This window comes from Aeromonas sp. QDB63 (genome assembly GCF_027707425.1).
GTDB classification, from domain to species: Bacteria; Pseudomonadota; Gammaproteobacteria; order Enterobacterales; family Aeromonadaceae; genus Aeromonas; species Aeromonas caviae.
In genome coordinates this window covers 1-55,361 of sequence record NZ_JAPCIS010000006.1, presented here as the reverse complement: position 1 = coordinate 55,361, position 55,361 = coordinate 1, and the positions used below count along the sequence as shown (strand labels likewise).

Genomic DNA, 55,361 nt, shown 5'->3' with positions numbered 1-55,361 from the left:
TCAACGAGCCGATCCTGTTTGGTGCTCCCATCATCATGAACCCGGTCTTCTTCCTGCCCTTCATCCTGGTGCCGGTGATCAACGCCATCCTGGCCTGGTTCGCGGTGGATCTGGGTCTGGTTGAGAAGGTCGTGATGCTGACCGCATGGACCACGCCGGCCCCCATCGGCGCCTCCTGGGCGACCAACTGGGCCTTCAGTCCGGTCATCATGTGCTTCATCTGCATGGGGATCTCCGCCCTGATGTATTACCCCTTCGTGCGGGCTTACGAGCGCACCCTGCTCAAGCAGGAAGCCGAGACGGCTGAAGCGGAAGAAGCCGCCAGATCAGAAAAAGCAGACACAATCACACCGATTCAGAGTCAGGCGTAAGCGCCAGGCGTGCGGGCGCCACGCCGCCTGCACGCCGGTCATCAAGAGGAAACTGCAATGCAATATACATTCCCCGAAGGCTTCTGGTGGGGTAGCGCCTCGTCGGCCGCACAATCGGAAGGAGCTGCCAATGTGGGCGGCAAGGCACCGACCATCTGGGATCACTGGTTCGAGACGGAGCCACACCGTTTCCATGGTCAGGTTGGCCCGGCCAACACCTCCACCTTCTACGATCGTTATCGTGAAGACATCGCATTGATGGAACAGATTGGCCACAACAGCTTCCGCACATCCATCTCCTGGGCCCGGTTGCTGCCGGATGGCCACACCGTCAACCAGGAGGCCGTCGACTTCTACAACAAGGTTATCGATGAGCTACTGGCCAAGGGGATCAAACCCTTCATCGGCCTGTTCCACTTCGACATGCCGATGTACTGGCAGGAGCAGGGGGGCTGGGAGAGCCGCGAAACCGTGGCGGCTTATGCCGAGTACGCAGCGCTCTGCTTCAAACTGTTCGGTGATCGCGTCGCCTGCTGGATGACCTTCAATGAACCCGTTGTGGTAGTGGAAGGAGGGTATCTGTATGACTTCCATTACCCGAACCAGATGGACTTCAAACGGGCAGCCCAGGTGGCCTATCACATGATGCTGGCCCACAGTCTGGCGGTGAAGCGTTATCGCACACTCTCCCTGCCCGGCCAGATCGGCATCGTCCTGAACCTGACCCCCTCCTATCCGCGCTCTTCAAACCCGGCAGACTTGAAGGCCTCGTTCATTGCCGACCTGTTCTTCAACCGCGCCTTCCTCGATCCTGCGGTGAAGGGGGTTTATCCCCAGGAGCTGATCGATATCCTGCGCGAGCACGATCAGATGCCCGTGGTGCAAAGCGGCGACTGCGAACTGCTGGCCGCCGGCAAGATCGATCTGCTCGGCATCAACTACTACCAGCCGCGGCGAGTGAAGGCACGCATGACGGCCATCAACCCGGACTCCCCTTTCCTGCCTGACTGGTTCTTCGAGAATTACGAGATGCCAGGCCGCAAAATGAACCCTTATCGCGGCTGGGAAATATATGAGCGCGGTATTTATGACATATTGATCAACCTGCGCGACAACTATGGAAATATCCCAAGCTATATCTCCGAAAATGGTATGGGTATCGAAGGGGAACACAGATTTATTGGTGAAGATGGTCAGGTAAAAGACGATTATCGTATCGACTTCATTCGCGGCCACCTCCAATGGATTCATACCGCCATTGCCGAAGGAAGTAATTGCCGTGGTTATCACCTGTGGACCTTTATTGACAACTGGTCCTGGATGAATGCCTACAAGAACCGTTATGGATTCATCAGCCTTGATTTGGAAAGCCAGCAGCGCACCGTCAAGAAAAGTGGTGAATGGTTCGCCAACGTCTCTCGTAATAATGGATTTTAAGGAGTCATAAATGATGGATCTTGAAGAAGCAGTCATGGGCATCATCGTCAATGCCGGCCAATCTCGCAGTCTCTGTTTCGAAGCCCTGCGTCAGGCTCGTGCTGGCCAGTTCAGCGAAGCGGATGCCTTGCTGCTCCAGGCCACCGACGCGGGGAAGGCTGCCCATGCCGTACAAACCAAACTGATTGAAGCCGATGAGGGCGAAGGCAAGACCAAGATGACACTGGTCATGGTACATGCCCAGGATCACCTGATGACCTCCATTCTGTGCCGCGAACTGGCCACCGAACTGGTCGAGATCTATCGCCGCCAAGCCAGCTGATTTTAACTCATCGGATCGGGAGTCCGTGCTTTTGCCACCGTTATATACGGTGGCTTTTTTTATTCTGGTTATACCAGCCAGCCGTCATGTCTTTCATACCTTTTTCAGGCAATTTCAAAAATATGAAACTGTCATGACGCGATACCAGTATAAGTTTCAACATCTGTTTATGGCTATTCTGGTGCTGCTTGTAGTCATCAATAAAACACTCATTAATAAACACACAGGAATGTGGATAATATGCGTAAACTTGGACTGATGTCAGTATTGCTGATGGCGGGAGGATTATATTCCACTCAGGCATCGGCATGGTGGTGGAGCAATCAGGATTGGCAGGTCTCTGATGGTTGGCGCAATGGCGGGTCAGAATTCGACTGCACCTGGCGCGCCGCCAACGTCTGGATGGAGTCCGGCACGGCCATCCTCCATGCGAAATCCGACAAAGGAAACAAGAGCTGCGCTGAGCTGCGAACCTACAACTACACCCGCAAGGGTCGTTATGAGGTGCAGATGCAGGCAGGATCGGTGCCTGGCACCATCAGCTCCTTCTTTACCTATACCGGAGATGCAGGCACCAGCTCTCACTATGAAGTCGACATCGAGCTGATGGGAGGCACAAACCTGCTCCATACCAACGTCTGGATCCAGGGGCGTCAGTATCCTCAGGACATCGACCTGGGCAAGTACGGTATCTCCATCTGGAACATGGAGCGCTACGCCTTCAACATCGACGAGGCGGGAGTCACCTGGCAGGTCTTCAGCCGCACCCAGAACAAATGGGTGAGCGTGCGCCGCGAGAGCCGCCCCGTCACCAGCTGGATGCAGACGTTTGTGAATAACTGGATCAGCGCCAACCCGAGCTTCCCGCCCAGCTCCTACAACGGCCAGCCCGTCTACGCCAAATACAAGTACGCCAATGTGACGCCCTGGGAGTGATCGCGATGGTCAACTAAATCCGGGCACACGGCGGCATACCCAAAACCGAAGACACAAAAAAGCCCAACTGAATAAATCAGTTGGGCTATATGGATGGCGGAGGAGGTGGGATTTGAACCCACGGATGGTCGCCCATCGCCGGTTTTCAAGACCGGTGCATTCAGCCGCTCTGCCACCCCTCCGCAGCAGTGCGACGCATATTACCCATGCCCCCAGCCCTTGTAAATCCCCACTCCGTTTGTTTGCCCATTTATTGGGCTATCTGGCGCACAAAACCGGCAAAACCACTGCAAACCGTGCTTTTTCAAGCGGATGGCTTGACTTGAAAACAGACTCACCCACTATAGGGGCCACTACCACATCCCCAGCAAGATGGACTTATGAGAATCAAACATGCCCTGTTCGCCGCCCTGACCGGCGCGACCCTGCTTGCGGCGCCCGTGCAGGCGAGCGAGCTGACCAAGAGCGATGTCGAGCAGATCGTGCGCGACTATCTGGTCAAGAATCCGGAGATCCTGGTCGAGATGTCCAACGCCCTGCGTGCCAAGCAGGAGAGCCAGCAGGCCGAGAACGACAAGACGCTGATAGAAGCCCATGCCAAGCAGCTCTTCGCCAACCAGGATCCCGAGAGCGGCAATCCCAAGGGCAGCCTGACGGTGGTGGAGTTCTTCGACTACAACTGCGGCTACTGCAAGCGCGCTCATCCCCTCATTCAGCAACTGCTCTCTGAGGACAAGGAGATCCGCTACATCTACAAGCAGTTCCCCATCCTGAGCGAAACTTCCTACTACGCCGCCCGCGCGGCGCTGGCGGTGAAGCTCGGCCAGCCCGACAAATACCAGGCCTTCCACGACAAGCTGTACGCCCATCAGGGACCCCTCTCCGACGAAGCCCAGGTGAAAGACGTCGCCAGGGCCGCCGGCGTGGACTGGAGCAAGGTCGAGGCGAAGATCAAGGACGGCAGCATCGATCAGAATCTGGGTACCAACCGGGCGCTGGCCGAAGCCATGGCCATTTCCGGTACCCCGGCCTTTATCATCGGCGATCAGATCCTGCGCGGCGCACCGCGGGATCTGGCCAGCCTCAAGGCTATCATCAAGGATGTCCGCGCCGGCAAGAGCATTCAGTAACCCGCGCCTTGTTCATGAAAAAACGCCCCGGCATGCCGGGGCGTTTTGCTATTCAGGCTGCAAACCATCAGGCCTGATGGGCCGTCGCAAGAAGCTGTCAGCAAGGCGAAGAGCAGCGCTGGGACCCGAGTTGATATGAATAAATGAGGCTCCCGAGCAACGCATGACCCGTGATCACGGCTTCGCAGCAGGGCCATAACCGTTCGGATTCTGGCTTTGCCAGCGCCAGGTATCGATCATCATCTGCTCCAGACCCCGCTCAGCCTGCCAGCCCAGCTCGTCACGGGCCAGAGCCGGTTCAGCCCAGCACTCGGCAATATCGCCGGGGCGACGGGGCTTGATCTGGTAGGGAATGGCACGGCCACTGGCTGCCTCGAACGCCTTGACCATCTCCAGCACGGAATAGCCCTGACCGGTGCCAAGGTTATAGGTGAAGACGCCGGTATCACTCTTGATGCGGGCCAATGCTTTGAGGTGACCGATGGCGAGATCCACCACGTGGATATAGTCGCGCACCCCGGTGCCGTCCGGCGTCGGGTAGTCGTTGCCAAAGACCCCCAGCTCCTTGAGCTTGCCCACGCCGACCTGACTGATGTAAGGCAGCAGGTTGTTGGGGATGCCGTTGGGATCTTCACCGATGAGGCCGCTCTCGTGAGCCCCCACCGGGTTGAAGTAGCGCAGCAGCACGATGGCCCAGCGAGGATCGGATTTGGAGAGGTCACGCAGGATCTCTTCGACCATCAGCTTGGAGCGGCCATAGGGGTTGGTGGCGCTGGTGGGGAAATCTTCCCGCAGGGGTACCGAGGCCGGATCCCCATAGACGGTGGCCGAGGAGCTGAACACCAGCCGGAACACGCCGGCCCTGGCCATCTCTTCGCACAGCACCAGGGTGCCGGTCACGTTGTTCTGATAGTAGGTGAGCGGGATCTGGCCGGATTCCCCCACCGCCTTGAGGCCGGCGAAGTGGATCACGGATGCTATCTTGTGTTCGGCAAACAGCCGTTGCAGGCAGGCTCTGTCCAGAATGTCCCCTTCCACGAAGGTGACCGGCTTGCCGGTGATCCGCTCTACCCGCTTGAGAGACTCGGGGGAAGCGTTGGAGAGGTTGTCCAGTACTACGACCTGCTGCCCGACGTTCAAGAGTTCAACCAGGGTATGGGAGCCGATATAGCCGGCGCCCCCTGTGACCAGAATTGTCATTTTGTATCCCGTGTTCGACTGAAACTGGAGCTGAGTCTACCCGCCCGGCCCCGTTGCGAAAAGAGCGGGATGCTCATGGCCCCCTCAATAGTCGACGCTGACATCCCCGCTGGCGGTGCAGGAACAGGCCAGCGCCACCCCGTTCTCGAGATCTTGCGCGCTCAAGGTCATCACGCTCTGGCGCTCGATTTCGCCTTCCGTGGTGCAGCGACAGGCGCCGCACACCCCGGCGCGGCAAGCGGCCATCATGGTTTCCCCCGCCCCCTCCAGCGCCGCCAGCAGGGTCTGGCCAGGCAGTATCTTCACCTTCTTGCCGCTCTTTTTGAGGGTCAGCCAGAAGTGGTCGCTATCGGCCGCAACTGGCGCCGCACCCGATGTAACAGCAGGCAGGCCGAACGACTCCTGATGCAACTGCGCTGCCGGCAATCCCAGCTCCGCCAGCATGGTGCAGACTGCGGTCATGTAGGGGGCAGGCCCGCACAGATAGACATGGCGGCTCAAGAGATCCGGCGCCAATTCCTTGAGCATCCCCGGTGTGAGCCGGCCAACCCAGGGATGAGCCGTTGGCGCCTCTTCCCCTACTTTCTCCAGCACTAAAGCATGGCGCACACCGGCATGAGCCTCAGCCAGCGAAGCCAGTTCCCTTGCGAAGATCACATCCCCGGGGGTTCTGGCGCTGTGAATAAAGCGGATGTCTGCATCCGGCCGTTCGGCCAGCTCGTCCCGCAGCATGGCCCACATGGGGGTGATGCCGGAGCCGGCGCTGAGCAGCAGCGGCCGCTCGCAGGGGAGCGCGGTCAGGTGAAAATCGCCGAAGGGGCCGTCTACCCGGATCTCGTCCCCCACTTGCAGGCTCTGATGCAGATGGTGAGAGACCAGCCCCACATCCTTGATGGTGACCTGCCAGAAAGGATCCTGCGGGCTGGAGGAGAGGGTGTAGGCGCGGCAGTGGGGCTGGCCGTCAATCATCGTGTGCAGGGTGACGCACTGGCCAGCCAGCACGGAGGGCAGGTCGCCAGCCAGGGGTTCAAATTGCCAGCTCGCCACGTCGTGGGTCTCTGCCCGGCGGGCTATACAGCGCAGGCTCAAAGAGGTGGAGGTCATCGCAAGGCTCCTCTTGCTCGGAAATAGCGTTGAAAAAAGGCGAGCCATCAGGCTCGCCAAAGGCTTACAACATGCTGAGCGTGTAAGGCTGTATCTTTGCTCAGGCCGCCAGGATCTCGGCGAGATCCGCGTCTGCCGTGGTGGTTCCTTTCAGGCCGAACTGCTCCTCCAGCACCTTGAGCAGGGCCGGGGTGAGGAAGGCCGGGGCGGTCGGGCCGGTGCGGATGTCCTTCACACCGAGCGCCAGCAGGGTGAGCAAAATGACGATGGCTTTTTGCTCGAACCAGGAGAGCACCAGGGTCAGGGGCAGATCGTTGACGCCGCACTCGAACGCGTCGGCGAGCGCCAGCGCCAGCTGGATGGCGGAGTAGGCATCGTTGCACTGACCCACGTCCAGCAGACGGGGAATGCCGCCGATGTCGCCGAAGTCGAGCTTGTTGAACTTGTACTTGCCGCAGCCCAGGGTCAGCAGCAGGCTGTCCTGCGGGATCGCCTTGGCAAACTCGGTGTAGTAGGCGCGCTCGGCACGGTCACCGTCACATCCCCCCACCAGGAAGAAGTGGCTGATTTCGCCAGCCTTGACCTTGTCGATCACCGCAGGAGCGGCCTGCATCAGGGCGTTGCGGGCAAAACCGATGGTGATGAAGTGCTCGAGCTCAACGTGCTTGAAGCCTTCCAGCGCTTGCGCCTTGGCGATAACGGCGGAGAAATCTTCCCCTTCCAGGTGGGTCACACCGGGCCAGCCGACGATAGAGCGGGTGAAGATGCGATCCGAGTAGTTGCCCACGTTCGGGTCGATGATGCAGTTGGAGGTCATCACCACGGCGCCCGGGAAGTTGGCAAACTCCTTCTGCTGGTTCTGCCAGGCGGAGCCATAGTTACCCACCAGGTGCGGGTACTGCTTGAAGAAGGGGTAGGCCAGGGCCGGCAGCATCTCGCCGTGGGTGTAGACCTTGATGCCAGTGCCCCTGGTCTGCTCCAGGATGAGCTTGAGATCCACCATGTCGTGGCCGGAGACCAGGATGCACTTGCCCGGTACCGGAGTGACGCGTACCTGGGTCGGCTCGGGGTGGCCGAAGGCGGTGGTTTCACCGAGATCCAGCATCTCCATGATCTTGAAGTTCAGCAGGCCAATATCCATGGCGCACTTGAACAGGAGATCCAGATCGCAGGGATCCGTGCCGAGCCAGCTCATGATGCGATGGAATTCGGCGGCGACCCCGGCATCCTGCTGATCCAGCACCCGGGCGTGTTCCATGTAGGCGGCGGCGCCCTTGAGGCCGTAGAGGCAGAGCAGGCGCAGCCCCATGATGTCTTCGTTGACCTCGTTCTTGCCCCGGTTGACCGCGGTCTGCGGCGCCTGGGCAAGCTGGGCCAGCAGATCGGCACCCGGTTCGAAGCTGGCCGCGGCGGGCAGCGTGTCGGCCTGCACCGCCAGCGGTGCCAGCTTGGCGGCCAGTTGCTGGCGATAGGCCAGCGCCTGGTTGACGTAGGCGACGATGCGAGCGGAGTCGAAGTTGACGTTGGTGAGGGTGGCAAAGAACGCCTTGGGCACGAAAGCGTCTATTTCGCTGTCGACGATGCCGTGCTCGCGGGCCGCCAGGGCCCAGGCGCTGAGCCCTTGCAGGGTATAGATCAGCACATCCTGCAGATCAGAAGTTTCAGCCGTCTTGCCGCACATGCCTTGTGCATAGGCGCAGCCGTTGCCTGCCGGGGTACGAATAGTCTGTTCACATTGCACACAAAACATCATGTCTCTCCTAATTGGACATTTCAGTTATCTGTTTTGTGGCGATTCTATTCCGCTCCTGGAAAACTTAATAGGCATTCAATTTACCAATTAACATTTCATTGATGCAGATCAAATAGAAAAAAGCCGCCCAAATCGGGCGGCAAGCGGGTGGGAAATCAAGGAGAGACAACTCGGGTTTGCAACAACAGGGGCAATGATACGGGCCGGGGCATGGGCAGCCGGCCCCAGGTTCATCAGGCCAGATAGGCGCGCAGCATCCAGACCAGTTTCTCCTGCTGCTGCACATAGTCGGAGAGGATGGACGCAGTCCCTTCATCACCGGCATCGGCGGCCTGACCCAGGATGCGGCGCTGGGCAACCAGCAGTTCGCGGAAGCTCGCCAGCAGGGATTCCACGCAGGCACGACCGTCATGCAACCCCTTCTGCTCGGGGATGGCGGACACCTGGATGTAGTCGCTGAAGCTGTGCAGGGGCACCCCATCCAGGGTCAGAATGCGTTCGGCCAGGGCATCGACTTTCAGCAGCAGGTCGTTGTAGATCTCTTCGAATTTCAGGTGCAGCTCGAAGAACTGGTTGCCGCGGATGTTCCAGTGGAAGCCACGGACGTTCATGTAGAGGATCTGGTAGCTGGCCAGCAGCTTGTTGAGCTCGGCGGCCAGGGCTTGTGATTGAACGGTATCAAGACCAATGGGGCTCTTCATGATTCACCTCCAGGTGGTAAGCATTATCGGGAACGGAGTCAGCTTATCCAGAAGCAGACTCAAAGGACAATCGTCCGTGCCTTGCCGATCCATAGCCAATGGCTATCGTCGGCAAAAAAATGCACCGGCTTTCATTGCTCAAGCCGTTCGATATAGAGGATCACCTCGCCGAGATGAATACCGAACTTGCTGATCTTCGCGCGGTTGATCAGGCGGTCGTCGTCCAGCAGATACATCCAGTCATCAAAGCTCACCCTCACCACGCTCTCATCCGGCAGAGCCAGATCGAGTTGATAACGCCAATTGAGGGCAAAGCCCGCTGTCTTGCCTACCGCCTCCCCCACCACGTCTGAAGCCGTGCCGCGCCAGTGGCCATCCGCCCCCTTGCTCAAGAACCAGGTGCGGGTCTGCCGACGGCCATCATCAAAGTAGAACTGCTCGAACAGCTCCCCCTTGCCCTCTCGCCAGTGCCCCTGCATCTCGACCCGAAAGCGACTGGTCACTTCGCCGCTGCGGTCCGTCACCAGGCCATGGGCCACCAGCTTGCCATTGAAGAAACGGGCGAGATCCCAACCCGGCCGGGAGCCGCGATAATCGTCAAGACCCGCGCCGCAACCAGAGAGCCACAGCAGGGGCAGCAACCAGGCAAGACGCCACCAAGAAGAGAACTTCATGGAATACTCCATCAGGATTGGCCGCGCAGGCGGCGGGTCAGAGCGGGATCCCGGCTGTCGTCAGTCAGCCAGATAGCAAGAAACGCGGGGGCGAAGGCGGGATCATCGAGAGAGCCAAGGAGGCGATCTCGCAACCAGAAGTGGCCCGTGCCTTGCTTGTCCACATAAAAAACCAGCTTGTCGCCGGGGGCGACATCCGGCCAGAGCGTGGCCAGTCGAGCCAGCCAGCGTTGGCGCTCACTCTCGCTGCCAAGGCCGAGCCGCTGCCACTCGGCGGCGGTCGCCTCCAGCAAATCCTGGCGCTCGATGGCCCTCGCGTAGGTAATGCTGAGGGCCTGCGGGTAGCGCCCCGGCTGATAGCGGCCGCTCTCGCTGTAGAGGGTGGCGTCATAGAGCTTGAACCAGAGCCAGCGCATCTCCCCCTGTCCCACGGTACGCAGCCCCTGCCAGGGGGCGGCAACGCTCTGGGCGGTCGCAAACAGTGGCAGGCTCAAGGCCGCCAGCAGCAGGCTAGTTCCACCCCATGTGCCAACGGGCGGGATCCTCCAGTTCATGCCAGTCCATCTCCTGTTCCTGCAGGGTGTTGATATCCTGCATCACCACGCTTGCCAGATGCCCCTGGGCATCGCGCTGGCAGGCCACCACCAGGTAGAAACGCTCGGCCAGCTCGCACTGGCCATCCCTGGTCCACTTGGAAAACAACAAGGTGTCGGTCGAAAAGGTGTTCATCTCGTCTCACCCTCCAGCTTGACCGTTACCCACAGGAGTACGGGTAACCACCACATCCAGATCACCGCCAGCAGCACTGTGCTTGTCCAGATGCCCCAGGGTAAGTTTACTGCCCCCATGGCGGCCCCCGCCATATAGGAGGAGGCGCCCCCCACCATGCCGAACAGCCCCTGTTGCCAGCGCGGCAAGGGGCGAAGCCAGGGAAGGCCGTGGGAGAGGGTCAGGGCGAAACCGCACCAGAGCAGCAACAGCCAGAGCGGAAAACCGGACGGAAAGTGAAACAGGCCGAGGCGCCAGAGCAGGATGTCGAGCAGGCAGCCTGCCAGGGCGACCGGGATGAGGCGCCAGTCCTGCCCGCGGCGGGGGGAGAAGATGAAATGGAGCAGCAGCATCCCGAGCAGCGGGCCCGGTTGCTGCCATGTCACCGCCAGCAACCAGTAGAGGTTGAATCCCAGCAGGTGGGCCCACTGCCACATGATCAGCGACCGCTTGCCGGCAAGTCCCCGGACCAGCCATGGGGCCCCGGCTTGGCGGCCTCCAGTTGTACCAGGCTGATGGCCCGCTCCCAGAATCCCCCTTCACAGTAGGCGAAGTAGAAGTGCCAGAGCCGGATGAAATCCTGGCTGTAACCGAGTTTGGGCAGCTCCGGGGCCAGCGTCAGGAAGCGTTCGCACCAGTGGGCCAGGGTACGGGCATAGTGGTGGCCGTGATCGTGCAGCCGTACCAGCTGCATGTCGGTCTCCCGCGCCAGCAGACCCGCCATCTGGGAGACGCAGGGCAGGCAGCCTCCCGGGAAGATGTAGCGCTGGATGAAGTCCACCCCGCGCAGATACTGGGCGTGGCGCTGATCGGCGATGGTGATGGCCTGGATCAGCAGGCGTCCGCCGGGCTTGAGCAGGCGCGACAACTGGCGGAAATAGTCGGGCAGGAAGGCGTGCCCCACCGCCTCGATCATCTCGATGGAGACCAGCTTGTCATAGCGTCCCTCCAGCTTGCGGTAATCCTCCAGCAGCAAGGTGATGCGATCCCCCAGCCCCTCCCGCTCGATCCACGCCTTGGCATAGTCGTGCTGGGCCCGGGAGATGGTAGTGGTGGTGACCCGGCAGCCGTAGTGACGGGCCGCATAGACGGCAAGACCGCCCCAGCCGGTGCCTATCTCCAGCAGATGGTCGTCCGGCCCAAGCTCAAGCCGCTCGCAGATGGTGCGCAGCTTGGCCTGCTGCCCCTCCTCCAGGGTGGCATCCGGGTGGGGATAGATGGCGCTCGAATACTGCATGTGGCTGTCGAGAAAGCCCTGATAGAGGGTGTTGCCAAGGTCATAGTGGGCGGCGATGTTGGCACGCGAACCGGTCAGGGTATTGCGATTGAACCAGTGGCGCACCTTGTTGAACGGGAAGCTGAGCCAGCCGAGGCGCCGTTCCAGGGCGTCGAGCAGCGGCAGATTGCGGGCCAGCAAGCGCACCAGTGCCACCGGCTCCGGGCTGGTCCAGAGACCCTCCACCCAGGTCTCTCCTGCGGCGATGCTCCCCCCCAGCAGCAGGCGGCGATAAAACGCCGGATCCTGCACCACCAGCTCGGCAGGCAGGTCGCTGCCCGCCTTGCCGAAACGGTGGCACTCGCTGCCGTCGTGGAGCACCAGCTGGCCCTGCTCAAGGCGCGCCAGCAATTTGAGCAGCAGTTGCTTGGCCCCCTTGTCGATGAAAGAGGCAGAGAGGGTTGATTGAGCAAGTTCCATTAGCGGCTCTCCGAATGGGTCAAGAGTGGGGTCGTTCGGTTGGGATGAACCCGCACCATGGGCTGCTGACAACACCTGGAAGCGGAATTAAACGGGTGTATCAGCGTCACGGGCGGCTCTCCGGATGGGTGAAGACGGGGGTGCGTTTGATAAAAAGGCGCAGGGCCTGCCAGTAGATCCCGAGCAGCACCTTCAGGGTCATCCAGGGCCAGCGAGCCAGCAGCGCCGCCAGCCCCTTGCGCGACAGCGGCGCGCGGCGCAGGGCCAGGGTGGCGTCAAACAGCTTGCTCTCACCGGATACGGGGTGGCTCTCGATATGGATCAGCGCCTCCTCTTTCGGCGCCCGGATGCGCCAGTGGTAGCGCATCCCCAGTCCCATGAAGGGGGAGACATGAAAATCCTTGTCATGGGGGGAGAGCGCCGCCAGATCCAGCAGGTAGTAGTGACGCTCGTTCCAGGGGGTATTGGAGACCTCAGCCAGCAGGTAGCGGGTCTCCCCCGCCCGATCGCAGAAGTAGAAATTGACCGGGCTGAAATAAAACCCGAGGCAGCGCACGTTGCCAAGGAGCAGCACCCGCCCGCCGGGCTCCGCATCCCCTCCAAGGGCCGCCACCTTGTCCCAGACCGCCTGCTTGAGGGGCCCTTCGCTGCCCCGCAGATAGTCCTCGCGGCGAAACGAGAGCAGTCCGGCCCGCTCCACGGCAAACCAGCGCCCCTGCTCAAGCCCGGGCAGTTCGTCCAGATCCAGCCCCAGCATGAAGAGGCTGTATGAAAAAGCGTGGGCCCTGGGGGCGAAGCGGCGGTGGCGCACCGAGCCTTGCCAGATGGCGCTGATCCCCTCCCCCATTCCCTCGTCCCCTTGCGTCAAGGCTGCGGCGCCGCTCATAGCTCGGCCCCGAAGCGTCTGGCCACGTCCAGGGCGCTGCGCACCCCGTCCTCGTGAAAACCGTTGTACCAGTAAGCCCCGCAGAAGTGGGTATGCTGATGGCCACAGATCTCGCCCCGTCGCTGCTGGGCGGCGATGGAGCCCTGATTGAATACCGGATGATGATAGACGAAACGGCGCAACACCTTGCTCTCGTCCACCCGTCCACGGGGATTGAGGCTGACGCAGAAGGGCGCGGGGGAGCTTACCCCCTGCAGGATGTTCATGTTGTAGCTCACCAGGGGGCGCGCCCCGTCATCCTCACCGAGCTGGTAGTTCCAGCTCGCCCACGCCTTGCGGCGCATCGGCAGGCAGGAGGCGTCGGTGTGCAGCCAGACGTCGTTGGCCTGATAGGGCATGTTCCCGAGGATGGCCCTCTCTCCCTCGCTCGCATCCGCCAGCAGGGCCAGGGCCTGATCGCTGTGACAGGCGAAGATCACCTCGTCAAAATGGGCCTCCTGCCCCTGGCTGGTGACCACGACGCCATCCGCCACCCGGCGCACCGCCTCCACCGGGGTAGCGAGGCGGATGCGCGACTGCCAGCCCGCCGTGAGCGGCCCTATGTACTCTCGCGAGCCACCCGGGATCACATACCACTGGGGCCGGTTCGCCACCTCCAGCAGCCCGTGGTTGGCGAAAAACCGCAGGAAGAAGCTCAAGGGGAAGGCACGCATGTCCGCCAGGGTGGAGGACCAGATGGCCGCTCCCATGGGCAGGATGTAGTGGCGGGCGAAATAGTCGCTGAATTTCCCCGCCTGCAGGAAGTCCCCCAGGGTCAGCTCGGGGGTCAGCTCCCGCTGGCGATGCGCGGCCAGCCAGGCCCGCGCCTCCCGGTTGAAGCGCAGTATCTCGGCGACGAAGCGATAGAAGCGCGGGCTCAGCAGATTGCGGCGCCGGGCGAACAGGGTATCGAGGTTGTGACCGTTGTACTCCATCCCCTCGGGACTCTTGACCGAGAAGCTCATCTCGGCGGGTTGGCGCCCCACCCCGATGCGCTCCAGCAATTTGAGGAAGTTGGGATAGGTGCGGTCATTGAAGACGATGAAGCCGGTGTCGATGGCATAGTGGCGCCCAGCCTGTTCCACCTCCACGGTGGCGGTGTGGCCTCCCAGGGTCGGCGCCGCCTCGAACAGGGTGATGTCATGCAGCTTGTGGAGCAGAAAACCGGCGGTGAGACCGGAGATACCGGAGCCGACGATGGCGATCTTTTTCTTCATGAAGGGCGTCCTTTCGAAACGAGTGTGCGGCCAAGGCGCAGCCAGAGCCCTGTCGGCAGGGCGCCGAGCAGGCGCAGCAGCCAGATGAAGCGACGGGGAAAGTGGATCTGGTGGCGACCGGCGGCAAGCCCCGTCATGATGGCGCGGGAAGCCTCTTCCACCGTCACCAGGCAGGGCATGGGAAAATCATTCTTGTCGGTGAGCGGCGTCTGCACGAAGCCCGGGCGGATCAGGGTCACCCCGATGCCCTTGCTGGCCAGATCCAGGCGCAACGTATCCGCCAGATAATCGAGGGCCGCCTTGGAGGCGCCATAGGCCTCCGCCCGTGGCAGGGGCAGCCAGCTCACCGAGGAGCTGACGATGGCAAGCCGTCCACCTGCCCCCAGCCGCGGCAGCAAGGCGGCCAGGGCGTTGCCGGTGGCGATGAGGTTGGTCTCGATGACCCGGGCAAACAGGGCGCCGTCAAAGCCTTCTGCCGGATCCATGTATTCACAGTTGCCCGCATTGAGGATGAGCAGGTCGAGGACGGGCAGGCTCGCGGCCACCCCGGCCATGGCGGCGCTGTCGCGCGCATCGAATCGCAAAGGGGTGATCCCCAGCTCGGCCAGTGCCTGCAAGCGCACCTCGTCACGGCCACAACCCCACACCTGCCAGCCGGCGCGCCGATAATCCAGCGCCAGCTGGCGGCCGATGCCCGAGGTGGCCCCGGTGATCAGCACCCGGCCGCTCATGTCCCCAGCCTCCCCTTGATGGCCCGTACCACGGGCCCCAGCAGCGGCAACTGCTCGTAGAGCATGGCCCCGAGATCGAAGTAGTCCCGGTGCAGGCACACCTTACCCCAGGAGTCGAACGTCAGCCGGGTGGCCCCCTCCACCCTGACGGCCTGGCCACCGGCAATCCTGGGGTGGGAAAAGGTCATGACCCAGGCGAGCCAGGCTTCGTTGCCCGACTGCTGCTGACTCGTTATCTCGAAACTGCACTGGGCAAGGCGCTCATAAAGGGAGGAAAAGTAGCGGGTGAGCGCGGCCAGCCCCTCTATCCGGTGCGCAGGATCGATGAAGAGCACCTCATCGGCATAGACCTCCGGCAAGCGGTGCAACTGATGCTTGTCCAGTTGCAGATAGAGGATGACAAAGCGGGCCAGCGCGTCATTCATGCTAGTTTTTCTCCAGTTCGCGGAACATCTCGATGGCCCTCACCCGTGCAACGGCATGATCCACCATGGGGGCCGGATAATCCTGCCGCCCCTTGAGCCGCAACCAGTCGTGGGGCTCGTGGAGATAGGCAGCAGGCACATCCGCCAGCTCAGTGACCCAGGTACGAATGAACTCCCCTTGTGGATCAAATCGTTGCCCCTGGGTGGTGGGGTTGAAGACCCGGAAATAGGGCGCCGCATCGGCCCCGGTCCCCGCCGCCCACTGCCAGCCACCATTGTTGGCCGCCAGATCCCCGTCGATGAGCCGACTCATGAAGTAGTCCTCCCCGAGCCGCCAGTGGATGTGGAGATCCTTGGTGAGGAAGCTCGCCACTATCATCCGCAGCCGGTTGTGCATCCAGCCCGTGGCGTTGAGGCAGCGCATGGCCGCATCCACCACGGGGTAACCGGTGCGCCCCTCGCACCAGGCGGCGAAGGCATCCGGATCCCAGCTCCACGGCAGGGCCGCCGTCTCCGGCTTGAAGGGGCGGTTCATGGAGAGGCTCGGGATCAGCACCAGCAAGTGGCGGTAGAACTCGCGCCAGATGAGCTCGTTGAGCCAGACAAAACCGGGTTGTGCCTTCGACTGGGGCCGGTAGCCGAGACGCTGCTGCAGCGCCCCCACGCACTGGCGGGCACTGATGATGCCCGCCGCCAGATAGGGGGAGAGCACGGAGGTGCCCGCCAGCGCCGGAAAGTCCCGGGTCTCGCCGTAATCGAGCACCGCCTGATCCAGAAAAGCGTGCAACCGGCGGCTCGCCTCGGCCTCCCCCACCGGCCAGCGGGTGTCCGGCGTCAGATCCCCCAGCCCGTCGTCCACCCACTCCCGCTCGGCCAGGGGCAGCCACGGCAACGGCTCGCTGCGCTGTGCGGGGGCACGGTGAATGACGAAGCCATCCTCCTCGAGAGCCTTGAGCCAGGCGCGGCTGAAGGGGGTGAAGACCTTGAACATCTCCCCCGACCCGGTCAGCACCCGACCGGGCGGCAGCACGCAGCAGCCGTTGAACCAGTGGCTGGTCAGGCCCTGCTCCCCCAGCGCGGCGCTGACGGCGTGGTCGCGGCGCAGCTCGTCAATCTCGATGGCCTGGTTGGCGTAGAGCTGGCTCACCCCGAGCTCCCGGCAGAGCGCCGTCAGCGCCGTCGGCACCTCGGCAAAGGTCTCGACCCGCAGCAGATGAAGCGGAATGCCGAGCGCCGCCAGCTCGCGGCCCATGGCATCCACCTGTGCCAGCATGAAGCGCTGGCGGACCGGGGCCAGCTTGTGCGTCTGCCACTGGGTCGGCGAGACGATGAAGAGTGCGGCGACCGGTTCATCTCCGGCGCAGGCGTGGCGCAGGGCCGGGTTGTCGGCCAGACGCAGATCGTTGCGAAACCAGACCAGCCTCATGACGGTGTTCTCCCGCCCTTGCCCTTCGCCTTGGCAGTGCGGGGCGTCGCACTGACCTCTGCCAGGGTGGCGTGCCAGTTGCGGGCACGCCGCCACGGCTCATCGTAGAGGCGTCCCAGCTCGCCAAAGAAGCGGGTGCCCTCAGGCCATTCGGCGGCCTGGTCCTGCTTGCCGAGCCCGGCCCCCAGCAGGATCAGCCAGGGGGGAGTGGCGCGCCCCTCCAGCAAGGTGGCATGGCGGGGCTCCACCGCCCCCAGCAGTTGCACCTCATATCCCTGACCGATGAGCTCATACGCAGCCCAGACCAGATCCAGCGGCCCCACCTGCCCCCAGCTTGCCAGGGTGACGGGGACGCCCTTCTCCTGCTCGATGAGGTGGCGGGCGAAGCGGGTATGCAGCCAGCCGAGCCACACCTGTTGCAGCAACTCGCCATCGGGGCGCTCGCGCCACAGCCCCAGCAGCCGCTCCACCAGGGGTTGCAGCACCCGGCTGCGCACCAGCTCGAAGGGGTAGCTCGCCAGCAGATCGCCAAGCTCGGCCTCCGCCTTGCGCTGGTTGAAAGCGAGCAGCGCCTGGCTGAACTGCTCCAGGGTCTGCTGCCAGTGATCGCTCACCGGCGCACTCTGGGGCTCGCTCAGCAGCCCCTTCACCTGACCTATGCTCACCCCCCGCTCCAGCCAGCTCAGGATCTCGCCTATCTGGCGGATATCCTGCTCGCTGTAGAGGCGATGGCCCTTCTCGGTTCGGGCCGGTTGCACCAGCCCGTAACGGCGCTGCCAGGCGCGCAGGGTGACGGCGTTGACACCGGTGAGGCGGGAGACCTCGCGAATGGGGTAGACGCCCTCGTCGGGGAGAGGCGCGGCTGCTTGTGATTCATCAGACATGAGAGAGTCCATCAGACGTTGGGAAGAGGCCCCGGTCATCCACCGGGGCCTGCACAGGGTGTTCAGAGCCCGTAGCGTAGCTTGAGCGTGTCGGGATGAAGGTCGAGGTAGGCCTGATCGGCCAAATCCAGCCACACCTTCACAGCCCGTAACGCAATTTCAGCGTGTCGGGATGAGGATTGAGGTACACCTGCTCGGCGAGATAGGGGTTGGGGTACTCGCGCAGGTAGTGGCGGATCAGGGTAAGGGGCACCAGCAACGGGAAGACCCCGGTGCGGTACTTGTCGATGGTGTCGCACAGCTCCTGCTTCTGGGCCGGGGTCAGCACCCGCTTGAAGTAGCCCTGCAGGTGCATCAGCACATTGGTGTGGCTGCGGCGGTTGGCGCGAAGAGTCAGCGCCGCCATCAACCCCTGGATGTAGCTGTCGGCCACCTCCTGCAAGTTGGCCTTGCCAAGGTTGGCGAGCAGGCGCCCCAGCGCCCGGTAGTGGGTGGTGGCGTGGGAGAGCACCAGGTACTTGTAGCGTGAATGGAAGCGGATCAGGGCTGAGGCGGTGATCCCCCGGGCGCAGAGCTGCTGCCAGTCGTGGTAGGCGAAGACCCGCAGCACGAAGTTCTCCCGCAGGATGGGGTCGCACAGGCGGCCATCTTCCTCCACCGGCAGCAGGGGGTTGGCCTCCATCAGCGCTTTGGCGAAAAGGCCGACACCCTCCTTGGCGCTCCCCTCGTTGTTGGCGCCATAGATGCGCACCCGCTCCATGCCGCAGCTGGGGGACTTGGCGCAGAGGATGTAGCCGGAGAGGAAGTCGAGCTGGCGTGCCTTCTGCTCGCTGAAGGCAATCAGCTTGTCGGTGACGTCGAAGCTGCCGTTGCTTGCCTCGGCCCGCACCTCGCCCTGGCGCTTCACCAGCCGGATGGCGGCGCGGGGTGCACCCAGGCCAATGGCCATCTCGGGGCAGACGGGGTGATAGTCGAAATGGGCGCCCAGATCCCGTTCGCAGAAACTGGATCGTTTGTGGCCCCCGTCGAAGCGCACTTCCTGGCCGAGCAGACAGGCACTGATACCGACCTTGATCTTGTACATGATGAAGCCCCTTGTATAAGCCTTGAGTAAGTTATAGCAGTTATACAAAAAATTGGAAGCTGTATAACTATTGCGAACTGATACGGCCAGGGGGCGGCGGGCGGATCAGCCCCCATAAAAAAAACCCATGACCGAAGTCATGGGTAAAGGTGAAGACCCTGCAGGAAGGATGATCAGAAGCTGTATTTCACACCCAGGCTGGAGATGGAGCCTTTTTGCAGATCCCAGTTGCGATAGGTGTAGTCGGCGGTGAGGGCCAGGTTCTGGGTCAGCTTGTACGCCGCCCCCGCCTTGAAGTCGTGCATGTCGTCGGTCATGTTGGCGTAGCGATAGCCGGTGGAGAGCTCGACGGCGCCGATGTCGTAGCGCAGACCCACTTCTCCATAGAGGCTGCCGCTCTTCTTGCGGGCCAGGGTATCCCAACCGGAGTGGTTCACGTCGGAAGCCAGCTCCCGTTCCAGGCTGTAGCCCATCAGGCCGGTTTCACCGTAGAGGTTCAGGCCGGTGCTGAGGGGGGTGTAGACACCCATCCCCAGGCTGGAGATGGCCATGCTGTCGTTGCCGCTGCTGCGGGAGGTGTATTCGCTGCCGATCCGGCCATAGACATTGCTGGTGAAGCTCTTGGAGAGATCCAGGCTCAGGCCGCCGAAGTCGCGGTTCTCCCCATCCTTGCCACCGATGTAGTCAGACTTGGTGTGGGCCAAGGTGGCAGAGCCCTTGGCATAGCTGAAGGCATCTTGCGCCAGGACGGAGGTGGAAGAGAGACCGGCCAGAACCAGAACAGACAGTGCGATCTTTTGCATTTTGTTGACTCCATGGGTTGAGTTAGGCGGACCTAACTGGAATGGAGCCATTGTGACGGGCAAAGGGGGCAACGCCGAGGAGCAAGCTGTTGCCAAACCATGTCAGATGTAAGCGGATATTGCTGGCGGTTACCGGTGCAACACTCTGCGGGGGAGCGAGGGCTCCCCCGCCGTCATCCTAGCGGAACTCCACCTCGTCGATCTGCACCCGCACCAGCGGCTTGCCGGTGAGGCCGGCGGGTCGTGCCAGCTCGATGGCCCGGGAGGCGCGTGCCTCCCCCTTGCGCAGGTAGGAGTCAGGCAGGCGGTTCTCCCCGACCCAGAAGCGCACGGGTTCGGTCGAGAGCTGCACCCCGTCGGCGCTGAACAGGGTCAGGCTGCCGTTGACGCGCACCACGTTGCGACTGCCGGTGTTGCTCACCACGAACTGCAGGCTGAGGGGATCGTCCCCCGCCACCTGGTCCAGCTTCACCGTGATGCCGTCCCGGGTCGCCTGGGAGAGCAAGTCGGGATGGGCCATGGCCTGCTCGGTCAGCACCGGGGCCGCGACACTCGCCGTCACTGCCTGACCGGCTACCGTGGCTGCCGGCTTGACCAGCAGGTATTCCCAGGTGAAATCGTCATTGAGTTGCACCTGGCGACCATCCGGCAAGGTGATCTGGTGCAGGGAAGCCGCCTCGGCCAGCAGAGGGCACAGACAGAGAGCGACCAGCAGTCGGGAGAGGGGTTTCATGGGCAGGCACTCGATAAAGGATGCGAAGGGGGCAGTATAAAGAGTCGTGCCCTCCTTGCCTATGACCCCCCTCACGTTACGCCCCGGATCAGATGACCAGGGGGTGGGGATCCTCCAGCGTGGCCAGATCCAGGGTCACCAGATCGAACTGGGCACTCCTGAGGGCCTTCTGGATGGTGGGCTGCATGTCGAACACCAGGGCCCGCAGCCGTTCGGGCACCCGGATCCTCGCAAGGGTGGTGACCCTGTCACCCAGGGTATGGAAGAAGACCTGGGCTCCCCCCAGCCCCATGTCCACCAGCATCTGCTCGGCCATGTCGACCATCCGCAGGTGCCGCCTGTCTAGGGAGGTCATATCGACAAAGCGCCGGCTCAGGCAGGCCTCCCCCACGTCTCCCCAGAGCGCCAGTTGCCGCTTGTGAAAGCCGTAGCGAAAATCCCGGTTGGTCATCCCCTGCTCGGCAAAGATCCAGAGGGTGTTGGCGGGCAGGCTGTGGAATCGGCGCAGGTACTCCCGCTTCTCCTCCACCGAGGCCGACATCAGCAGCGGCGGGCCCTCTTCATGTTCGAGCTGCTGGCAGAGGTAGCGCACCGGGTCGGTCACCTCGGCGAGGTGGCCCAGGTGCGCGCTGAAGATCATCTCGTCGGTCTTGAGCACCTGATGGGGGATGCCGTAGTGCCGGCAGTAGCGCTGTGCCCTGGCCACCGACTGGCGGCTGAGGGTGGGGTTGTCCAGGGTGATGGCGCGAAATCGCACCCCGCTGGCCCGGCACAGATCCATGCTGTAGCAGGATTCCAGTCGGCCGGAGAAGGAGACAAGCAGTTCGCTGTAACCGGCCAGGATGTTGATGAGCCTCTGTTCCCTGGCTTGAAAGGTCTGATCGTATCCCCGATGCAGCGCAACGACATTGGCATCCATAACAACAACTCCGGATGATGAACTGGATACCAGTTTGCCCGCACCAAGCTGAATATACACTTAAAGAGCATGGATAAAGCTGTACGTTATTTGCCCTCAATCAAGGTTTTGCACACTTTTTTCGCTGCGAAGCGAAACTGGCTCTCCTCAGGCAGGCAACAACCCCTGAGCGATCAGATACGCCCGGCACCGGGCCGGATCGGTGAAGATCAGCCCCCGCAGACCGAGCGCCTCGGCCGCCGCCACGTTGGCCGGGCTGTCGTCGATAAAGAGGCACTCCCCAGCCTTGAGGTCGAACGACACCAGCAGATAGCGGTAGATGTCGGGCTCGGGTTTGAGCATCCGCACCCGGGCCGACACCACCTTGCCGCTGAAGAAGCGCCAGAAGGACTGATGCTGCTCCAGCCAGTCGATGCTGGCGTGCCCCATGTTGGAGAGGGCATAGAGGGGGTGGCCTGCACCGTGCAGTTCTTCGATGAGCGCCACCATGGCAGGATCCGGCACAAGGGAGGACGGCACCGCCTGCAAGATGGCCAGATTCTCCGCCATCGACAGGCCGATGCGCCCCTGCGCCTGACGGGCCATGGTGTGCAGGGAGAGGGTCCCCCTGTCCACCTCCAGCCAGTCCGGGTGGTTGAACAGCTGCTCCGCGATCGCAGTCGCCCCCTCGGGTCCGCGCACCCCACTCACTATGGCCACCGGATCCCAGCGCACCACCACCCTGCCCAGATCGAAGATCACCGCCATCGTCTCGTCCCCTCTATGTGTTGTTGCCACGGATGTGGTCACGGCGGTTGCCATAAACAGGGACCAGAACGACGCTCACTCTCCCCCGGCAACCCGAGCCACCACCCTGCCCCGTTCAACGCCCCCGGGCAAGTTTTACTTGCATCGCACCGCCAAATCCCTTAATGGTTATGGCGTTACATTCAGGACACGCCCATGAACACACCATTCTTCTTTGTTTTCTCGTTTACCCGGCCCACATGAGGGAAGGCCCGTCGTCACGTGAACCATTCGCGTAAACAGAAACCAAAGACGAATCGAGCCTCCCCAGCGGAGGCTTTTTTTTGCACCACACACCACAGAATCACTGGATAGGGAACCACCATGGCAACGCTCGACGAGATCAGACACGACATCACCCAGTTGGATCAGGAGCTGCTCGCCCTGCTGGCCAAACGCAAGACCCTCAGCATCGAGGTCGCCCGCGCCAAGCAGGCCAATCCCCGTCCCATCCGTGACCACCAGCGCGAGCAGGACTTGCTGGTCGCCCTGATCCAGAAAGGGCGCGCCCTCGGACTGGATGCCCAGTACATCACCCGCATCTACCACACCATCATCGAAGACTCCGTGCTCTCCCAGCAGGCCTACCTGCAGAGCCTGCTCAACCCCCAGCAGCAGGAGCCCATGACCAGCGTTGCCTACCTGGGACCACGCGGCTCCTACTCGAGCCTGGCCGCCCGCAAGTACCTGGCCCGCTACAAGGATCAGGTGATCGAGGTGAACTGCCAGAACTTCCGCGAGGTGCTGGACACGGTGGAGTCGGGCCGCGCCGCCTTCGGGGTGCTGCCCATCGAGAACACCAGCTCGGGCTCCATCAACGAGGTGTACGACGTGATGCAGCACACCACCCTCTCAATCGTGGGTGAGCTCACCTATCCCATCGAGCACTGCATCCTCACCGCCGTGCCCACCGAGATCGAACGCATCAAGACCTTCTACGCCCATCCCCAGGTGTTCCAGCAGTGCTCCCATTACCTCAGCAAGCTGGAAGGGGCGCGCCACGAGATCTGCGACTCCTCCTCCAGCGCCATGATGAAGGTCAAGGAGCTGGCAAGCCCGGAAGCGGCGGCCATCGGCAGCGCCGCCGGCGGCGAGCTCTATGGCCTGGACGTGCTGGCCGAGCAGCTCGCCAACCAGAAGGAGAACTACAGCCGCTTCATAGTCGTGGCGCGCAAGCCCATCGACGTGGCGCCCCAGATCCCGGCCAAGACCACCCTCATCATGTCCACCTCCCAGAAGCCGGGCTCCCTGGTGGAGGCGCTGCTGGTGCTGCGCAGCCACGAGATCAACATGACCAAGCTGGAATCCCGTCCGGTGCAGGGCAACCCCTGGGAGGAGATGTTCTACCTGGATGTCTCCGCCAACCTGCAGACCCCGGCCATGCAGGCCGCCCTGCTGGAGCTGACCAAGATCACCCGCTACATCAAGGTGCTGGGCTGCTACCCGAGTGAAGACGTCAAGCCGACCGCCGTGCCGCCCGTCTTGATGGGAAGCTGATGGGGAGCGGATCCCGCCCCTGCCACACAAAGGCGAGCCCCGGCTCGCCTTTGTGCTCTATGCGCCCTCCCCGTGAGACGCGGCCCAGTCCCGCCCTTCCCTTCCGGCGTTAAACCGCCCTCCACCCCCTTCCTCGTGGACCCGGGATCCTGGCGCTGCTGTCTTTCCACTCACCATCAGGCCATCTTCCTCCCGTTGCGGCCCCCTTTTGCCGCCTGCCGGGCCTTTCTATCGTTTGGCTTTATTTAACGACATGGCTATATCGTTAGATTTCCCTAAACAAAAAAGGCCGACATTCCGGCGCCCGGGCGCCTCTTGTACTACCTCAGCCCCCTTTTTCCTCGCCACAGGCCGGATCCCGCCCGGCCATCAACTCCGTTTCTCCTGCCGAAGACCAGTTCCCCACCAAGACGCCAACCCCGGTTATCCTCCCCAGGCCCAATGCAGTCCAACGCGCCAACCCCGGTTATTCCCCGCAGATCCGAGCCCCTTCCCGACCAAACAAAAAGGCGAGCCTGCGCTCGCCTTTGTCTGTGCCGTGATGATCGCCGGGCTCATGCCGGCGCCCCCCGGACCCGCCCTAGAACTGGCCCGCCATCAGCTGGTTCAGGTGATAGAGGTTGCGGGTGTCGAGCTCCAGCTCGGTGGCATAGGTGTTGCCACGGGGATAGGTCGCCACCACCCGGGCACCGCGCACCATACCCGCCACCGACACATCCAGGGAGTTGGAGGTCTGGGTCAGGTCCTTGTAGCTGCTCTGGCCGCGCACCTGCTGGCCGTTGAGCTGCTCCGCCAGCTCCCGGTAGGCGTCCATCTTGGAGGCGCGGATCGCCTGCAACATCTTCTCGGACTGGGAGGGACCGGGCTGGATGTCGATCACCGCATACCCCACCGCCTTGAGCACCGGGAAATCATCGGGCTTCTCGCCCACGTCATAGTTCACCACCCGGTTGCCACTGCACGCCGTCAGCAACATGGCCATCAGGCAACCCAACAAGATTTTCATCGCTGTTTCCCCGTTTTCCTGTTCACCACACCCGATGTTTCACGGCTCAATGTCAGCCAGCCCGCTTCACGCTTCATGACGCGCCACCTCAAGGGGTCAGGTTGACCAGATGGCCGGACGGGCTCTGGCCCCCCCGCATCAGGTAACCGCGATTGATGGAGGCCCGGCCAAAGGAGTTGCTGGCACCGGACAAATATTGTTTCGGGATCAGGCTCTGGGCCGTGGTCTCCACCATCTTGGTGCGCAGATCGATGATGCGGGCGTTGACCAGGATCCCCTGCTGATTGCGGCTGAAGGTGCCGGTCAGGATGCGGGAGATGGGCAGCCGGGACGAGAGATCCTTGTAGTTGCGGCTCATCACGAAATCCCCCTGCGGGGTCACCTGGATGTTGCCCGTGGTCTTGAAGTCCACCACCACCTCACCGCGCCGGTTCAGCTCGTAGATGAAGCTCTCCTCGATCTGCTGCCCCATCCAGTTGGTGTCCTTCAGGGTGTCGAGATCGACAAAGGAGGCGACCGCAATGGGCTCGGTCAGGGTCGTGAGGGACTTGCGCTCCATCAGCTGATCCGTCATGCGGGCCACCAGCCAGTTGAGCTCCATCCCCTTCGCCGCCTGGCGGGGGTCTCCCAGCTCCCGATTGATGGGGTCGGCCGACCCGCAACCGACCAATGCCAGCGCCACCGCCAGCACCGTGATAACTCTCTTCATGGATACCTTTCCTGTATCTGCACCTGACCTGTTATCGGTCGCAACCGCCAACACTTGAGGCGGGAATGCGCGCAGGATCCTCGATGATCCCCGGGCAAAGGCGCGCACTGTGCCACCGGAGCCTACCGCGCGTGCTCCGGCCAGGGAAGAAGGCATGGTTCTTGCTTTTATTTGGTCACCCGCTCCGGTGCAGACCGGATCTGTGTCCAGGATCCCTGACCCGCCCCACCGGCGGCAGCGGGGTCGCCCACTCAAGGTGTTTGTTATGAAAGTTTCGCTGCTGTTCACCCTGCTGCTGGCCAGCCTGTCGGCCAGGGCCGAACTTATCGAGGCCCAGGGCAGTGCCGCCATTCTGGGGGGCGACGAGGTCTACGCCCGCGAGCAGGCGACCCGGGATGCCCTGCGCCAGGCGCTGCTGGCCAGCGGTGCCTCCGTCTCCAGCATCCAGCGCCTGGAAAACGGCAGCCTGCGCTCCGAGCAGATCCAGATCCGCTCCGGCGGCGACATCCGCCAGTACCGCCTCAAGCGCGAAGAGGTGCGCAACGGCCGCATGTACATCACCCTCGTGGCCGACATCCAGGCGGAGCGGCAGATCTGCCAGACCCAGCACTACGCCAAGGATTTGACGCTGGTGCGTCTGCGCATGCGCTACCCGGACCAGGCGAGCACCGGTGCCCTGGACGACATGCCCGCCGATCTCTCCCGCCGGCTGTTTGAAACCCTAGCGACGACGCCCCAGGTGGTCGCACGCCAGTGGCTGGACGAGAACCTGCGCATCGACCCTCTCCATCTGCAACAGGGGGATCGCAGCGCCCTCGAGGAGATCAAGGCCCTGAGCCTGCGCACCGACAGCCAGTATCTGGTGCTCGGCAGCATCGACGACCTCTCCCTCGAGCCCCAGGGCAACGCCCTCACCAGCTGGTATGAGGATCCCGTGCGCAATTTCTCCATGCAGCTCTACCTGTTCGACGGCATCAACGGCAGCCTGCTCGGCCGCAAGGAGTACAAGGGCCGCGCCAACTGGACCTTCTCCAAGCGGGAACAGGTGGGCAGCAGCGGCGGCCAGTTCTGGCAGTCGAGCTTTGGCCAGGAGGTGGGCTACCAGTTGAAGGAGGCGGCCCAGGACATCGCCGCCGAACTCGCCTGTGCCCCCGTCACCGCCCGGATCGTGGCCCAGCACGAGCGCGGCCCCCACATCAACCTGGGCCGTCGCAACGGGGTCAAGCTCGGGGACCAGTTCCGGGTCCAGCACAGCGCCGACTTCGTCGACCCCTATGGCAAGTCCAGGGTGATGCGCAACCCCGCTGACGGTCTGTTCGAGGTGGTACAGGTGTTCGAGGATGGCGCCATCATCAGCAGTCAGAACAAATATTCGCCGTTCAATGTCCAAATCGGTGACCTGGCCGTATTGGAATAGGAATCAAGGGTTTAAAAGCACAATGCTTCTTGTATAATGCCCGCCACAAGGTTCCCGTAGCTCAGCAGGATAGAGCGGTCCCCTCCTAAGGGACAGGCCACTGGTTCGACTCCAGTCGGGAACGCCATACACAGCAAGGGGCTGGCATCGTCATGATGCCAGCCCCTTGTGCGTTTCTGCGCCATTTCCCCTGCATCCATGGCGGCCAGGTCCCGCCCCCCCCCCTCTTCAATGTCTCACTGCCACCAACAACCCCGCGAGCCCCACCAAAGATGATCCCGGCCATCCCCCGGTAGTTGCCACTCCCGGTGGCGGTACACCGTCATCTACCCTTGAAGGGCGCCGTCCTGCAGGACGGCCCTCCATTCGCCGAGACACAGAGAAGGACATCATGGGCAGCAAACGAAAATCCAGAACGGAAGAACCGGTCGTGGCCGAGGCGCAAAAGCCCCTTGGCAACAAGGTATACGAAAAGGCGCTGCGCCTCTTGCACGTGGAGCTGGTCAGGCTGCAGCAGTGGGTGGTGCACAAGGGGCTCAAGGTCTGCATCGTCTTCGAGGGGCGCGACGGGGCCGGCAAGGGGGGCACCATCAAGGCGATCACCGAGCGGGTCAGCCCCCGGGTCTTTCGGGTCGTCGCACTGCCCGCCCCCACGGAGCGGGAGAAGAGCCAGCTCTACTTCCAGCGCTACATCCCCCATCTGCCGGCGGCGGGGGAGATCGTCATCTTCGATCGCAGCTGGTACAACCGGGCCGGGGTGGAGCGCATCATGGGCTTTTGCAGCGAGGAGGCGAGCGACAAATTCCTGGCTGGCACCCCCATGGTGGAAAAAGCCCTGGTGGACTCTGGCATCATTCTGCTGAAGTACTGGCTGGAGGTGACCCCACAAGAGCAGGAGCGGCGGTTGCGTGATCGCATCGACGATGGCCGCAAGATCTGGAAGCTCTCCCCCATGGACATCAAGTCCTTCGATCGTTGGGATGACTACACCCGGGCGCGGGATGCCATGTTCATCGCCACCGACACCGCCTGGGCCCCCTGGTTCGTGGCCCACTCCGAGGACAAGAAACGGGTGCGCCTCAACATCATCTCCCACCTGCTGGCGCACATCCCCTACGAGGCGCTGCCGGCGGAGCCGGTGAAGCGGCCCAAGCGCAAGATAGGCAAAGTCAAACCATCGGAGCACCCGCTTCGCATCGTGCCAGCCCTCTTCTAGCCAGAGGGGGTGAGCCCTGGCTCACCCCCTTTCCCTTCCTGCCCCAAGGGACAACCGGCGCTGCCGGTATCATCCAATGGCTTGTTGTTGCTCACGTTTTCCCGTTTGCCTCCCCTATACTTCAGCGACATTCAGGTCTGGCCGAGCGAGGAGGCCCCCATGTTGCGACTGTTTGCCCTGCTGCTTGTCTGCCTGGTGCTCCCGGTGCGGGCGCTGACCCTGACCCCGGTGGCGGGGGAGCTACGCCACCCCTGGGGGCTCGCCTTGCTGCCGGATGGCGGCTACCTCGTCAGCGAGCGCCCTGGGCGCCTGCTGCGCATCGACGCGGGTGGCAACCGCCATGTGGTCTCCGGCCTGCCGCCCCTCGCCGCCACGGGCCAGGGGGGTCTGCTCGATCTCGCCCTGGACAGCGATGGCTGGCTCTATCTCAGCTACAGCGAGCCGGGGGACGGGGGCGCCGGCACCGCCGTGGCCCGGGCCCGGCTGCAAAAAGACGCCCTCGTCGACTGGCAACTGCTGTTTCGCCAAGAGCCCAAGGTGGCTGGCGGCGCCCATTTCGGCTCTCGCCTGGTGCTGACGGATGACCACCTCTTCATCACCCTGGGGGATCGCTACAGCGAGCGGGAGCGGGCCCAGACGCTGGACAACCACCTCGGCAAGACAGTACGCCTGCACAAGGATGGCCGGGTCCCCGCCGACAACCCCTTCGTCAAGACGCCGGGGGCCCTGCCGGAGATCTGGAGCCTGGGCCATCGCAACATGCAGGGGGCGGCCCTGCGTCCGGGCAGCCAGCAGTTCTGGGCTCACGAGCACGGTCCCCAGGGCGGGGACGAGGTCAACCTCATCCTGCCAGGCCACAACTACGGCTGGCCCAGAGTGACCTTTGGCGAGGAGTACGGGGGCGGCAAGATTGGCGTGGGCCAGAGCGCGCCGGGCATGACGGCACCGCGCTGGATCTGGGTGCCCTCCATCGCCCCCTCGGGCATGGCCTTTTATCAGGGGAACCTGTTCAGGGAGTGGCAGGGGGATCTGTTCGTCGGCGCCCTGCGCGGTCAGACCTTGTTGCGCCTGCACCTCGACGGAGACAAGATAGTGTCGGCAGAGCGGCTGCTGACCGATCTGGGGGAGCGGATCCGTACCGTCAAGGAGGGCCCCGACGGCGCCCTCTACCTGTTGACGGATTCAGGCCAGGGGCGCCTGCTCAAACTGACCCCATAGCATGAAAGGAGCAAGGATGAAGACGAATCGCATGCTGCTGGTGCTCTGCGCCAGCCTCTGGTTGCTGGGCTGCAACACCATCCACGGGATGGGACGGGACATCGAGAAGGCGGGGGAGGTGATCCAGGGCTCCGCCAACCTGGCGGAGGAGCCGGCGGCAGAGGGTCGCTGATCCCGGCCGGGTGACGCTGTGGTTCGCCGCCTGTCGCCCCTTTCCTTACCCCTGTTCGGCGCTGGCCACCAGACTGGCCAGCGGCGCCATGGTCACCCTGACCCCGTGCTGTGCCAATGCCTCGCGGGCGCTCTGGGGCAGTTGCTCGTCGGTGATCACCTGATCGATCGCATCCCAGCTCACCACGTTGAAGGTCCCCACCTTGCCATATTTGGACGAATCGCAGATGAGGATGCGGGTCGCCGCCGACTCCACCACGGCCCGCTTCACCGGCACCTTCTGTTCGCTCGGGGTGGAGATCCCCTGACTGTCCCAGGAGGAGGCTGACAGGAAGGCGATGTCCAGATGGAGGTTGCGCAGGAAGTGGGCGGTGGCCTCCCCGGCACAGGACTGGTTCTCGCGAATGACCTGACCCCCGGTGTGATAGAGGCGGCAGCGGCCGTGCTCGATGAGGTAGGCGCACACCATGAAGTCGTTCGTCACTATCATCAAGTCTTCCCGAAGCGCCAGCTCCCGGGCCAGCTCCAGGGAGGTGGTACCGGCATCCAGATAGACGGTGCTCCCCTCGCTCACCTGGGCGGCGGCAAGCCGGGCGATCGCCAGCTTGGCTCCCTGCATCAGGCTGCGCTTGGCGGCGTGTGAGGGCTCGCTCTTGATCCGCTGGGAGAGGCTGACCCCGCCGGAGACGGAGAGCACCCTCCCCTGCTCCTCCAGCTTCTGGATGTCGCGCCTGATGGTCATGTGGGAGACCTGCAGCCAGTCGGTCAGCTCCACTATGCTGACCACGCCGCGCTCTGCCAGCAGTTGCAGGATACGTTGCTGTCGCTCTACGGGAATCATCTTGCCTCGCGCCTCGGGAAAAGGAAGGTGCCATTCTACCCCAGCGACCTGGGAAAAAATGATAAATAACCTGAAACGGGCTCACAAATCACATTTATTCACACAAAAAACACCAAAATTTGACTCGAAAGAATCTCAATCCTCATAAATAACAAAAATTAACACGAAATAAGTTATTTTTTGTGATGCCTGCCTGATATTTCATCGCCGCAAGCCTCTACTATCTGCTCATCAGTCGTAATCGAGGAATCACGAGATGAGCACTCCCTATCATGTTGCGGTCATCGGCCTGGGCGCCATGGGCATGGGCGCCGCCCGTTCCTGCCTGCGGGCCGGGCTCACCACCTATGGCATCGACCTCAGCGAACAGGCCCGCGGCCAGTTGCAGCAGGCCGGTGCCGCCGCCGTCATGGCCGATGCAAGGCCCCTGGCCGAGACGCTCGATGCCGTGCTGTTGCTGGTGGTCAACGCCACCCAGGTGCGCCGCATCCTGCTCGGCGAAGCGGGGCTGGCTCGCCACCTCAAACCGGGCACCGCCATCATGGTCTCTTCCACCATCGCCGCCGAAGAGGCGAGCGCCCTGGCTGCCGAGCTGGCGCTGATGGGGTTGCCGATGCTGGATGCGCCGGTTTCCGGTGGTGCCATCAAGGCCGATGCCGGCGAAATGACGGTGATGGCCGCAGGCGCCGACGCCGCCTTCGACAAGCTGGCCCCGGTGCTGGATGCGGTGGCCGGCAAGGTCTACCGGGTCGGCAGCGAGCCGGGCCAAGGCAGCACGGTGAAGATCATCCACCAGCTGCTGGCCGGGGTGCACATCGCGGTGGCCGCCGAAGCCATGGCCCTGGCCAGTCGGGCCGGCGTGTCCCTGGATCTCATGTATGACGTGGTGACCCATGCCGCCGGCAACTCCTGGATGTTTGAAAACCGCATGCCCCGTGTGCTGGCCGGTGACTACCAGGCCCGCTCCGCAGTGGACATCTTCGTCAAGGATCTCACCCTGGTGGCGGACACCGCCAAGGCGCTGCGCTTCCCGCTGCCGCTCGCGAGCACGGCGCTGAACATGTTCCTCGGTGCCAGCAACGCGGGCCACGGCCAGGAAGATGACAGCGCCGTCATCAAGATCTTCTCAGGCATCACCCTGCCGGGTCAGGAGGAGCAAGCATGAAACTCGGAGTCATCGCAGACGACTTCACCGGCGCCACCGACATCGCCGGTTTCCTGGTGGAGAACGGCCTCTCCACCATCCAGTTTGCCGGCATCCCGGCAGAGGCGGATCTGACCGGGGTCGACGCCGTGGTGATCAGCCTCAAGAGCCGCTCCTGCCCGGCCGATGAGGCAGTGCGCGACTCCCTGGCGGCCCTCGACTGGCTCAAGGCCCGCGGCTGCCCACGCATCTACCAGAAGTACTGCTCCACCTTCGACAGCACGGCGGCGGGTAATATCGGCCCCGTCACCGACGCCCTGCTGGCCGCGCTGGAGAGCAAGTTCACCCTGATCTGCCCGGCCCTGCCGGTAAACGGTCGCACCGTCTATCAGGGCAACCTCTTCGTCGGCGCCCAGCCGCTCGCCGAGTCCGGCATGCGCCATCACCCCATCACCCCCATGACCGACAGCAACCTGCTGCGGCTGATGGAGGGGCAGGCCCAGGGCCGTGCCGGTCTGGTGCCGTTCAATACCATCGCACAGGGTCCCGGCGCCATTGCCGACGCCTTTGAGCAGCTAACGCAAGCGGGTGTGCGCTACGCCGTGGTCGACACCCTGACCGAGCAGCACCTGCTGGACATCGCCACCGCCGCCCTCGACATGCCCCTGGTGACCGGCGGCTCCGGCCTCGCCATCGGCCTGGCCCGTCAGCTTGGCAGCGGCGATCTGCAGGGTGCCCGCGAAGCGGGCTGGCCCAGAGGCACCCGCGCCGCGGTGCTGTCGGGCTCCTGCTCCGAGATGACCAACCGTCAGGTGGCCCGCTATCGCCAGCACGCTCCTGCCCTGGCGCTGGATGTGGTGCGCTGCCTCGAAGAGGCCGACTACCCGGCCGAGCTGGCGCGCTGGGTACTGGACCAGCCCCGGACCCCGGCGCCGCTGGTCTACGCCACCACCAGCCCGGCAGAGCTGGCCCGCATTCAGGAAACCCACGGCCAGCAGGCGGCCAGCGACGCGGTGGAACACTGCTTTGCCCGCCTCGCCCAACTGCTGCAAGGCGCCGGGGTGGACCGCTTCATCATCGCCGGTGGCGAGACCTCGAGCCGGGTCACCCAGGCCCTCGGCGTCAAGGCGTTCCACATAGGCCCGCAGATCGCCCCCGGTGTGCCCTGGGTGCGGGCCATCGACGCCCCCCTGTCGCTGGCCCTCAAGTCCGGCAATTTCGGGAGCGACGACTTCTTCGACAAGGCTCAGGAGTACTTCCATGACTGAACAGGCACTGCGCGACACCATGGTGATGCTGGGGGCCTCCCTCTTCCAGCGCGGATATGCCACCGGGGGCGCCGGCAACCTCTCCGCCCTGCTGCCGGACGGCACCCTGATCGCCACCCCGACCGGCTCCTGCCTGGGACGGCTCAGCGCCGACAGGCTCTCTCACGTCAACCTGCAGGGGGAACACCTGGGAGGTGATCGCCCCTCCAAGGAGGTGGCCTTCCACCTCGCCATCTACCACAACAATCCGGACTGCCGGGCCGTGGTGCACCTGCACTGCACCCACCTGACCGCCCTCTCCTGTCTGGAGGGGCTGGATCCGGCCAACGTCATCCGCCCCTTCACCCCCTACTACGTGATGCGGGTCGGCCAGTTGCCGCTCATCCCCTACTACAAACCGGGGGATGCCCGCATCGCCGAGGAGCTGGGGCGCCGCGCTCCCGAAGGCAACGCCTTCCTGCTTGCCAACCACGGCCCCGTGGTGACGGGCAAGGATCTGGTGGATGCGGTCAACAACATGGAAGAGCTGGAGGAGACGGCGCGCCTGGCACTGATGCTCCATGGCCACTCCATCCGCTACCTGAGCGAACCCGAAATTGATGAATTGAGGAGGATGAAACCATGAGCAAGTTTGCCGCCAATCTCACCATGCTGTTTACCGAGGTGCCGTTCCTGGAGCGCTTCGCCGCCGCCCGCGACGCAGGCTTCGAGGCGGTGGAGTTCCTCTTCCCCTACGAGTGGCCGGCCGCAGAGCTGGGCCGCCGCTTGCGCGAGCAGGGGCTCTCCCAAGCCCTGTTCAACATGCCGCCGGGCAACTGGGCGGCAGGGGAGCGCGGCATGGCCGCCATCCCGGGGCGGGAAGCGGAGTTTCGCGGCCACCTGCCAAGCGTGCGTGACTATGCCCTGGCGCTCGGCTGCACCAAGGTACACGCCATGAGCGGCATCGTGGACCCTGCTCATAGCCTCTCGGCCCACCGCCAGACCCTGATCGACAACATCCGCTTCGCCGCCGACTTCCTGGCCGAAGACGGCATCAAGGTACTGCTCGAGCCACTCAACGATCGGGATGTACCCGGCTACTTCCTGGCCCACCAGCTCGACGCCCTGGCCCTGGTGCAGGAGATAGACAGACCCAACGTGGGGGTGCAGCTCGACCTCTATCACGCCCAGATCATGGACGGGGATCTCACCCGTCTCATCGGCAAGCTGGGCCCGGCCATCGGCCATGTCCAGATAGCCTCGGTGCCGGATCGCCACGAGCCTGACGAGGGGGAGATCGCCTACCCCCACCTGTTCAAGGTGCTGGCGCAGACGGGCTACCACGACTGGATTGGCTGCGAGTACAACCCCAGAGCCGGCACCCGGGAAGGGCTGGCCTGGCTGACACAACAATAACGACCCTGAACATGAACGAGTCTGAGGATAACAAGATGCAGATCATCATCACCGGCGGCGGTGGCTTCCTGGGCCAGAAACTGGCCCGGGCCCTGCTGCAAGGCCCCCACCCCTTCACCGAGCTGCTGCTGGTGGACATCCAGCAGCCGCAATCCCCCCTACCGGACCCCAGGGTTCGCTGTCTGCGGGCCGACCTCACCGAACCCGGTGTCGCCGAGTCCCTCATCAGCGAGCGGACCGCCGTGGTCTACCACCTGGCCGCCATCGTCAGCAGCCACGCGGAGCAGGACTTCGATCTGGGCTGGCAGGTCAACCTGGACACCACCCGCACCCTGCTGGAGGCGTGCCGCCATGCCCGGCCGGGCATCCGCTTCGTCTTCACCAGCTCCCTCGCCGTCTATGGCGGCCCGCTGCCGGAGCTGGTGAATGACGGTACCGCCCTGACCCCCACCTCCTCCTACGGCGCCCAGAAGGCCATGGGGGAACTGCTGGTCAACGACTACAGCCGCAAGGGCTATGTAGATGGCCTGGTGCTGCGCCTACCCACCATCTGCGTGCGGCCGGGCAAGCCGAACCGCGCCGCCTCCTCCTTTGTCAGCAGCATCATCCGCGAGCCGCTGCAAGGGGAGAGCGCCATCTGCCCGGTGAGCCCGGATCTGCGCCTCTGGCTCTCCAGCCCCGCCAACGTGGTCGCGAACTTCCTGCTGGCGGCCAGACTTCCCGCCACCGGTGACGCCCGCAGCATCAACCTGCCCGGCATCAGCGTGACCGTCGGCGAAATGCTGGAGGCCCTCGCACGGGCCGGTGGCCAGGCGGCCCGGGATCGGGTGCAGTTTGCCGCCGATCCGGCCATCGAGCGCATCGTGGCGAGCTGGCCGGGACGCATCGACAACCAGCGGGCCTACGCCCTCGGCTTCGCGGCAGACAGGACGTTTGCCGACATCATCGACAGTTTCATCACCCATGACATGCAGGAGGCATCATGAGCGACATCCCAACCCCCATCATCGGTCTCATCATCGCGGTCTTCGTGCTGGTGTTCCTGGTCATCCGCACCCGGGTGCACGCCCTGATCGCCATGCTGGCGGCGGCCTGCATCGCCGGGATCACCGGCGGCATGAGCATCGACAAGACCCTCACCGTGATCACCCAGGGCTTTGGCTCCACCCTCGGCAGCATCGGCATCGTCATTGGCCTCGGGGTCATGATGGGTCGCCTGCTTGAGGTCTCCGGCGCCGCCGAACAGATCGCCTACAGCTTCATCAAGTGGCTCGGCAAGCGCCGCGAGGAGTGGGCCCTGGCCATCACGGGCTACATCGTCAGCATCCCCATCTTCGTGGACTCCGCCTTCGTCATCCTCTATCCGGTGGCCAAGGCGCTGGCAAAAAGCGGCAAGCGCTCCCTGCTCACCCTGGGGGTGGCGCTCGCGGGCGGCCTGGTGGTAACCCACCATACCGTGCCGCCGACCCCGGGCCCACTGGGGGTTGCCGGCCTGTTTGGCGTGGACATCGGCGCCATGCTGCTGACCGGCATGGCCCTGGCCATCCCCTGCGTGCTCGGCATCGTCTTCTACGCCCAGTGGCTCGACAAGAAGTACCCCGAGTTCGGTGCCCAGGCCGCCCAGACCCCGGACGAGCTGCAAGCCACCTATGAGCAGTACCTCAAGGAGAAGGAGGGCAAGACCCTGCCGAGCCTGACCCTGTCGCTGCTGCCGATCCTGGTGCCCATCGTGCTCATCTTCGTCAAGGCCATCTTCACCACTCTGGCCACCCTGGAGGGCATGGACGGCCTGATGGCGAACCCCCTGGTGCAGGGCATCAACTTCATCGGCACCCCCATCATCGCGCTGGCCATCAGCGTGCTGCTGGCGGTCTACACTCTGGTGCCGCACATGGACAGGCACGCCACCGCCGCCCGCCTGGAAGAGGGGCTGCAGTCGGCCGGCATCATCCTGCTGGTGACCGGTGCCGGTGGAGCGCTGGGGGCCGTGCTGCGCGACAGTGGCGCAGGCCAGCAACTGGCCGAGCAGATCGCCCAATTGCCCATCTCCCCCATCCTGATCCCCTTCATCGTGGCGACCCTGGTGCGCCTCATCCAGGGGTCCGGCACCGTGGCCATGGTGACGGCGGCCTCCATCTCCGCCCCCATCCTGGCGCAGATCCCCGGGGTCAACATGCTGCTGGCCGCCCAGGCCGCCACCATGGGGTCGCTCTTCTTCGGCTACTTCAACGACAGCCTGTTCTGGGTGGTCAACCGCATGATGGGCATCTCCGACGTCAAGCAGCAGATGATCGTCTGGTCCATCCCGACCACCATCGCCTGGGCCATTGGCGGCACCGGCGTCGCCCTGCTGAACCTGCTGTTCGGCTCCGGCGGCACCTGGTTCGACCCCGTGCTGCCGCTGCTGGTGCTGGCCCTCATCGTCTGGTACGTCAAGGGGCAGTCCCTGGCTCCGGCGGCAGGGGCCGTCCCGAGCCGGGAGTCATAACCCGCACCGTCACGGCAACGCTGTGTGACGAGGGCCAGTCTGCTAGACTGGCCCTCTTTTTCGTTCATTCATCTTGCAAAGGAGTGTTGGATGCCTGCGTCTTCCTGGTGGGACAAGTCCACCGGTTTTGCCCTGCTCACCATCTTGTTGTGGGCCTCTCTCGCCGCGCTCACCTCCCGGATCACCAGCGTCTCGCCGCTGGTGCTGGTGGGGCTGGTGCTGCTGTTCTGCGGGGCGGGCACTCTGCCATTCTGGCGCCAGTGGCGCGCCAGCCCCCTCACCTGGCTGGTGACCATCACCGCCCTGCTGCTCTATCACCTGCTGCTGTTCACAAGCTTTCGCCACGCCCCCGTGCTGGAGGCAAACCTCATCAACTACCTGTGGCCGCTGTGCATCATCCTGTTCACCCCCTTGCTGCTGCCGGGTCATCCCCTGAGCCTGCACCATCTGCTGGCCGGGGCCCTGGGTCTCGCGGGATCGGTGCTGGTGATGGTCGATGGTCACCTGCAGTTGCAACAGGCCCATCTGCCCGGCTACCTGCTGGCCCTCGGCGCCGCCATCGTCTGGGGCGCCTATTCCGTGCTCTCCCGCCGCCTGCCTCCCGCTCCCGCCGTGGTCACGGCCGCCGCCTGCCTGCCCGCAGGGCTCCTGGCCCTGCTGCTGGCATGGATGCTGGAAGGCCCCTTGCCATTCGCCCGGATCCCCCTGGGGGACTGGCTGCTCATCGCCGGGCTCGCCCTCGGCCCCATGGGGGCGGCCTTCGTCACCTGGTATCTGGCGCTGCGGGACGGGGATCCGCGCCGCATCGGCGCGCTCGCCTACCTCACTCCCTTGCTTAGCACCCTGCTGCTGGTCTGGCTCAACGGCGAGGCGCTCACCCCGCGCCATCTGCTGGCGGGGGGGCTCATCATGGGCGGCGCCCTGCTCGGCCTGCTGGTGAAGAGCCCAAGTCAACGGGAGCTGGCACAGCCGCTGTCATAAAAACGCCATCAGACCTGATTAAGCTCGCGCCCATTGCGTGATTCAAGCAGGAATCTGATGTGAAAATTGCCCATTTTGCCTCCCTCTCTTCCCTCGTCTTGCTGCTGGTGGCCGGTGTCCAGGCCACCGCGCTCTATCATGGCTGGCAACAATTCAACCACTCGGCCCAGGCCCAGCGTCTGCAGGAGCGCCTGCAACAGCAACTGAGCGGTCCGTTGCAGGGGGCGCTTCGCGACTATCTCGGCAGCGGGGATCCCCTGCTGCTGGCCCAGGCACAGGGAGTGCGCCAGCAGGCGCTGGCGCTGTTGTCCCGCCTGGAGGATCCCCAGACCCAGCCGCTAAACGCCCGGCTTGAGCAGATGAAAACCCGCATTGACGGCGACTATCTGGCGGCGGGCAAGCTCTCCGGCAACAGCCAGTGGTTGCTGCAAAATGCCGAGAACGAGTTGACCACCCAGGCCAAAGCCTTGCTCCGTTACGGCCAGCAGGGAGCAGCCGCCGGGCGGGATCCGGTCCTGGCCGAGCAGTATCGCCAGGGGGCGGCCGACATCCTGACCGCCCTCCCCTCCCTCGCCCACCAGCGCCAGAACTACATGGAGCAGGCGAGTGCCAAGCGTCTCGAAGGGCTGCAATTCGAGCTGGCTGCCCTGCAAAAGCAGGCCGACGCCCTGGCCGCCCTGCCGAGCCTGGCACTTTTCGAGGAGGCACCGGCCGACGAATTCACCCTGGGAGAGCCAATACGCAAGGAGCTCGGGGATCAACCCAAAGCCGAGTTGACCTCCCTGCTCAAGCGCTATCCCCAGGAGCTGGAAAACAGCCGCAAGGCGCTGCAACAGCAGCAGGCCGCTCGTCAGATGGTGCAGCAGGACATCACCCAGCTGCTGCAAGCGGGGGAGCAATTGGGCGAACAACTCGCCGCCGCCCGTCAGACCATGAACCGGGAGCTGGCCACCGTGCTCGGCGTGCTGGCGCTCTGCCTGGTCGTGGTGGCCCTGCTGTTCGCCCTGGTGCAGCGTCGCTGGCTGGTCAGGCCCCTGCTGCAACTGCGGGCAGCCTTCCTGCAGCTCGACGCCACGGGTCAGGCCCAGCTGCTGACCCCGGGGCGCGAGCGCAACGAGCTGGCGGACATCGTCGCGAGCTACAACCGCCTGATACAGCGCCTGCAACAGGATCAGCAGCAGAAAGAGGGCCAGCTATCGGCGGTGTCGCAAAGTCTGCAAGGGATGGTCAACCAGGTGCAGGAGATCCATCACAGCACCCGCACCACGGAGCAGGCGGTGGACGAGAGCGACACCATGATGCAGGAGCTCAACCAGCTCGCCAGCGAGGTGCACCAGGTCGCCGCCGAAATCGCCCAGCACGCCCAGCACAATGAACACTCCATGAGCCAGAGCGAGCGGCTGGTCGGGGGCATGCTGACGGCTACCGCCCAGACCGGGCTCGCCATCGACGAGAGCAGCGGCGCCCTGGCCCAGCTGACCCGCTCGGTGGAGGACGTGACCGCCATCGTCGACGTCATCGGCCATATCTCCCAGCAGACCAACCTGCTGGCCCTCAACGCCGCCATCGAGGCGGCCAGGGCCGGGGAGCAGGGACGCGGCTTCGCGGTGGTAGCCGACGAGGTGCGCCACCTCTCCGCCGACACCCAGCGCTCCCTCGGCCAGATCACCGAGATCCTTGCCAGCCTCACCCAGGCGGGGGATCAGCTCGCCACCGTGCTGGCCCGCATCACCGCAGAGGCCGCCGAGCAGCGCCAGCAGGCGGAGCAACTGCGCCAGACCACCCTGACGGTGCGGGAGATGGCGCGCAGCACCGCCGTCATCGCCCTGCAGGGCGCCGACAATGCCAAGAGCCAGGAGCACAGGCTGGCGAGCTTCGCCGCCCTCATTGGTCGCATCAGCCAGCACGCACGCCAGGGCAGCCGCCTCTCGGTGCAGGTCTCGGAGCACATACACCACCAGGCCCAGCAGATCCCCCGGATCCTGAGCCAGGCCTGATAACCCCCGGGTCTGGTTCGCACCAGACCCGGGGCGCGTTCCCTGTCTACCTGCCCGCAGTACGGCCTTGCCGCAACCCTTCTCCTGATACTCCCGTCATGTCCTCACGGCCAATGACGGATTGCCTCATCCATTCAGTCACAGGCTCCCTCACCTCTTTCACATCCCTGGTCCCCCTGTCTGTCGGGCGACGGCTCACGCTCATGACAGTGGGCATCCCGCCGGGCCCATCTTTTTTTGTGATACAAAATTATATGTTGCCACCGGGTTAACAAAGAAAGTTCTGCCTTGACGGCAAGATCTGCGCAGGAGAACGGTGAAATCACCATGAAAGCGCTGTCATTGCCGACATGAGTGGCCTGGGAGTGCCCACACCAAGAATCATGATTATTTGCACTCGGTCATATTTTTGAAACTTGCCGGGAACTTTACATTGATATTTCGCACCGCGAACGTACTCTTGGTGATGTCAGATCGCCAAGGATCGACAGCCAAAAAATAACGACTGTAACGATGCAGATAGCCCCGACCGATGCGCCAAGGCATCAGGCACAAGGGCACGACAGAGAACCATTTTTTTTGCCCTTCGGGGTGTTGATTGCAATGCCAATACCGAGCGGCGGGTGCCTACCCGGCTGCCGGATAAAAAAGCTAAGTCCATAAAATCAGGAGCAATAACAAATGGAAAAAGTGATCTTCAAGCGCGCCGCGTTGAGTGCTGCCGTGGTCGCGACACTGGTCGCACCTGGCATGGCGTTCGCCGCTCAAGACATGATGAGCCCGGAATACGGCAAGTCCTACAGCGCCTTCATCGACGAAGGCAAGCTCACCGGTGGCCTGTTCTACTTCCAGCGTGAGCGTGATCGCGTCCAGGCCGGTCCGGGTCAGGATGGCAAATACCACTCCAACCTGAGCCATGCCACCACCCAGGCAGCCCTGAACTTCAACTCCGGCTATGCATGGGGTGTGGTCGGCGTCGACGTGGGCGGCTTCGGTGCCTACGACCTGGCCGTTGACGAAAGCAATGGCGTCAACGAAGAGAACGAGTTCTCCTTCTGGGGCGACAAGTGGGGTTCAGGTGGTGACGGCGTTCCCGAGAACGGCTTCAGCCTCTCCAACGCCGCCCTGAAATTCAAGTTCGGTGACGCCGTCACCGCCAAGGGTGGTTACACCCAGCTCTACGTACCCGGCATCCTCGGCGTCAACTGGTCCTATCAACCCGGTACCTACCGTGGTGGCCAGATCGAAGGCACCTTCGGCGGCCTCTACCTGACCTACGCCATCGCCGACGAGTACAAGGCTCCCTGGTTCAAGAACACCACCGGCTTCTCCAAGAGCAGCCCCTATGCCAGCGATCCCTTCACCGATGCGAACAAGATCGACTACATCCACGGTCTGGCCGCTCGCTACACCTTCGAGAACGGCACTGCCGTCACAGCCGGCTTCGGTCAGTCCGAAGGCTACATGGACAGCTACCACTTCAAGCTGGCCCACAAGTTCGACGTACTGGGTGGCCTGAACACCAGCTACCAGTTCTACGGTTCCGACACCGAGAACAGCGACTATGACGGCCTGGCCTGGCAACAAGCCCTGACCGCCAGCTGGGCAGCCGGCCCCTATGGCTTCCGTCTGGAAGGCCTGTGGACCAAGGCTGAAGGGGATCTGGGCAACTACCTGCCCCGTCTGACCCGCGGCTACGGCAACTCCCAGGGCGCGAACGAAATCTGGTGGGATTCCCGCTCCGACTGGAACCACAACGACGAGAAGGCCCTGTTCTTCGGCGTGACTCGTTCCCTGGATGATCTGGTGGGTGCACCGGGCTGGGGCGTGGGTGTCTCCGGTGCCTACGGCTGGGATGCCAACAACGGCGACAAGTCCTTGGAAGGCGGCAAAGAGTGGGCAGCCAACTTCGACGTCATGTACACAGTGCAGGACGGCAAGCTGAAGGGCACCCTGTTCAAGCTGCACTACACCGACTACAACAACGAACAGGACGACAAGGGCAGCTGGTACTACCCGAACATGTTCAGCTCCGAGCATGACGTCAAGTTCCACATCATCATGCCGTTCACCATCATGTAATCAGGCATCTGACGTGACCGAAAACCGGGCCTCTGGCCCGGTTTTGTTTTTGGTGGCACCACGCTACCATGCCAACTTCGGGCCACCTGCCGGCCGTCAATCAGGACCATGCTCATGCCCCATCCCTTCGTGCTCGTCACCGGCTGCTCCAGCGGCATCGGCCTCGCCGCCGCAAGAACGCTCGGCGCCCGGGGCTTCACCGTCATCGCTTCCGCCCGCAAGGGCGAGGATGTGGCCCTGCTGCAGCAGCAGGGTCTGTTGGCGGTGCAACTGGATCTGGCGGACAGCGCCAGCATAGAGCGAGGGGCGGCAGAGGCGCTGGCGCTGGCAGAAGGGCGCCTCTACGGCCTCTTCAACAACGGCGCCTACGGCCAGCCCGGTGCGCTGGAAGATCTGCCCACCGAGGCGCTGCGCAAGCAGTTCGAGACCAACCTCTTTGGCTGGCATCACCTCATTCGCCAGGTATTGCCCCCATGCTGGCGGCAGGCGAGGGGCGCATCGTGCAGAACAGCTCGGTGCTTGGCCTGGTGGCCATGAAGTATCGTGGCGCCTACAACGCCAGCAAGTTCGCGCTGGAAGGCTATACCGACACCCTGCGCCTGGAACTCGCGGGCAGCGGCGTGCACATCAGCCTGATCGAACCCGGCCCCATCGACACCCGGTTTCGCGCCAATGCCCGGGAGGCCTTCCTGCGCCACATAGACCCCGCCGCCAGCCGCCATCAGGACGCCTATGCCCAGACGCTGGCCAGGCTGGAGCGTGAAGGGGGTGCCCGGGGCTTTACCCTGCCTAGCGAGGCCTGCATCCCGCCGTTACTGCATGCGCTCACGAGCAAGCGCCCCAGGCACCGCTACCCGGTCACCTTCCCGACCAAATTGTTTACCGTGCTGCGCCGCCTGCTGCCAAGCCGCTGGCTGGACAAGCTGCTGATCAAATCCGCCTGATAAAGGGGCCCTCGGCGGGCCTCCTCTTGACATGCACCTGTCTTAGCAACGATGCCAACTCAATAGTGCTGGCCGTTGCTGTAGTAGTGACTCTTGACGATGGGCAGCACCTGCACCACCACATAGGTCTGCTCCCCCAGCACCCCTTTCAGGTGGCGGGTGATGAGGGCGGCGGCGGCATCCTGCATCTCCTGCGGTCGCTCGAACCAGACCAGCTCCACGAAGGGGAAACCGGCTTCGGGGTGGCCATCTCGTACCCACTGGCTCGGCACGCACTCCAGGGTGACGAACTCCGGCTTGCCACCGGTCAGGGCGCAGAGATCCGTCATCAGGGGGGCGCTTATCCGCTGCAGGGTGTCGACAGAAACTGCCCGAAAACGAAGGTGGGGCATGGGAAACCTCTTGGCTGTGACAAATGAGGACTTATCATAGAGCACTCATCCCGCTCACATAAGGTGCCTCATGAGATTCCATCCCACGCTGCTCTCCTTCCTGCTCTGCCTGCTGCTGCCGCTCCATGCCATGGCCGATCCGGCCTTCTACCGCATCAACAAGGGCAACGAACAGCACTGGCTGCTGGGGTCCATCCATGCGGGCAAACCCTCTCTCTATCCCCTGCCGGACCCGGTGGAGCGCGCCTGGCAGCAGAGCCGCGCCCTGGTGATGGAGGTGGACATGACCCACATCAGCCAGGAGCAGTGGCAGGAGATGGGCGCCATCACCCGGCTCGTCGACGGCAAGACCCTCAAGGATCACCTGCCCATCGACCTCTACCGTCGCACCCTCATCGCCGCGGGCCAGAACGGTCTGAACGAGAGCATGCTGGCCCCGCTGCGTCCCTGGTTTGCGGCCATTACCCTGACCCAGGCGGCCCTGGAGCGCACCGGCTATCGCGGTGAATACGGTGTCGACCAGCACTTCGCCAAGCGGGCGAACGACGGCGGCAAGCCCATCGTCGGGCTGGAGACCCTGCTGGAGCAACTCGGCTATCTCGCGAGCGTCGGCGACAACCAGACCCTGATGCTGGAGAGCACCCTGGACGAGCTGCCCGACATCCAGCAGGGGTTCGACGCCGTGATGACCGCCTGGCAGAACGGGAACGAGGCCACCCTCATCAATCTGCTCAGGGAGGAGATGGCGCCGCCCAAGCTGCAAGCCTGGCTGGAACAGACCCTGCTGGCGGAGCGCAACCGCAACTGGGTCAAGAAGTGGCCCAGCCTGCCGAACGAGAGCTTTATCGTGGTAGGGGCTCTGCATCTTTACGGCGAGCACGGGCTGCTCGCCCTGCTGGAGCAGCAGGGCTGGCGCATCACGCCCCTCACCGAACCGACCCAGGAGAAGGCAAAATAGCGTCCAGTCCGGCGACCTGACGCGCCGGATGCGCGTCGGCTCACAGAATTCGCTGCCGATTAAATAACCAGAGAGGGAGTTGATCGAGATCATCCCCTCCCTCCTGAAGAGGTATCTATCATGCCTGTCACCGCCCAGTGACAGGAGTGAACGAGATGGAATTCTGGATGAACCTGATGTTCGGCAACAGCGTGGGGCTGATGTCCATGCTGGTGATTTTCGGCACCTTCCTGCTCATCAGCGCCTATGCGGTCTATTTCATCTACAAGGTGATGCACGCAGAGCCGCCCAAAGAGGGGCAATAACCAGGCTCGCTCAGACCGCCCTCCCCGGCAGGGCCGGGGCCCGCGAGCGTTGCCATTCTAAGGCCCACCAAGGCCCGCTATACTGGCTCCCTCATTTTCATGCGGGGAGCCTGCCGTGTCTCATAACGACGAACTCTCACTGTTCCTGCAGGAAGTGGCCGACGTGCGGCCCCTTCGCAGCGACCATATCGCCCCCGTTGCGGGCAACAGCCAGCCCACCGAGGCGCAACTCGCGCGCCGGGAAGCCGCCACCGCCGAACAACTCACCCTGGATCACCTCGGCACGGAAGCAGTCGAGATGCTGGACCCCCATGCCATCGTCGGCTTCAAGCGTGACGGCGTGCAGGAGGGGGTCTACAAGAAGCTGCGCCTTGGCAAATACGAGCTGCAAGGCTCCCTCGACCTGCACCACAAGACGCTCAACGAGGCCCGTATCGCCCTGGTGCAGTTCATTGCCGAATGCGAAGTGCGGGATATCCGCTGCCTGCTGATCCTGCACGGCAAGGGGGAGCGCAGCACCCCGCGTGCCCTGCTCAAGAGCCATGTCAGCGCCTGGCTGCCACAGTTGCCTTCGGTGATGGCCATGCACAGCGCCGAGCGCCGCCACGGCGGCAGCGGTGCGCTCTACGTATTGCTGCGCAAGAGCGAGCGCAAGAAGGCGGAAAACCGCGAACGGCACCAGAAGCGCCTCGGCTGACTGCCTGAGGGTGGCACCAGGGTGGATGGCAGTGCTAGCATCGGGCGGCCCCGATCATGCCAGGTACGGGGTGCATACCATCAGGGACGATAACAAGGACAATCCCATGTCATACCAGAAACTCGAACAACATCAGCAACAACTGCACCGCCTCTCCCACCTCTCCGCCATCTGCGGCTGGGATCAGGCCGCCATGATGCCGGAGGGAGGCAACGAGGCCCGCGCCGAGGCGATGGCGGAGCTTGGCGTGCTGATCCACGGCAAGCGCACCGCCCCCGAGCTTGGGGAGTGGATAGCCCAGGCAGAGAGCGAACCGCTGGACGAGCACCAGCGTGCGAACCTGCGGGAGATCAAGCGCCAGTGGCAGGATGCAAGCCTGCTGCCGGGGGCGCTGGTGGAGGCGCTGTCGCTCGCCGGCAGCAAATGCGAGCACGCCTGGCGTCGCCAGCGCAAGGAGAACGACTGGGCAGGTTTTGCCCCAAACCTCGAGGAGGTGGTGCGCCTGTCGCGGGAGGTGGCGACCTTGCGCGCCGACGCGCTCGGGGTGCGCCCCTATGACGCCATGCTGGCGCTGTACGAGCCCGGCATGACGAGCGCGAGGCTGGATCAGATCTTCGGCGATCTGACGAGCTGGCTGCCCGGCCTCATCCAGACCGTGAGCGAGCGGCAGAAGAGCGACGTGCTCCTGACGCCGCAAGGCCCCTTCCCGATCCCAACGCAGCAGGCGCTCGGTCAGGAGGTGATGGGGCTGCTCGGCTTTGATTTCGCCCACGGCCGGCTCGACGTGAGCAGCCACCCGTTCTGCGGCGGCGTGCCGACGGACGTGCGCATCACCACGCGCTACAACGAGCAGGAGTTCGTCTCCAGCCTGATGGGCATCGTCCACGAGACGGGTCACGCGCGTTACGAGCAGGGCCTGCCGCGCGCACTGCTCGGCCAGCCGGTGGCCGAGGCGCGTTCCATGGGCATTCACGAGAGCCAGAGCCTGTTCTGCGAGATGCAACTCGGCCATCACCCCGCGTTCCTTGCACAGATTGCACCGCGCATCCGCGCACACTTCGGCGAACAGGCCGCGCTCGCCCCCGCGAACCTCGAGAAGCTGTACAACAGGGTCGAGCCCGGCTTTATCCGCGTCGATGCGGACGAGGTCACCTACCCGGCCCACGTCATCCTGCGCTACGAGCTGGAGCGGGACCTGATGGAAGGGCGCATCGAGGTCGCGGACATCCCCGAGCTGTGGGACGCGAAGATGCAACAGTGGCTCGGCTTGTCCACGAAGGGCAATTACCAGAATGGCTGCATGCAGGACATCCACTGGACGGACGGCTCGTTTGGCTACTTCCCGAGCTACACGCTCGGCGCCATGTACGCGGCGCAACTGCGCTTTGCACTCGAGCGTGAGCTCGGCGACATGGGCACGCTCGTAGAGTCCGGCCGCCTGCCGGAGATCTTTGGCTGGCTCGGTCGCCATATCTGGTCCCAGGGCAGCCTGCACGGCACGGACGAGCTCATTCGCCGCGCGACCGGTGAGGCGCTCAATCCCCAATGGCTGCGCAAACACCTCGAACAGCGCTATCTGAAATAAGCGAGGTTGAACCCCCTCCCAGCCTCCCCCTTCACAAGGGGGAGGAGCTAACCCCGCCCCCGTTCACAGAGGGGAGCTGTTTGTCCCCTCCCCTTACGAAGGGGAGGGTTAGGGTGGGGTCCTGCCCCCCTAACCTTACAAAGGGAGGACTGGGATTCCTCGGATCGCACTATTTTTGCTATCCCTGTCCGTTTTTGGCTAGTCACCCCTCTCGCCCCCGCTTAGTCTCTGGGACATGCCCACAGCAACCCGAGCCATGCCATGACCACAGAACCCCCGCATTCATCCCAACGAGACGAGATCATCCCGGGTCTCACCCGGGAGCAGTGCCACGCCGCACGCCTCGCGCGAGACGCGCGTTTCGATGGTCGCTTCTTCACCGGGGTGCTCTCCACCGGTATCTATTGCCGCCCCGTGTGTCCGGCGCGGGCACCGCACGAGCACAATGTGCGCTATTTTCGCTTCGCGGCGGCGGCGGAGCAGCACGGGCTGCGCCCCTGTCTGCGCTGTCGCCCCGAGCTCGCACCGGCCCAGAGCGGCGATCTGCCACCGCTCGTCGCCCAGGTGCTGGCGCGCATCGAGCGCGGCGAGCTGGCGGAGCACAGCCTGGGCTCCCTTGCAACGCAGGCCGGGATCACGGAGCGCACCCTGAGGCGTCAGTTCGAGCAACACCTCGGCGCCTCGCCGAAACAGGTGGAGCAGACGCGCCGCCTGCTGCTCGCGAAACGGCTGTTGACGGAGACGCGCCTGCCCATCACGGACGTGGCGTTTGCCGCAGGCTTTGCGAGCATTCGCCGCTTCAACGACGCCTGGCTGCAGGCGTATGGGATGACACCGGGCGCCCTGCGCAAGCAGGAAGGGGGGACTGGCGAGGCGGCGCCGCAATCGAGCCTGCAACTGCACCTGCTGTATCGCCCGCCGTTCGACGTCCAGGCCATGCTCGCGTTCTACCGGTTGCGCGCCATTCCGGGGCTGGAGCGGGTGGATGAGCACGGTTACGAACGCCGTCACCGGGTCGGCGAGCAGGAGGGGCTCATCCGCATCGAGCCCGTCGAGGGGGAGAGGCTCAGACTCACGGTGCGGGATCTGCCGCCGGGTGCGCTGCCGGACATCCTGTACCGCGTGCGCCGCATGTGGGATCTCGACGCCGACATGAGCCGCATCGGCGAACACCTGGGGCAGGATCCGCTGCTCGCCGGTATCCAGGGACGATGGCCCGGGGTGCGGCTGCCGGGGGGGTGGGATGAGTACGAGGTGATGCTGCGCGCCATCGTCGGCCAGCAGGTGTCGGTCAAGGGTGCCATCACCATCATGGGGCGCCTGGTGGCGCGCACCCTGGCGCAGTTCGGCACCGCGCAGCTGCCCACCCCGACCCAGCTGTGCGAGCTGGATCTCGACGGCATCGGCATGCCGGGCAGCCGCATCCGCACCCTGCAAGGGCTGGCCTCGGCGCTCGCAAGCGGCGCACTCACCCTCGCCACGGCAAGCGACGAGCAACTGCTCGCGCTGCCGGGCATAGGTCCCTGGACGGTCGCTTACTGGCGGCTGCGCTGCGGGCTCGACACGGACGCCTTCCCCGCCTCGGATCTCGTGCTGCAAAAGGCGCTGGGGGGCGGTGACAAGCTGCCGGTGAAAGAGGTGACAGCGCGCAGCGCCCCCTGGCAACCGTGGCGCGCCTATGCCGCGAGCTGGCTGTGGCACGCCATGAGTGAACAACCAGAGCTGCTCACCCGGCCAACACAGACACAAGACGAGGAGAAGAGCCCATGATCCGCTATGACATGATGCCCACCGACCAGGGCGAACTGCTGGTCGCCATCGACGAGCGCGGTCTGGTCCATGTGGACTTCCTGGCCGGACTGCGGCCGCTCCCCGACATGCAGGACTGGCAGCAGGACGGCGAGGCGCTCGCCCCCTTCCTCGCCGAGTTTCGGGACTACTTCGCGGGCCGGTTGCAGCGCTTCACCCTGCCGCTCGCCCCCAGGGGCACGGCGTTTCAGCAAGCGGTGTGGCAGGCGCTGTGCGACATCCCCTACGGGGAGACCCGCAGCTACGGCGACATCGCCCGCACCATCGGCAAGCCAAACGCGGTGCGGGCGGTGGGTGCCGCGAACGGCCGCAATCCGCTCTCCATCATCATCCCCTGCCACCGGGTGATCGGCCAGAATGGCAGCCTCACCGGCTATGCGGGAGGCCTGCCCATCAAGCAGGCGCTGCTGACGCTGGAGAGGGCCTCTCGTTGATCCGGCGCCACCCGGCCAGGGCTCACTGCCGCTGCGCCAGCCAGCCGTGAAACCCCAACGCCTGAAAGAAGCGGTGCGCCGCCGCGAAACCGGCCCCTTGCAAGAGGCGCCGGGTCTGTCCCTCGTCCAGGGAGGTGAAATCCTCCCCGAGGCGGCGCACCATCTGCTCGCAGGCAGGAAGCGGCAAACCGGCGAGGGCGGCTTGCAACCCCATCGCCTTGCGCTCAAGCGGGTCCGTGGGCGCCATCAGATCCGCCAGCAGCAGGGGAGCGCCAGGATTGAGCTGGCGATAAATATCACCCAATAGCGCGGCTTTGGCATCTTGCGCCAGAAAATGCAGCACCAGCAGACAGAGTGCACCATCGCAAGGCTTATCCACCACAGGCAATGCGCCCAGGTGCCAACACACCCTCTCCCCCATGCCCGCCTGCTCGGCCCGCATCCTGGCCTGGGCCAGCATGTCCGCCGAGATATCCTGGGCCACAAAGGTCCAGCGGGGGCAGAGACGGCCAAGCAGCAGCAACTCGCTGCCCGTGCCCACCCCCACCAGCAGCCCCCGGGCCTGCTGACCCAGCGCGGCCATCAGCCGGGAGGCACAAAGCTGGTGCAGCAGCTCGTAGCCTGGCACCAGCAGGGGGATGCGGCTGTCATAGGCCTTCGCCCCTTCTCCTTCAAATCGCTCCGTCATCTTTTGCTCCTTTGGTGTGAGCCCCCTTGATAGGGGCTGCCGCCGGGAGAAGGTCAAGAGCCACCGGGGCGAGCCAGTTGCCAGCCCAGCCCTTCCGATGAAGGGAGGGCCCTAGCCCCCCTTGCCCAGCACCGCTTTCAGAGCCGGATTGAAGACGCGCTGGAGGGAGGCGGGATTGTTCACCAGCTTGGCCGCCGGGCGGCGCGGGCGCCTGACCAGCTCGCCGCCACAGTTGGGACAGATCAGGTGCAGATACTGATCGTTGCACTCGGCGCAGAAGGTGCACTCGAAGGAGCAGATGTAGGCCGTCGCCGTGTCGGCGGGCAGATCCCGGTCACAGCACTCGCAGTTGGGTCTGAGTTCAAGCATGGCAAGATCCTGATGCACAAGGGGAAGCGGGAAAGAGGGAGGCTCAGTCGACGATAAAGAGGCGAGCGCCCAGTTCGGTATAGGAGCGATGGGGTTCGGCGTTGTCCGCCACCTGGTAGCTCATGCCCGGCGTCAGGGTGAAGACGCGGCCATCCTGCAACTCGGTGTGCAGCTCCCCGAACTGCCGGGTGTGCCAGAGGGCGACGCCGCGCTCTCCCTTGTGTTCGGTCGGCGGGACCTCGGCCCAGTTCGTGGTGCAAAACGGCAGTGCATGGATGTTCATGACGGATCCTTTGTCAGAAGAAGACTGGGGGAAGGCGGCTCGCCACGGGATATCCGTGACTAGGCCGCGCCCCATACTGCCATCAAATCCGCTCCAGCCCCATGCCCACACGGGCAATCATCCCCTCTTCAGGCTGCCCATCACCTGCATCTCGCAGCGATGGCAGTCAAAGCGCAGGCGGAAACTCTCCTTGCCCATCTTGAGCTCCAGGGGCTCGGCCTTGAGACCGGGCACCTCCTTGGGGCAGAGCTGCTGGCTGTAGCGGATGCAGTGCTTCGTTGTCATCAGCACCACTTCTCGCTCCTCCTTGTTCGCCTCATACGCGGGGGCGATGCTCCCCACCCCGTGTTCGCGAAAGAACTGCTCCGCCGCGCTGTTCAGCACGTTGCCGAGGTAGGAGAGCCGATGCTGGGGATAAACGGCGCCTCGCAGGGGAATGCGCCGCTCGGGTCGCCGGTAGGCTGCCAGACGGGCCGCCTCCAAGGCGGCAATGCCGTCCCGGCGCAAGCCGTTAAGCTGTGAAGCCGCAATAAATAGCGGGCGAGTGAATGCCAACTCAATCTGGCGAGCCACAAACAGGGTGTTGCCGAGTTTGCCGAGCTGATCCCTGGCCTGTTGCAGCGCCCGTTCCGGGTTGTCGGCCGGCTGCTGGTCGCAGGGGAGCGTGACGGCGGCGCCAATGCCCTGCTCGTCCACAAGTTCGAGCCGCAATCCCTCGTCGCACTCCGATAGCCGCATATCGACCCGGATGCGGCGATCCGCGCTCCCCTTTTCGAGCTGCTTGCTGAAGGCCTGATCGTGGTTACGAAAGATCTCGGTGCCCACCTTGAGACCGGGCATGGGTTCCGACAGGAGTAACCGCTTGCTCTGTGCCTTCTCCTCCACTTTATTGAGGCGCATCCCCACCAGCTCCCCCCCCGGCTTGAAGAAGCCGAGGCCATCGCCGTTGTTGAGGGCAACGGCCTGGCCGTCGATCTCGATGCCATCGCGGGTCACTCTGGTGACGCGCCCGAGCGGCTCCCCGACGTATTTCGGGCTGCGCGGCGAGTCGATGCCTGGCTGTCGGCCATGGAGGAAGTAGTCGGTGCTGCCCCGGTTGAAACTCTTCTTGGGATCCGGCGTAAAGGTGTAGCTGCAACGACCGGCGGAAGCGGCCACCAGATCGGGGCGGCGCTCCAGAATGGTGTCCAGCTTCTGGCGATACCAGGCAGTGACGTTCTTGACGTAGTCGAGCCCCTTGAGGCGCCCTTCAATCTTGAAGGAGCGGATCCCTGCGGCGATCAGCGCCTCCAGATTGTCGGTCTGATCCATGTCTTTCAAGGAGAGCAGGTGGCTGTTTTCCACCAGCACCTCCCCCGCCGGCGTTTGTAGGGAACAGGGCAGCCGACAGAGCTGGGCGCACTCGCCGCGGTTCGCGCTGCGCCCGGTGCGGGCGTGGCTGATGTTGCACTGGCCGCTGTAGGAGACGCACAGGGCGCCGTGGATGAAGAACTCCAGCTGCACGCTCGTGGCGGCGCTTATCTCGCGGATCTGCGCAAGGGAGAGCTCGCGGGCCAGCACCACCTGGGAGAAGCCCACGTCCTGCAGAAACTTCACCTTTTCCGGGGTGCGGTTGTCGGTCTGGGTGCTGGCGTGCAGCGCGATGGGGGGCAAATCGAGCGCCAGCAGCCCCATGTCCTGCACGATCAGCGCATCGGCGCCTGCCTGGTAGATCTGGTGGGTCAGGCGCCGGGCCTGCTCCAGCTCGTGGTCGTGCAGCAGGGTATTGAAGGCGACGAAGACCTGGGCGCCGAAGCGGTGAGCATGGCGGGCCAGCGCCTCAATGTCCTCGAGGCTGTTGCCCGCTGCGCTGCGGGCACCGAAGGCGGGGCCGCCCATGTAGACGGCATCGGCGCCGTGGTTGATGGCCTCGATGCCATAGGCGAGGTTCTTGGCCGGGGCCAGCAACTCCAGGCGGTTGTGATGGTTCTGATCGCGCATAACGTCCGGTTCGAAGGGTTGCAAATGGCCGCCACTCTAGCCAGACTCCCCGCTCCCCGCCTTGATCCCGCTTAAGATCACCGCAGAATGCAGGATTGCCCCGGTACAAGGACGTCTGGCGGCCCCCTTATCCCCCGGCCCTGAGAGTGTGCCGACTACGCAGGCACCCGACGCGGAGCTAGATCACGACCTTGAGGGCCAGCCCCAGCAGCACCAGGCCGCTCACCTTGTCGATCACGGTGGATTTGGCCTTGAGCCAGGCGAGTACGGGCCCGCGAGAGAGCACCAGGGCCACCAGCACATACCAGAGCGCATCGATGCCGCCTGCGGTCAGCATCATGATGCCCCCCTCACGCCAGCCGGTGTCGGCATGCACGAACTGGCTGAACAGGGCGATAAAGAAGATGGCGAGCTGGGGGTTCAAGAAGGCCACCATAAAGCCCTCGAACGCCCCTTGACGTCCCCGTGGCGGGTGCCCCTCCTCCTTGCCTGCCTCCCCCCCTGCGGGCCTGGCCAGCAACGCCTTGATCCCGAGCCAGGCGAGGAACGCCGCGCCGCCGTAGCGGATGAGATCGAACAGCAGCGGGGTCTGGGTGATCAGGATGGCGAGGCCGAGGGCCGTGATCAGCGCATAGATGCCGACTCCCAGGCCGTGTCCCAGCGCCGTGGCAACCCCGTGGCCCTGCCCTCCCTGCACCGTATTGCGGATGATCAGTGCCAGGCTCGGCCCCGGGCTGATGGCCCCCATCACGCAAATGGCGGCCAGCGCCAGCCAACTCGTCAGCTCCATACCTTCTCTTCCTTCGTGTCGATTGTTGTCACCCGGGATCAGGGTAGGGGGTGGCTCGCTATGCCAGAAGTGAAAGTTATGAATAGAGTCCATAGCCAGTGGCTATAGAGTGGCACAACCCGCTGCCATCAGCGGCTCGCCTGCGACCCTCCTGTCAACTGCTTGCGACTCTCCCCCAGGGTGAATTGCAGGTGATCCCGCAGGAAGGGATAGGCCAGCTCGCGAAACCAGCGGTGAGCCGGATCCAGGTGGTGGCGCTGGTGCCACAGCAGATGATACTGCTGGACCCGGGTGGCGAAGGGGAGATCGCAAAAACTCAGGGCATGTTCCCGGGAGAGCTGCCAGGCGATATGGGCCGGGGTGGTCATCAGACAGTCTGTGCGCAGCAACACCTCCACCGCGGCCTGGAAGAAGGGCACCCGGGCAAACCAGCGGCGGGAGAGCCCGCGAGGGGCCAGCACCTGCTCCACCGGGCTGTCCTTGTCCCCGCCCCCGCTCACCTGCAGGTGGGGCCATGCAAGGTAATCCTCCAGGCTGAGCGCCATGCCAGAGAGCGGGTGATGGCGCCCCATCAGCACCACCAGCCTGTCCTCCCCCTGATGCAGGCCGCGGATCTGGTCCGGCACCAGCTCCGTGATGGTGGAGACCATGTCCAGCTCCGATTGCCAGAGCTGGGGCAACTGGCGCTTGTCCCACAGGCTGTACTCCAGTGCCGCCCGGGGGGCGGTCCTCGCCAGGGCCGCACAGATGTCCGGCAGGATGTGCTGGGCCACGTAGTCGGAGGAGGCGAGCCGAAACACCCGCTCGCAGCGCTCGGGGGCAAATTCCGGCGCCTCGTAGAGCCGCTCCAGGGCACCGAGGGAATCGGCAAGCTGGGCCGCCAGGGCCTCGGCCCGCGGGGTCAGCAGCCAGCGCTGCCCTTCCCGCACCAGCAGCTCGTCGCCAAACTCGCTGCGAAGCTGGCCGAGCTGCTTGCTGATGGAGGGCTGGCTCAGGTTCAGCAGCTCCGCCGCCCGGCTGATGTTGCGGGTCTCCAGCAGCACCTTGAGGGTGGGCAAGAGATTGAGATTCGCTTTGTGCACAGGAGTCACCTCGGGAAGGGGTCGCCGGGATCGGGCCTTCATCTTACGGCAAGGAGAAGCGGAAATTTAAGCAAAATCACGGTCTTGCTCCCGCCACTCCCCTTACACTAGGGGGACCGCAGGATGACAGCGAACGCCCCGTGCGGCATAATTTCGCCACTTTCCGCCCCAGAGCGGCCATCACGACAAGCGACGACAAGATGACATACGCCACTATCACCGGGTGGGGAAAATGCCTGCCCCCCGCCTCGCTGACCAACGATGACCTCGGCACCATCATGGATACCTCGGACGAGTGGATCTACCCGCGCACCGGCATCAAGGCCCGCCGTGTCTCCCATGTCAGCACCCAGGCGCTCGCCACCCTGGCCGCCCGTCGCGCCCTGGCGTGCGCAGGTCTGGACGCCGCCGCCCTCGATGGCATCATCCTCGCGACCGCCACACCGGGCACGCTGGTCCCCAATGGTGCCTCCGCCGTGCAGCAGGCCCTCGGCGCCCACAAGGCAGCGGTGTTCGACCTCAACGCCGCCTGCACCGGCTTCGTCTATGCCCTCTCGGTCGCCACCTCCCTGGTGCAGACCGGCATGATGCAAAGGGTGCTGGTGATCGGTGCCGAGCGATTGACCCAGTTGCTGGACTGGGCCAAGCGCGACACCGCCGTGCTGTTCGGGGATGGCGCCGGCGCCGTCATCATCGAGGCGAGCGAGCAGGAGAGCGGCCTGATTGCCAGCAAGCTCGGCTGTGACAGCGAAGCGCGGGAGATACTGCACGTGCCGAACTTCGGGACGGATCGGGTGCGTTTCGCCGACATTGACGGCCTCTTCACCTTCAACTTCGAGGGGCAGGAGATCTTCAAGCGCGCCGTGCGCGGCATGGGCGAAGCCACCGGCACCGTACTGGCCCAGGCCGGCATCGCCCCCGAGCAGGTCGACCTCATCGTGCCGCACCAGGCGAACGTGCGCATCATCGAGACCCTGGCCAAGCGGATGAACGCCCCCATGGAGAAGGTGATGGTCAACATAGAGCAGTACGGCAACACCTCCGCCGCCACCGTGCCCATCGCCCTGTGCGAGGCGCTGGAGCAGGGTCGGGTCAAGCCGAACAGCTACCTGCTGACCGCCGCCTTCGGGGCCGGGCTGACCTGGGGCGCCGCCCTCATCAAATGGGGAGATCGCGTCACCCCGATCGCGAATTGCGACGAGGTGCTGCCCCCCTGCGAGCAGAGCGCCCTCGAACTCATCGCCCATGCGGTGCAGGGTTGCCAGCAGGCCCGCCCCGCCGACGCCTGAGCGAGCGCCCGCTCCCCATGATCCGCCAGGAGCCCCGGGGCTCCTGGCTGCCAGCCCCCCCTACGCCCCCTCGCCGTTTCGGCAGCGACATAAAAGTCATTGAAAAGTGTGAATTTTGAGCGAAACATATCAAAAAATGACCACTTGACACTTTTTTGTCGTCAGAATGCGGCCAAGGGGTTCACAACCTTGCCGGATCTGGTAGTATGCGGCCTCGCACTTGGGGAGGGGTTCCCGAGCGGCCAAAGGGATCAGACTGTAAATCTGACGGCTCTGCCTTCGAAGGTTCGAATCCTTCTCC

Annotated in this window: 56 protein-coding genes, 2 tRNA genes, 1 pseudogene and 1 other annotated feature (1 of these 60 running past the window's edge); of the genes and pseudogenes, 28 read left to right on the top strand and 31 right to left on the bottom strand. The window is 64.0% G+C overall.

Annotated elements, in window-relative coordinates:
- The 4 genes from PG879_RS06285 to PG879_RS06270 all read left to right on the top strand — a co-directional run.
- Positions 1-371: the end of a PTS cellobiose transporter subunit IIC gene (locus PG879_RS06285; protein WP_010673338.1), read on the top strand. It extends 982 nt beyond the left edge of the window; only the last 371 of its 1,353 coding nucleotides appear in the window; the start codon falls outside the window, past its left edge; its stop codon occupies positions 369-371.
- Between the two features lie 57 nt (positions 372-428).
- Positions 429-1,808, top strand: coding sequence for a glycoside hydrolase family 1 protein (locus PG879_RS06280; protein ID WP_210601694.1), 1,380 nt, complete (start codon positions 429-431; stop codon positions 1,806-1,808).
- A 10-nt stretch (positions 1,809-1,818) separates the two neighbouring features.
- A complete protein-coding gene (locus PG879_RS06275; RefSeq protein ID WP_010673336.1) occupies positions 1,819-2,130 on the top strand; it encodes a PTS lactose/cellobiose transporter subunit IIA in 312 nt (103 codons plus the stop codon).
- 240 nt (positions 2,131-2,370) lie between these two features.
- Positions 2,371-3,066, top strand: a complete 696-nt coding sequence (locus tag PG879_RS06270) for a family 16 glycosylhydrolase (RefSeq protein WP_080560416.1) — start codon at positions 2,371-2,373, stop codon at positions 3,064-3,066.
- 94 nt (positions 3,067-3,160) lie between these two features.
- Here PG879_RS06270 and PG879_RS06265 read toward each other — a convergent pair.
- A tRNA-Ser gene (locus tag PG879_RS06265) sits at positions 3,161-3,248 on the bottom strand.
- 198 nt (positions 3,249-3,446) lie between these two features.
- Here PG879_RS06265 and PG879_RS06260 point away from each other — a divergent pair.
- Positions 3,447-4,196 carry a DsbA family protein gene (locus tag PG879_RS06260; RefSeq protein WP_039041345.1) on the top strand — a complete coding sequence of 250 codons (750 nt, stop codon included), beginning with the start codon at positions 3,447-3,449 and terminating at the stop codon, positions 4,194-4,196.
- Positions 4,197-4,370: 174 nt separating this feature from the next.
- Here PG879_RS06260 and galE read toward each other — a convergent pair whose 3' ends face one another.
- From galE to PG879_RS06160, 20 genes are all read right to left on the bottom strand, one after another.
- Positions 4,371-5,396: a UDP-glucose 4-epimerase GalE gene (gene galE / locus PG879_RS06255; protein ID WP_049637027.1), complete on the bottom strand. Its 1,026-nt coding sequence runs from the start codon at positions 5,394-5,396 to the stop codon at positions 4,371-4,373.
- 84 nt (positions 5,397-5,480) lie between these two features.
- Complete coding sequence (locus PG879_RS06250) at positions 5,481-6,500, bottom strand: hybrid-cluster NAD(P)-dependent oxidoreductase (RefSeq protein ID WP_049637026.1); 1,020 nt, start codon at positions 6,498-6,500, stop codon at positions 5,481-5,483.
- 100 nt (positions 6,501-6,600) lie between these two features.
- Positions 6,601-8,250, bottom strand: a complete 1,650-nt coding sequence (gene hcp, locus PG879_RS06245) for a hydroxylamine reductase (protein WP_109112613.1) — start codon at positions 8,248-8,250, stop codon at positions 6,601-6,603.
- A gap of 236 nt (positions 8,251-8,486) precedes the next feature.
- Complete coding sequence (locus PG879_RS06240) at positions 8,487-8,954, bottom strand: Dps family protein (RefSeq protein ID WP_010673329.1); 468 nt, start codon at positions 8,952-8,954, stop codon at positions 8,487-8,489.
- Between the two features lie 131 nt (positions 8,955-9,085).
- Positions 9,086-9,628, bottom strand: coding sequence for a DUF3833 domain-containing protein (locus tag PG879_RS06235; protein WP_103244407.1), 543 nt, complete (start codon positions 9,626-9,628; stop codon positions 9,086-9,088).
- A gap of 11 nt (positions 9,629-9,639) precedes the next feature.
- Positions 9,640-10,182 carry a chalcone isomerase family protein gene (locus tag PG879_RS06230; RefSeq protein ID WP_210601696.1) on the bottom strand — a complete coding sequence of 181 codons (543 nt, stop codon included), beginning with the start codon at positions 10,180-10,182 and terminating at the stop codon, positions 9,640-9,642.
- Positions 10,139-10,357: a TIGR02450 family Trp-rich protein gene (locus PG879_RS06225; RefSeq protein ID WP_010673326.1), complete on the bottom strand. Its 219-nt coding sequence runs from the start codon at positions 10,355-10,357 to the stop codon at positions 10,139-10,141. Before PG879_RS06225 ends, PG879_RS06230 begins: the two co-directional genes overlap by 44 nt.
- The gene (locus tag PG879_RS06220) at positions 10,354-10,833 is read right to left on the bottom strand and encodes a DUF2878 domain-containing protein (RefSeq protein WP_210601697.1); all 480 of its coding nucleotides are present in this window, start codon (positions 10,831-10,833) and stop codon (positions 10,354-10,356) included. Before PG879_RS06220 ends, PG879_RS06225 begins: the two co-directional genes overlap by 4 nt.
- 2 nt (positions 10,834-10,835) lie before the next feature.
- The gene (locus PG879_RS06215) at positions 10,836-12,092 is read right to left on the bottom strand and encodes an SAM-dependent methyltransferase (protein WP_210601698.1); all 1,257 of its coding nucleotides are present in this window, start codon (positions 12,090-12,092) and stop codon (positions 10,836-10,838) included.
- 106 nt (positions 12,093-12,198) lie between these two features.
- Positions 12,199-12,978 (bottom strand): DUF1365 domain-containing protein, encoded by a 780-nt coding sequence (locus PG879_RS06210; protein WP_042017709.1) that lies wholly within the window; start codon positions 12,976-12,978, stop codon positions 12,199-12,201.
- Entirely contained in the window at positions 12,975-14,234 is a 1,260-nt protein-coding gene (locus PG879_RS06205; protein ID WP_210601699.1) for an NAD(P)/FAD-dependent oxidoreductase, read from the bottom strand. The genes PG879_RS06210 and PG879_RS06205 overlap by 4 nt, the downstream gene beginning before the upstream one ends.
- Positions 14,231-14,965: an SDR family NAD(P)-dependent oxidoreductase gene (locus tag PG879_RS06200; protein ID WP_210601700.1), complete on the bottom strand. Its 735-nt coding sequence runs from the start codon at positions 14,963-14,965 to the stop codon at positions 14,231-14,233. The genes PG879_RS06205 and PG879_RS06200 overlap by 4 nt, the downstream gene beginning before the upstream one ends.
- Positions 14,962-15,390, bottom strand: coding sequence for a nuclear transport factor 2 family protein (locus PG879_RS06195; RefSeq protein ID WP_210601701.1), 429 nt, complete (start codon positions 15,388-15,390; stop codon positions 14,962-14,964). Before PG879_RS06195 ends, PG879_RS06200 begins: the two co-directional genes overlap by 4 nt.
- Position 15,391: 1 nt before the next feature.
- Positions 15,392-16,816, bottom strand: a complete 1,425-nt coding sequence (gene phrB, locus PG879_RS06190) for a deoxyribodipyrimidine photo-lyase (RefSeq protein WP_202041094.1) — start codon at positions 16,814-16,816, stop codon at positions 15,392-15,394.
- Positions 16,813-17,700, bottom strand: a complete 888-nt coding sequence (locus PG879_RS06185; protein WP_111896709.1) for a MerR family transcriptional regulator — start codon at positions 17,698-17,700, stop codon at positions 16,813-16,815. The genes phrB and PG879_RS06185 overlap by 4 nt, the downstream gene beginning before the upstream one ends.
- A 139-nt stretch (positions 17,701-17,839) precedes the next feature.
- A complete protein-coding gene (locus PG879_RS06180; RefSeq protein ID WP_010673317.1) occupies positions 17,840-18,784 on the bottom strand; it encodes a YbgA family protein in 945 nt (314 codons plus the stop codon).
- A gap of 173 nt (positions 18,785-18,957) precedes the next feature.
- A complete protein-coding gene (locus tag PG879_RS06175; protein WP_210601702.1) occupies positions 18,958-19,587 on the bottom strand; it encodes an outer membrane beta-barrel protein in 630 nt (209 codons plus the stop codon).
- A 178-nt stretch (positions 19,588-19,765) separates the two neighbouring features.
- Positions 19,766-20,320, bottom strand: a complete 555-nt coding sequence (locus tag PG879_RS06170) for a DUF3157 family protein (protein WP_210601703.1) — start codon at positions 20,318-20,320, stop codon at positions 19,766-19,768.
- An 88-nt stretch (positions 20,321-20,408) separates the two neighbouring features.
- Positions 20,409-21,239: a hypothetical protein gene (locus PG879_RS06165; protein WP_069651771.1), complete on the bottom strand. Its 831-nt coding sequence runs from the start codon at positions 21,237-21,239 to the stop codon at positions 20,409-20,411.
- A 147-nt stretch (positions 21,240-21,386) separates the two neighbouring features.
- Positions 21,387-21,986 carry an HAD family hydrolase gene (locus PG879_RS06160; protein WP_210601718.1) on the bottom strand — a complete coding sequence of 200 codons (600 nt, stop codon included), beginning with the start codon at positions 21,984-21,986 and terminating at the stop codon, positions 21,387-21,389.
- A gap of 191 nt (positions 21,987-22,177) precedes the next feature.
- Positions 22,178-22,311 (top strand) — a sequence feature (Phe leader region).
- A 38-nt stretch (positions 22,312-22,349) separates the two neighbouring features.
- On the opposite strand from PG879_RS06160, the gene pheA reads away from it, so the two are divergent.
- A complete protein-coding gene (gene pheA / locus PG879_RS06155; RefSeq protein WP_010673312.1) occupies positions 22,350-23,522 on the top strand; it encodes a prephenate dehydratase in 1,173 nt (390 codons plus the stop codon).
- A 580-nt stretch (positions 23,523-24,102) separates the two neighbouring features.
- Here pheA and PG879_RS06150 read toward each other — a convergent pair.
- The gene (locus PG879_RS06150; RefSeq protein ID WP_010673311.1) at positions 24,103-24,528 is read right to left on the bottom strand and encodes an LPP20 family lipoprotein; all 426 of its coding nucleotides are present in this window, start codon (positions 24,526-24,528) and stop codon (positions 24,103-24,105) included.
- An 88-nt stretch (positions 24,529-24,616) separates the two neighbouring features.
- Entirely contained in the window at positions 24,617-25,237 is a 621-nt protein-coding gene (locus PG879_RS06145) for a FlgO family outer membrane protein (RefSeq protein ID WP_010673310.1), read from the bottom strand.
- Between the two features lie 265 nt (positions 25,238-25,502).
- Here PG879_RS06145 and PG879_RS06140 point away from each other — a divergent pair, with 265 nt between their 5' ends.
- The 5 genes from PG879_RS06140 (at position 25,503) to PG879_RS06120 (ending at position 29,260) form a co-directional block, all read left to right on the top strand.
- Entirely contained in the window at positions 25,503-26,654 is a 1,152-nt protein-coding gene (locus tag PG879_RS06140) for a flagellar assembly protein FlgT (protein ID WP_039041370.1), read from the top strand.
- A 50-nt stretch (positions 26,655-26,704) separates the two neighbouring features.
- A tRNA-Arg gene (locus PG879_RS06135) sits at positions 26,705-26,781 on the top strand.
- 264 nt (positions 26,782-27,045) lie between these two features.
- On the top strand, positions 27,046-27,870 hold the full coding sequence (gene ppk2 / locus PG879_RS06130; protein WP_210601704.1) for a polyphosphate kinase 2: 825 nt from the start codon (positions 27,046-27,048) through the stop codon (positions 27,868-27,870).
- 159 nt (positions 27,871-28,029) lie between these two features.
- Positions 28,030-29,088, top strand: coding sequence for a PQQ-dependent sugar dehydrogenase (locus tag PG879_RS06125; protein ID WP_210601705.1), 1,059 nt, complete (start codon positions 28,030-28,032; stop codon positions 29,086-29,088).
- A gap of 16 nt (positions 29,089-29,104) precedes the next feature.
- Positions 29,105-29,260 carry an entericidin A/B family lipoprotein gene (locus PG879_RS06120; RefSeq protein ID WP_210601706.1) on the top strand — a complete coding sequence of 52 codons (156 nt, stop codon included), beginning with the start codon at positions 29,105-29,107 and terminating at the stop codon, positions 29,258-29,260.
- A 45-nt stretch (positions 29,261-29,305) separates the two neighbouring features.
- Here PG879_RS06120 and PG879_RS06115 read toward each other — a convergent pair whose 3' ends face one another.
- Positions 29,306-30,100: a DeoR/GlpR family DNA-binding transcription regulator gene (locus PG879_RS06115; protein WP_010673300.1), complete on the bottom strand. Its 795-nt coding sequence runs from the start codon at positions 30,098-30,100 to the stop codon at positions 29,306-29,308.
- 256 nt (positions 30,101-30,356) lie between these two features.
- Between PG879_RS06115 and ltnD the strand changes: the two genes are divergently transcribed.
- The 10 genes and pseudogenes from ltnD (at position 30,357) to PG879_RS06065 (ending at position 42,399) form a co-directional block, all read left to right on the top strand.
- Entirely contained in the window at positions 30,357-31,265 is a 909-nt protein-coding gene (gene ltnD / locus PG879_RS06110; protein WP_128313712.1) for an L-threonate dehydrogenase, read from the top strand.
- Positions 31,262-32,512 (top strand): 3-oxo-tetronate kinase, encoded by a 1,251-nt coding sequence (gene otnK, locus PG879_RS06105; RefSeq protein ID WP_210601708.1) that lies wholly within the window; start codon positions 31,262-31,264, stop codon positions 32,510-32,512. Before ltnD ends, otnK begins: the two co-directional genes overlap by 4 nt.
- Complete coding sequence (gene otnC / locus PG879_RS06100; RefSeq protein ID WP_041214644.1) at positions 32,505-33,137, top strand: 3-oxo-tetronate 4-phosphate decarboxylase; 633 nt, start codon at positions 32,505-32,507, stop codon at positions 33,135-33,137. Before otnK ends, otnC begins: the two co-directional genes overlap by 8 nt.
- Complete coding sequence (otnI, locus tag PG879_RS06095; RefSeq protein ID WP_210601709.1) at positions 33,134-33,907, top strand: 2-oxo-tetronate isomerase; 774 nt, start codon at positions 33,134-33,136, stop codon at positions 33,905-33,907. The genes otnC and otnI overlap by 4 nt, the downstream gene beginning before the upstream one ends.
- Before the next feature lie 35 nt (positions 33,908-33,942).
- On the top strand, positions 33,943-34,893 hold the full coding sequence (gene denD / locus PG879_RS06090) for a D-erythronate dehydrogenase (RefSeq protein WP_210601719.1): 951 nt from the start codon (positions 33,943-33,945) through the stop codon (positions 34,891-34,893).
- A complete protein-coding gene (locus tag PG879_RS06085) occupies positions 34,890-36,395 on the top strand; it encodes a GntP family permease (RefSeq protein WP_010673294.1) in 1,506 nt (501 codons plus the stop codon). The genes denD and PG879_RS06085 overlap by 4 nt, the downstream gene beginning before the upstream one ends.
- 90 nt (positions 36,396-36,485) lie before the next feature.
- Positions 36,486-37,376 (top strand): DMT family transporter, encoded by an 891-nt coding sequence (locus PG879_RS06080; protein WP_103859117.1) that lies wholly within the window; start codon positions 36,486-36,488, stop codon positions 37,374-37,376.
- A 59-nt stretch (positions 37,377-37,435) separates the two neighbouring features.
- Positions 37,436-39,373 (top strand): methyl-accepting chemotaxis protein, encoded by a 1,938-nt coding sequence (locus PG879_RS06075; RefSeq protein WP_128313715.1) that lies wholly within the window; start codon positions 37,436-37,438, stop codon positions 39,371-39,373.
- A gap of 681 nt (positions 39,374-40,054) precedes the next feature.
- The gene (locus PG879_RS06070) at positions 40,055-41,455 is read left to right on the top strand and encodes an OprD family outer membrane porin (RefSeq protein ID WP_210601710.1); all 1,401 of its coding nucleotides are present in this window, start codon (positions 40,055-40,057) and stop codon (positions 41,453-41,455) included.
- 114 nt (positions 41,456-41,569) lie between these two features.
- Positions 41,570-42,399 (top strand): annotated as a pseudogene (locus PG879_RS06065) (SDR family oxidoreductase).
- A gap of 59 nt (positions 42,400-42,458) precedes the next feature.
- Here PG879_RS06065 and PG879_RS06060 read toward each other — a convergent pair.
- Positions 42,459-42,791 (bottom strand): DUF1904 family protein, encoded by a 333-nt coding sequence (locus PG879_RS06060; RefSeq protein WP_210600441.1) that lies wholly within the window; start codon positions 42,789-42,791, stop codon positions 42,459-42,461.
- A 70-nt stretch (positions 42,792-42,861) separates the two neighbouring features.
- Between PG879_RS06060 and PG879_RS06055 the strand changes: the two genes are divergently transcribed.
- From PG879_RS06055 to PG879_RS06030, 6 genes are all read left to right on the top strand, one after another.
- Positions 42,862-43,749 (top strand): TraB/GumN family protein, encoded by an 888-nt coding sequence (locus PG879_RS06055; protein WP_210600439.1) that lies wholly within the window; start codon positions 42,862-42,864, stop codon positions 43,747-43,749.
- Between the two features lie 155 nt (positions 43,750-43,904).
- Positions 43,905-44,054: a DUF3149 domain-containing protein gene (locus PG879_RS06050; RefSeq protein WP_010673287.1), complete on the top strand. Its 150-nt coding sequence runs from the start codon at positions 43,905-43,907 to the stop codon at positions 44,052-44,054.
- Between the two features lie 115 nt (positions 44,055-44,169).
- A complete protein-coding gene (gene smrA / locus PG879_RS06045) occupies positions 44,170-44,751 on the top strand; it encodes a DNA endonuclease SmrA (protein ID WP_010673286.1) in 582 nt (193 codons plus the stop codon).
- A 106-nt stretch (positions 44,752-44,857) separates the two neighbouring features.
- Complete coding sequence (locus tag PG879_RS06040; RefSeq protein ID WP_270829916.1) at positions 44,858-46,336, top strand: carboxypeptidase M32; 1,479 nt, start codon at positions 44,858-44,860, stop codon at positions 46,334-46,336.
- Between the two features lie 261 nt (positions 46,337-46,597).
- A complete protein-coding gene (locus PG879_RS06035; protein WP_210600435.1) occupies positions 46,598-48,106 on the top strand; it encodes a DNA-3-methyladenine glycosylase 2 in 1,509 nt (502 codons plus the stop codon).
- A complete protein-coding gene (locus tag PG879_RS06030; protein ID WP_109112810.1) occupies positions 48,103-48,579 on the top strand; it encodes a methylated-DNA--[protein]-cysteine S-methyltransferase in 477 nt (158 codons plus the stop codon). Before PG879_RS06035 ends, PG879_RS06030 begins: the two co-directional genes overlap by 4 nt.
- 22 nt (positions 48,580-48,601) lie before the next feature.
- Here the strand turns inward: PG879_RS06030 and PG879_RS06025 are convergent, their stop codons facing one another.
- The 6 genes from PG879_RS06025 to PG879_RS06000 all read right to left on the bottom strand — a co-directional run bounded on the left by PG879_RS06025 (position 48,602) and on the right by PG879_RS06000 (position 53,771).
- Positions 48,602-49,267 carry a class I SAM-dependent methyltransferase gene (locus PG879_RS06025; RefSeq protein WP_210600434.1) on the bottom strand — a complete coding sequence of 222 codons (666 nt, stop codon included), beginning with the start codon at positions 49,265-49,267 and terminating at the stop codon, positions 48,602-48,604.
- Between the two features lie 111 nt (positions 49,268-49,378).
- Positions 49,379-49,636: a DUF1272 domain-containing protein gene (locus tag PG879_RS06020; RefSeq protein WP_210600433.1), complete on the bottom strand. Its 258-nt coding sequence runs from the start codon at positions 49,634-49,636 to the stop codon at positions 49,379-49,381.
- A 43-nt stretch (positions 49,637-49,679) separates the two neighbouring features.
- Complete coding sequence (locus tag PG879_RS06015) at positions 49,680-49,919, bottom strand: hypothetical protein (RefSeq protein ID WP_210600431.1); 240 nt, start codon at positions 49,917-49,919, stop codon at positions 49,680-49,682.
- A 117-nt stretch (positions 49,920-50,036) separates the two neighbouring features.
- Positions 50,037-51,899 carry a peptidase U32 family protein gene (locus PG879_RS06010; protein WP_210600429.1) on the bottom strand — a complete coding sequence of 621 codons (1,863 nt, stop codon included), beginning with the start codon at positions 51,897-51,899 and terminating at the stop codon, positions 50,037-50,039.
- 178 nt (positions 51,900-52,077) lie between these two features.
- On the bottom strand, positions 52,078-52,689 hold the full coding sequence (locus tag PG879_RS06005) for a LysE family translocator (RefSeq protein ID WP_039041052.1): 612 nt from the start codon (positions 52,687-52,689) through the stop codon (positions 52,078-52,080).
- 128 nt (positions 52,690-52,817) lie between these two features.
- Complete coding sequence (locus tag PG879_RS06000) at positions 52,818-53,771, bottom strand: LysR family transcriptional regulator (RefSeq protein WP_210600428.1); 954 nt, start codon at positions 53,769-53,771, stop codon at positions 52,818-52,820.
- A 200-nt stretch (positions 53,772-53,971) separates the two neighbouring features.
- Here PG879_RS06000 and PG879_RS05995 point away from each other — a divergent pair, with 200 nt between their 5' ends.
- The gene (locus PG879_RS05995) at positions 53,972-55,060 is read left to right on the top strand and encodes a ketoacyl-ACP synthase III (RefSeq protein ID WP_210600426.1); all 1,089 of its coding nucleotides are present in this window, start codon (positions 53,972-53,974) and stop codon (positions 55,058-55,060) included.
- Positions 55,061-55,361 lie beyond the last annotated feature (301 nt).

What these genes read in the sequence shown, in the direction of transcription:
- PG879_RS06280 (WP_210601694.1), top strand. Translation starts at nt 429, where the DNA reads ATGCAATATACATTCCCCGAAGGCTTCTGGTGGGGTAGCGCCTCGTCG.
- PG879_RS06275 (WP_010673336.1), top strand. Translation starts at nt 1,819, where the DNA reads ATGATGGATCTTGAAGAAGCAGTCATGGGCATCATCGTCAATGCCGGC.
- PG879_RS06270 (WP_080560416.1), top strand. Translation starts at nt 2,371, where the DNA reads ATGCGTAAACTTGGACTGATGTCAGTATTGCTGATGGCGGGAGGATTA.
- PG879_RS06260 (WP_039041345.1), top strand. Translation starts at nt 3,447, where the DNA reads ATGAGAATCAAACATGCCCTGTTCGCCGCCCTGACCGGCGCGACCCTG.
- galE (WP_049637027.1), bottom strand. Translation starts at nt 5,396, where the DNA reads ATGACAATTCTGGTCACAGGGGGCGCCGGCTATATCGGCTCCCATACC.
- PG879_RS06250 (WP_049637026.1), bottom strand. Translation starts at nt 6,500, where the DNA reads ATGACCTCCACCTCTTTGAGCCTGCGCTGTATAGCCCGCCGGGCAGAG.
- hcp (WP_109112613.1), bottom strand. Translation starts at nt 8,250, where the DNA reads ATGTTTTGTGTGCAATGTGAACAGACTATTCGTACCCCGGCAGGCAAC.
- PG879_RS06240 (WP_010673329.1), bottom strand. Translation starts at nt 8,954, where the DNA reads ATGAAGAGCCCCATTGGTCTTGATACCGTTCAATCACAAGCCCTGGCC.
- PG879_RS06235 (WP_103244407.1), bottom strand. Translation starts at nt 9,628, where the DNA reads ATGAAGTTCTCTTCTTGGTGGCGTCTTGCCTGGTTGCTGCCCCTGCTG.
- PG879_RS06230 (WP_210601696.1), bottom strand. Translation starts at nt 10,182, where the DNA reads ATGAACTGGAGGATCCCGCCCGTTGGCACATGGGGTGGAACTAGCCTG.
- PG879_RS06225 (WP_010673326.1), bottom strand. Translation starts at nt 10,357, where the DNA reads ATGAACACCTTTTCGACCGACACCTTGTTGTTTTCCAAGTGGACCAGG.
- PG879_RS06220 (WP_210601697.1), bottom strand. Translation starts at nt 10,833, where the DNA reads ATGTGGCAGTGGGCCCACCTGCTGGGATTCAACCTCTACTGGTTGCTG.
- PG879_RS06215 (WP_210601698.1), bottom strand. Translation starts at nt 12,092, where the DNA reads ATGGAACTTGCTCAATCAACCCTCTCTGCCTCTTTCATCGACAAGGGG.
- PG879_RS06210 (WP_042017709.1), bottom strand. Translation starts at nt 12,978, where the DNA reads ATGAGCGGCGCCGCAGCCTTGACGCAAGGGGACGAGGGAATGGGGGAG.
- PG879_RS06205 (WP_210601699.1), bottom strand. Translation starts at nt 14,234, where the DNA reads ATGAAGAAAAAGATCGCCATCGTCGGCTCCGGTATCTCCGGTCTCACC.
- PG879_RS06200 (WP_210601700.1), bottom strand. Translation starts at nt 14,965, where the DNA reads ATGAGCGGCCGGGTGCTGATCACCGGGGCCACCTCGGGCATCGGCCGC.
- PG879_RS06195 (WP_210601701.1), bottom strand. Translation starts at nt 15,390, where the DNA reads ATGAATGACGCGCTGGCCCGCTTTGTCATCCTCTATCTGCAACTGGAC.
- phrB (WP_202041094.1), bottom strand. Translation starts at nt 16,816, where the DNA reads ATGAGGCTGGTCTGGTTTCGCAACGATCTGCGTCTGGCCGACAACCCG.
- PG879_RS06185 (WP_111896709.1), bottom strand. Translation starts at nt 17,700, where the DNA reads ATGTCTGATGAATCACAAGCAGCCGCGCCTCTCCCCGACGAGGGCGTC.
- PG879_RS06180 (WP_010673317.1), bottom strand. Translation starts at nt 18,784, where the DNA reads ATGTACAAGATCAAGGTCGGTATCAGTGCCTGTCTGCTCGGCCAGGAA.
- PG879_RS06175 (WP_210601702.1), bottom strand. Translation starts at nt 19,587, where the DNA reads ATGCAAAAGATCGCACTGTCTGTTCTGGTTCTGGCCGGTCTCTCTTCC.
- PG879_RS06170 (WP_210601703.1), bottom strand. Translation starts at nt 20,320, where the DNA reads ATGAAACCCCTCTCCCGACTGCTGGTCGCTCTCTGTCTGTGCCCTCTG.
- PG879_RS06165 (WP_069651771.1), bottom strand. Translation starts at nt 21,239, where the DNA reads ATGGATGCCAATGTCGTTGCGCTGCATCGGGGATACGATCAGACCTTT.
- PG879_RS06160 (WP_210601718.1), bottom strand. Translation starts at nt 21,986, where the DNA reads ATGGCGGTGATCTTCGATCTGGGCAGGGTGGTGGTGCGCTGGGATCCG.
- pheA (WP_010673312.1), top strand. Translation starts at nt 22,350, where the DNA reads ATGGCAACGCTCGACGAGATCAGACACGACATCACCCAGTTGGATCAG.
- PG879_RS06150 (WP_010673311.1), bottom strand. Translation starts at nt 24,528, where the DNA reads ATGAAAATCTTGTTGGGTTGCCTGATGGCCATGTTGCTGACGGCGTGC.
- PG879_RS06145 (WP_010673310.1), bottom strand. Translation starts at nt 25,237, where the DNA reads ATGAAGAGAGTTATCACGGTGCTGGCGGTGGCGCTGGCATTGGTCGGT.
- PG879_RS06140 (WP_039041370.1), top strand. Translation starts at nt 25,503, where the DNA reads ATGAAAGTTTCGCTGCTGTTCACCCTGCTGCTGGCCAGCCTGTCGGCC.
- ppk2 (WP_210601704.1), top strand. Translation starts at nt 27,046, where the DNA reads ATGGGCAGCAAACGAAAATCCAGAACGGAAGAACCGGTCGTGGCCGAG.
- PG879_RS06125 (WP_210601705.1), top strand. Translation starts at nt 28,030, where the DNA reads ATGTTGCGACTGTTTGCCCTGCTGCTTGTCTGCCTGGTGCTCCCGGTG.
- PG879_RS06120 (WP_210601706.1), top strand. Translation starts at nt 29,105, where the DNA reads ATGAAGACGAATCGCATGCTGCTGGTGCTCTGCGCCAGCCTCTGGTTG.
- PG879_RS06115 (WP_010673300.1), bottom strand. Translation starts at nt 30,100, where the DNA reads ATGATTCCCGTAGAGCGACAGCAACGTATCCTGCAACTGCTGGCAGAG.
- ltnD (WP_128313712.1), top strand. Translation starts at nt 30,357, where the DNA reads ATGAGCACTCCCTATCATGTTGCGGTCATCGGCCTGGGCGCCATGGGC.
- otnK (WP_210601708.1), top strand. Translation starts at nt 31,262, where the DNA reads ATGAAACTCGGAGTCATCGCAGACGACTTCACCGGCGCCACCGACATC.
- otnC (WP_041214644.1), top strand. Translation starts at nt 32,505, where the DNA reads ATGACTGAACAGGCACTGCGCGACACCATGGTGATGCTGGGGGCCTCC.
- otnI (WP_210601709.1), top strand. Translation starts at nt 33,134, where the DNA reads ATGAGCAAGTTTGCCGCCAATCTCACCATGCTGTTTACCGAGGTGCCG.
- denD (WP_210601719.1), top strand. Translation starts at nt 33,943, where the DNA reads ATGCAGATCATCATCACCGGCGGCGGTGGCTTCCTGGGCCAGAAACTG.
- PG879_RS06085 (WP_010673294.1), top strand. Translation starts at nt 34,890, where the DNA reads ATGAGCGACATCCCAACCCCCATCATCGGTCTCATCATCGCGGTCTTC.
- PG879_RS06080 (WP_103859117.1), top strand. Translation starts at nt 36,486, where the DNA reads ATGCCTGCGTCTTCCTGGTGGGACAAGTCCACCGGTTTTGCCCTGCTC.
- PG879_RS06070 (WP_210601710.1), top strand. Translation starts at nt 40,055, where the DNA reads ATGGAAAAAGTGATCTTCAAGCGCGCCGCGTTGAGTGCTGCCGTGGTC.
- PG879_RS06060 (WP_210600441.1), bottom strand. Translation starts at nt 42,791, where the DNA reads ATGCCCCACCTTCGTTTTCGGGCAGTTTCTGTCGACACCCTGCAGCGG.
- PG879_RS06055 (WP_210600439.1), top strand. Translation starts at nt 42,862, where the DNA reads ATGAGATTCCATCCCACGCTGCTCTCCTTCCTGCTCTGCCTGCTGCTG.
- PG879_RS06050 (WP_010673287.1), top strand. Translation starts at nt 43,905, where the DNA reads ATGGAATTCTGGATGAACCTGATGTTCGGCAACAGCGTGGGGCTGATG.
- PG879_RS06040 (WP_270829916.1), top strand. Translation starts at nt 44,858, where the DNA reads ATGTCATACCAGAAACTCGAACAACATCAGCAACAACTGCACCGCCTC.
- PG879_RS06035 (WP_210600435.1), top strand. Translation starts at nt 46,598, where the DNA reads ATGACCACAGAACCCCCGCATTCATCCCAACGAGACGAGATCATCCCG.
- PG879_RS06030 (WP_109112810.1), top strand. Translation starts at nt 48,103, where the DNA reads ATGATCCGCTATGACATGATGCCCACCGACCAGGGCGAACTGCTGGTC.
- PG879_RS06025 (WP_210600434.1), bottom strand. Translation starts at nt 49,267, where the DNA reads ATGACGGAGCGATTTGAAGGAGAAGGGGCGAAGGCCTATGACAGCCGC.
- PG879_RS06020 (WP_210600433.1), bottom strand. Translation starts at nt 49,636, where the DNA reads ATGCTTGAACTCAGACCCAACTGCGAGTGCTGTGACCGGGATCTGCCC.
- PG879_RS06015 (WP_210600431.1), bottom strand. Translation starts at nt 49,919, where the DNA reads ATGAACATCCATGCACTGCCGTTTTGCACCACGAACTGGGCCGAGGTC.
- PG879_RS06010 (WP_210600429.1), bottom strand. Translation starts at nt 51,899, where the DNA reads ATGCGCGATCAGAACCATCACAACCGCCTGGAGTTGCTGGCCCCGGCC.
- PG879_RS06005 (WP_039041052.1), bottom strand. Translation starts at nt 52,689, where the DNA reads ATGGAGCTGACGAGTTGGCTGGCGCTGGCCGCCATTTGCGTGATGGGG.
- PG879_RS05995 (WP_210600426.1), top strand. Translation starts at nt 53,972, where the DNA reads ATGACATACGCCACTATCACCGGGTGGGGAAAATGCCTGCCCCCCGCC.